Annotated in this window: 51 protein-coding genes and 5 tRNA genes (1 of these 56 running past the window's edge); 28 read left to right on the forward strand and 28 right to left on the reverse strand. The window is 54.7% G+C overall.

From position 1 onward, the window contains the following. Positions 1 to 123: 123 nt before the first annotated feature. Entirely contained in the window at positions 124 to 195 is a 72-nt protein-coding gene (gene ypdK, locus ACMWKA_RS04180) for a membrane protein YpdK (RefSeq protein ID WP_099458937.1), read from the forward strand. A gap of 55 nt (positions 196 to 250) precedes the next feature. On the opposite strand, the gene alaC is transcribed toward ypdK, so the two are convergent. Continuing rightward, entirely contained in the window at positions 251 to 1,486 is a 1,236-nt protein-coding gene (gene alaC / locus ACMWKA_RS04185; RefSeq protein ID WP_023619791.1) for an alanine transaminase, read from the reverse strand. 386 nt (positions 1,487 to 1,872) lie between these two features. Between alaC and ACMWKA_RS04190 the strand changes: the two genes are divergently transcribed. Further along, positions 1,873 to 3,570, forward strand: coding sequence for a LytS/YhcK type 5TM receptor domain-containing protein (locus ACMWKA_RS04190; RefSeq protein ID WP_250181352.1), 1,698 nt, complete (start codon positions 1,873 to 1,875; stop codon positions 3,568 to 3,570). A 13-nt stretch (positions 3,571 to 3,583) separates the two neighbouring features. Continuing rightward, positions 3,584 to 4,315 carry a LytR/AlgR family response regulator transcription factor gene (locus tag ACMWKA_RS04195; protein ID WP_013098180.1) on the forward strand — a complete coding sequence of 244 codons (732 nt, stop codon included), beginning with the start codon at positions 3,584 to 3,586 and terminating at the stop codon, positions 4,313 to 4,315. Positions 4,316 to 4,346: 31 nt separating this feature from the next. On the opposite strand, the gene glk is transcribed toward ACMWKA_RS04195, so the two are convergent. Continuing rightward, entirely contained in the window at positions 4,347 to 5,312 is a 966-nt protein-coding gene (gene glk, locus ACMWKA_RS04200; protein ID WP_013098181.1) for a glucokinase, read from the reverse strand. A gap of 205 nt (positions 5,313 to 5,517) precedes the next feature. On the opposite strand from glk, the gene ACMWKA_RS04205 reads away from it, so the two are divergent. Further along, positions 5,518 to 6,753, forward strand: a complete 1,236-nt coding sequence (locus ACMWKA_RS04205) for an ion channel protein (protein WP_029881751.1) — start codon at positions 5,518 to 5,520, stop codon at positions 6,751 to 6,753. Here the strand turns inward: ACMWKA_RS04205 and ipdC are convergent, their stop codons facing one another. Further along, positions 6,754 to 8,412, reverse strand: a complete 1,659-nt coding sequence (gene ipdC, locus ACMWKA_RS04210; protein ID WP_058682342.1) for an indolepyruvate decarboxylase — start codon at positions 8,410 to 8,412, stop codon at positions 6,754 to 6,756. A 184-nt stretch (positions 8,413 to 8,596) separates the two neighbouring features. On the opposite strand from ipdC, the gene mgrA reads away from it, so the two are divergent. After that, positions 8,597 to 9,595, forward strand: a complete 999-nt coding sequence (gene mgrA, locus ACMWKA_RS04215; protein ID WP_038984364.1) for an L-glyceraldehyde 3-phosphate reductase — start codon at positions 8,597 to 8,599, stop codon at positions 9,593 to 9,595. Positions 9,596 to 9,720: 125 nt separating this feature from the next. Then, on the forward strand, positions 9,721 to 10,083 hold the full coding sequence (locus ACMWKA_RS04220) for a DUF2502 domain-containing protein (RefSeq protein WP_050861133.1): 363 nt from the start codon (positions 9,721 to 9,723) through the stop codon (positions 10,081 to 10,083). 34 nt (positions 10,084 to 10,117) lie between these two features. Here the strand turns inward: ACMWKA_RS04220 and ACMWKA_RS04225 are convergent, their stop codons facing one another. Further along, a complete protein-coding gene (locus ACMWKA_RS04225; protein WP_414760015.1) occupies positions 10,118 to 11,356 on the reverse strand; it encodes an Nramp family divalent metal transporter in 1,239 nt (412 codons plus the stop codon). A gap of 349 nt (positions 11,357 to 11,705) precedes the next feature. Here ACMWKA_RS04225 and ACMWKA_RS04230 point away from each other — a divergent pair, with 349 nt between their 5' ends. Next, a complete protein-coding gene (locus tag ACMWKA_RS04230) occupies positions 11,706 to 12,893 on the forward strand; it encodes a NupC/NupG family nucleoside CNT transporter (RefSeq protein WP_013098187.1) in 1,188 nt (395 codons plus the stop codon). Between the two features lie 44 nt (positions 12,894 to 12,937). Here the strand turns inward: ACMWKA_RS04230 and ACMWKA_RS04235 are convergent, their stop codons facing one another. The 3 genes from ACMWKA_RS04235 to ACMWKA_RS04245 form a co-directional block, all read right to left on the reverse strand. Continuing rightward, positions 12,938 to 15,127, reverse strand: coding sequence for an EAL domain-containing protein (locus ACMWKA_RS04235; RefSeq protein WP_047352191.1), 2,190 nt, complete (start codon positions 15,125 to 15,127; stop codon positions 12,938 to 12,940). Positions 15,128 to 15,341: 214 nt separating this feature from the next. Continuing rightward, positions 15,342 to 15,417, reverse strand: a tRNA-Ala gene (locus tag ACMWKA_RS04240). A gap of 41 nt (positions 15,418 to 15,458) precedes the next feature. After that, positions 15,459 to 15,534 (reverse strand) — tRNA-Ala (locus ACMWKA_RS04245). Positions 15,535 to 15,751: 217 nt separating this feature from the next. Between ACMWKA_RS04245 and ACMWKA_RS04250 the strand changes: the two genes are divergently transcribed. Both ACMWKA_RS04250 and ACMWKA_RS04255 read left to right on the forward strand, forming a co-directional pair. Beyond that, positions 15,752 to 16,114, forward strand: a complete 363-nt coding sequence (locus ACMWKA_RS04250) for a YfeC-like transcriptional regulator (RefSeq protein ID WP_020690601.1) — start codon at positions 15,752 to 15,754, stop codon at positions 16,112 to 16,114. Position 16,115: 1 nt separating this feature from the next. Next, complete coding sequence (locus ACMWKA_RS04255) at positions 16,116 to 16,511, forward strand: YfeC-like transcriptional regulator (RefSeq protein WP_013098190.1); 396 nt, start codon at positions 16,116 to 16,118, stop codon at positions 16,509 to 16,511. 43 nt (positions 16,512 to 16,554) lie between these two features. On the opposite strand, the gene gltX is transcribed toward ACMWKA_RS04255, so the two are convergent. Then, complete coding sequence (gene gltX, locus ACMWKA_RS04260) at positions 16,555 to 17,970, reverse strand: glutamate--tRNA ligase (protein ID WP_414760016.1); 1,416 nt, start codon at positions 17,968 to 17,970, stop codon at positions 16,555 to 16,557. Positions 17,971 to 18,228: 258 nt separating this feature from the next. On the opposite strand from gltX, the gene ACMWKA_RS04265 reads away from it, so the two are divergent. The 4 genes from ACMWKA_RS04265 to ACMWKA_RS04280 all read left to right on the forward strand — a co-directional run bounded on the left by ACMWKA_RS04265 (position 18,229) and on the right by ACMWKA_RS04280 (position 19,033). Beyond that, positions 18,229 to 18,304, forward strand: a tRNA-Val gene (locus ACMWKA_RS04265). A gap of 42 nt (positions 18,305 to 18,346) precedes the next feature. Next, positions 18,347 to 18,422 (forward strand) — tRNA-Val (locus ACMWKA_RS04270). Positions 18,423 to 18,426: 4 nt separating this feature from the next. Next, positions 18,427 to 18,502 (forward strand) — tRNA-Lys (locus tag ACMWKA_RS04275). A gap of 189 nt (positions 18,503 to 18,691) precedes the next feature. Then, the gene (locus tag ACMWKA_RS04280; protein ID WP_013098192.1) at positions 18,692 to 19,033 is read left to right on the forward strand and encodes a FlxA-like family protein; all 342 of its coding nucleotides are present in this window, start codon (positions 18,692 to 18,694) and stop codon (positions 19,031 to 19,033) included. On the opposite strand, the gene ACMWKA_RS04285 is transcribed toward ACMWKA_RS04280, so the two are convergent. Next, positions 19,030 to 19,965, reverse strand: a complete 936-nt coding sequence (locus tag ACMWKA_RS04285; RefSeq protein ID WP_013098193.1) for a LysR family transcriptional regulator — start codon at positions 19,963 to 19,965, stop codon at positions 19,030 to 19,032. The genes ACMWKA_RS04280 and ACMWKA_RS04285 overlap by 4 nt on opposite strands. Before the next feature lie 89 nt (positions 19,966 to 20,054). Here ACMWKA_RS04285 and ACMWKA_RS04290 point away from each other — a divergent pair, with 89 nt between their 5' ends. Continuing rightward, positions 20,055 to 21,050, forward strand: coding sequence for a bile acid:sodium symporter family protein (locus tag ACMWKA_RS04290; protein ID WP_029883927.1), 996 nt, complete (start codon positions 20,055 to 20,057; stop codon positions 21,048 to 21,050). Here the strand turns inward: ACMWKA_RS04290 and ACMWKA_RS04295 are convergent. The 3 genes from ACMWKA_RS04295 to zipA all read right to left on the reverse strand — a co-directional run bounded on the left by ACMWKA_RS04295 (position 21,047) and on the right by zipA (position 24,335). After that, positions 21,047 to 21,262, reverse strand: a complete 216-nt coding sequence (locus tag ACMWKA_RS04295) for a DUF3820 family protein (RefSeq protein WP_003861328.1) — start codon at positions 21,260 to 21,262, stop codon at positions 21,047 to 21,049. The genes ACMWKA_RS04290 and ACMWKA_RS04295 overlap by 4 nt on opposite strands. Before the next feature lies 1 nt (position 21,263). Continuing rightward, positions 21,264 to 23,279 carry an NAD-dependent DNA ligase LigA gene (gene ligA, locus ACMWKA_RS04300; protein ID WP_013098195.1) on the reverse strand — a complete coding sequence of 672 codons (2,016 nt, stop codon included), beginning with the start codon at positions 23,277 to 23,279 and terminating at the stop codon, positions 21,264 to 21,266. Positions 23,280 to 23,348: 69 nt separating this feature from the next. Further along, on the reverse strand, positions 23,349 to 24,335 hold the full coding sequence (gene zipA / locus ACMWKA_RS04305; protein ID WP_023622070.1) for a cell division protein ZipA: 987 nt from the start codon (positions 24,333 to 24,335) through the stop codon (positions 23,349 to 23,351). A gap of 230 nt (positions 24,336 to 24,565) precedes the next feature. Between zipA and cysZ the strand changes: the two genes are divergently transcribed. The 5 genes from cysZ (at position 24,566) to crr (ending at position 29,359) form a co-directional block, all read left to right on the forward strand. After that, positions 24,566 to 25,327 carry a sulfate transporter CysZ gene (gene cysZ, locus ACMWKA_RS04310; protein ID WP_013098197.1) on the forward strand — a complete coding sequence of 254 codons (762 nt, stop codon included), beginning with the start codon at positions 24,566 to 24,568 and terminating at the stop codon, positions 25,325 to 25,327. Between the two features lie 163 nt (positions 25,328 to 25,490). After that, on the forward strand, positions 25,491 to 26,462 hold the full coding sequence (gene cysK / locus ACMWKA_RS04315) for a cysteine synthase A (protein ID WP_013098198.1): 972 nt from the start codon (positions 25,491 to 25,493) through the stop codon (positions 26,460 to 26,462). A gap of 317 nt (positions 26,463 to 26,779) precedes the next feature. Beyond that, entirely contained in the window at positions 26,780 to 27,037 is a 258-nt protein-coding gene (gene ptsH, locus ACMWKA_RS04320) for a phosphocarrier protein Hpr (RefSeq protein WP_000487600.1), read from the forward strand. A gap of 44 nt (positions 27,038 to 27,081) precedes the next feature. Next, positions 27,082 to 28,809: a phosphoenolpyruvate-protein phosphotransferase PtsI gene (gene ptsI, locus ACMWKA_RS04325; protein WP_013098199.1), complete on the forward strand. Its 1,728-nt coding sequence runs from the start codon at positions 27,082 to 27,084 to the stop codon at positions 28,807 to 28,809. Positions 28,810 to 28,849: 40 nt separating this feature from the next. Next, positions 28,850 to 29,359, forward strand: a complete 510-nt coding sequence (crr, locus tag ACMWKA_RS04330) for a PTS glucose transporter subunit IIA (protein WP_003861316.1) — start codon at positions 28,850 to 28,852, stop codon at positions 29,357 to 29,359. Between the two features lie 44 nt (positions 29,360 to 29,403). Here the strand turns inward: crr and pdxK are convergent, their stop codons facing one another. The 10 genes from pdxK to ACMWKA_RS04380 all read right to left on the reverse strand — a co-directional run bounded on the left by pdxK (position 29,404) and on the right by ACMWKA_RS04380 (position 37,746). Continuing rightward, positions 29,404 to 30,240: a pyridoxine/pyridoxal/pyridoxamine kinase gene (gene pdxK / locus ACMWKA_RS04335; RefSeq protein WP_414760017.1), complete on the reverse strand. Its 837-nt coding sequence runs from the start codon at positions 30,238 to 30,240 to the stop codon at positions 29,404 to 29,406. Positions 30,241 to 30,245: 5 nt separating this feature from the next. Continuing rightward, positions 30,246 to 31,157, reverse strand: coding sequence for a cysteine synthase CysM (gene cysM / locus ACMWKA_RS04340; RefSeq protein WP_013098201.1), 912 nt, complete (start codon positions 31,155 to 31,157; stop codon positions 30,246 to 30,248). Positions 31,158 to 31,275: 118 nt separating this feature from the next. After that, positions 31,276 to 32,370: a sulfate/thiosulfate ABC transporter ATP-binding protein CysA gene (gene cysA / locus ACMWKA_RS04345; RefSeq protein WP_013098202.1), complete on the reverse strand. Its 1,095-nt coding sequence runs from the start codon at positions 32,368 to 32,370 to the stop codon at positions 31,276 to 31,278. Beyond that, positions 32,360 to 33,235, reverse strand: coding sequence for a sulfate/thiosulfate ABC transporter permease CysW (gene cysW, locus ACMWKA_RS04350; RefSeq protein WP_013098203.1), 876 nt, complete (start codon positions 33,233 to 33,235; stop codon positions 32,360 to 32,362). Before cysW ends, cysA begins: the two co-directional genes overlap by 11 nt. Further along, a complete protein-coding gene (gene cysT / locus ACMWKA_RS04355) occupies positions 33,235 to 34,068 on the reverse strand; it encodes a sulfate/thiosulfate ABC transporter permease CysT (protein WP_013098204.1) in 834 nt (277 codons plus the stop codon). The genes cysW and cysT overlap by 1 nt, the downstream gene beginning before the upstream one ends. Continuing rightward, positions 34,068 to 35,081 (reverse strand): thiosulfate/sulfate ABC transporter substrate-binding protein CysP, encoded by a 1,014-nt coding sequence (gene cysP, locus ACMWKA_RS04360; RefSeq protein WP_013098205.1) that lies wholly within the window; start codon positions 35,079 to 35,081, stop codon positions 34,068 to 34,070. The genes cysT and cysP overlap by 1 nt, the downstream gene beginning before the upstream one ends. Before the next feature lie 172 nt (positions 35,082 to 35,253). Further along, entirely contained in the window at positions 35,254 to 36,153 is a 900-nt protein-coding gene (locus ACMWKA_RS04365) for a Dyp-type peroxidase (protein WP_013098206.1), read from the reverse strand. Between the two features lie 92 nt (positions 36,154 to 36,245). Further along, on the reverse strand, positions 36,246 to 36,821 hold the full coding sequence (locus ACMWKA_RS04370; RefSeq protein ID WP_013098207.1) for an RpoE-regulated lipoprotein: 576 nt from the start codon (positions 36,819 to 36,821) through the stop codon (positions 36,246 to 36,248). 63 nt (positions 36,822 to 36,884) lie between these two features. Next, positions 36,885 to 37,334, reverse strand: coding sequence for a DUF2919 domain-containing protein (locus ACMWKA_RS04375; protein WP_014832841.1), 450 nt, complete (start codon positions 37,332 to 37,334; stop codon positions 36,885 to 36,887). Next, the gene (locus tag ACMWKA_RS04380; protein WP_014832842.1) at positions 37,321 to 37,746 is read right to left on the reverse strand and encodes a GNAT family acetyltransferase; all 426 of its coding nucleotides are present in this window, start codon (positions 37,744 to 37,746) and stop codon (positions 37,321 to 37,323) included. Before ACMWKA_RS04380 ends, ACMWKA_RS04375 begins: the two co-directional genes overlap by 14 nt. Before the next feature lie 212 nt (positions 37,747 to 37,958). Here ACMWKA_RS04380 and amiA point away from each other — a divergent pair, with 212 nt between their 5' ends. Beyond that, entirely contained in the window at positions 37,959 to 38,834 is an 876-nt protein-coding gene (gene amiA / locus ACMWKA_RS04385; protein WP_058651778.1) for an N-acetylmuramoyl-L-alanine amidase AmiA, read from the forward strand. Then, a complete protein-coding gene (hemF, locus tag ACMWKA_RS04390; protein WP_038420320.1) occupies positions 38,834 to 39,733 on the forward strand; it encodes an oxygen-dependent coproporphyrinogen oxidase in 900 nt (299 codons plus the stop codon). The genes amiA and hemF overlap by 1 nt, the downstream gene beginning before the upstream one ends. Positions 39,734 to 39,812: 79 nt before the next feature. Here hemF and maeB read toward each other — a convergent pair whose 3' ends face one another. Further along, complete coding sequence (maeB, locus tag ACMWKA_RS04395; protein ID WP_013098212.1) at positions 39,813 to 42,092, reverse strand: NADP-dependent oxaloacetate-decarboxylating malate dehydrogenase; 2,280 nt, start codon at positions 42,090 to 42,092, stop codon at positions 39,813 to 39,815. 246 nt (positions 42,093 to 42,338) lie between these two features. Here maeB and tal point away from each other — a divergent pair, with 246 nt between their 5' ends. Further along, positions 42,339 to 43,289: a transaldolase gene (gene tal, locus ACMWKA_RS04400; protein ID WP_013098213.1), complete on the forward strand. Its 951-nt coding sequence runs from the start codon at positions 42,339 to 42,341 to the stop codon at positions 43,287 to 43,289. Between the two features lie 19 nt (positions 43,290 to 43,308). Further along, the gene (tkt, locus tag ACMWKA_RS04405) at positions 43,309 to 45,297 is read left to right on the forward strand and encodes a transketolase (RefSeq protein ID WP_013098214.1); all 1,989 of its coding nucleotides are present in this window, start codon (positions 43,309 to 43,311) and stop codon (positions 45,295 to 45,297) included. 42 nt (positions 45,298 to 45,339) lie between these two features. Here the strand turns inward: tkt and ACMWKA_RS04410 are convergent, their stop codons facing one another. The 3 genes from ACMWKA_RS04410 to aegA form a co-directional block, all read right to left on the reverse strand. After that, the gene (locus tag ACMWKA_RS04410) at positions 45,340 to 46,383 is read right to left on the reverse strand and encodes a DUF1176 domain-containing protein (protein WP_020689967.1); all 1,044 of its coding nucleotides are present in this window, start codon (positions 46,381 to 46,383) and stop codon (positions 45,340 to 45,342) included. A 105-nt stretch (positions 46,384 to 46,488) separates the two neighbouring features. Beyond that, positions 46,489 to 47,082 carry a GDP-mannose pyrophosphatase NudK gene (gene nudK, locus ACMWKA_RS04415; RefSeq protein ID WP_219249463.1) on the reverse strand — a complete coding sequence of 198 codons (594 nt, stop codon included), beginning with the start codon at positions 47,080 to 47,082 and terminating at the stop codon, positions 46,489 to 46,491. A gap of 67 nt (positions 47,083 to 47,149) precedes the next feature. Further along, positions 47,150 to 49,126, reverse strand: coding sequence for a formate-dependent uric acid utilization protein AegA (gene aegA / locus ACMWKA_RS04420; RefSeq protein ID WP_414760018.1), 1,977 nt, complete (start codon positions 49,124 to 49,126; stop codon positions 47,150 to 47,152). 152 nt (positions 49,127 to 49,278) lie between these two features. On the opposite strand from aegA, the gene narQ reads away from it, so the two are divergent. Together narQ and acrD are read left to right on the forward strand one after the other, a co-directional pair. Beyond that, positions 49,279 to 50,967, forward strand: coding sequence for a nitrate/nitrite two-component system sensor histidine kinase NarQ (gene narQ, locus ACMWKA_RS04425; protein WP_058679511.1), 1,689 nt, complete (start codon positions 49,279 to 49,281; stop codon positions 50,965 to 50,967). 146 nt (positions 50,968 to 51,113) lie between these two features. Then, positions 51,114 to 54,227, forward strand: coding sequence for a multidrug efflux RND transporter permease AcrD (gene acrD, locus ACMWKA_RS04430; RefSeq protein WP_246931975.1), 3,114 nt, complete (start codon positions 51,114 to 51,116; stop codon positions 54,225 to 54,227). Positions 54,228 to 54,336: 109 nt separating this feature from the next. On the opposite strand, the gene ypfM is transcribed toward acrD, so the two are convergent. Continuing rightward, positions 54,337 to 54,396: a protein YpfM gene (ypfM, locus tag ACMWKA_RS04435; RefSeq protein WP_015572204.1), complete on the reverse strand. Its 60-nt coding sequence runs from the start codon at positions 54,394 to 54,396 to the stop codon at positions 54,337 to 54,339. Positions 54,397 to 54,783: 387 nt separating this feature from the next. Here ypfM and ACMWKA_RS04440 point away from each other — a divergent pair, with 387 nt between their 5' ends. The 3 genes from ACMWKA_RS04440 to ACMWKA_RS04450 are packed head-to-tail and all read left to right on the forward strand — an operon-like array spanning position 54,784 to position 56,494. Further along, complete coding sequence (locus ACMWKA_RS04440; RefSeq protein ID WP_013098220.1) at positions 54,784 to 55,134, forward strand: ArsC family reductase; 351 nt, start codon at positions 54,784 to 54,786, stop codon at positions 55,132 to 55,134. Positions 55,135 to 55,144: 10 nt separating this feature from the next. Further along, on the forward strand, positions 55,145 to 56,272 hold the full coding sequence (dapE, locus tag ACMWKA_RS04445; RefSeq protein WP_013098221.1) for a succinyl-diaminopimelate desuccinylase: 1,128 nt from the start codon (positions 55,145 to 55,147) through the stop codon (positions 56,270 to 56,272). A gap of 24 nt (positions 56,273 to 56,296) precedes the next feature. Continuing rightward, entirely contained in the window at positions 56,297 to 56,494 is a 198-nt protein-coding gene (locus ACMWKA_RS04450; RefSeq protein ID WP_013098222.1) for a YpfN family protein, read from the forward strand. A gap of 91 nt (positions 56,495 to 56,585) precedes the next feature. Here the strand turns inward: ACMWKA_RS04450 and ypfH are convergent, their stop codons facing one another. Continuing rightward, positions 56,586 to 57,234, reverse strand: partial view of an esterase gene (gene ypfH, locus ACMWKA_RS04455; RefSeq protein ID WP_013098223.1) — the 3' portion only. It continues 47 nt past the right edge of the window; the window shows 649 of its 696 coding nt (coding positions 48-696); the start codon falls outside the window, past its right edge; its stop codon occupies positions 56,586 to 56,588.

A 57,234-nucleotide genomic window follows, 5' to 3' on the forward strand; every position in this document is an offset into this window, starting at 1 on the left:
TGAGCTGGAGTTTGCATCGTAACGGGATAATTCTCATTTCCGTCGCAGGCAAATGTCAGTTCTCTATAATCAGGTGGACTCTGTTTTTAAGTGCGTACCAGAAGATACGCGGAGCGATGAAACGTGAAATATTTCTTTATGGGCATTTCGGTGATTGTTTTAGTGTGGGCCGGAACCTTCGCCCTGATGATCTAGCGAAGAACATGCAGTCAAAAAAACAGGAGCCGTTGGCTCCTGTTTTTTTATGTCATTAAGATTCGTGCTGTTCAGCGGCACTCTTTGATGCGAGAAGCCCGTCGGCGCGGAACATACTCTTAATGCCCCTCACCGCCTGGCGAATACGGTCGCTGTTTTCAATCAGCGCGAACCGTACATGGGTATCGCCATAATCACCGAAGCCAATGCCCGGCGAGACGCAGACCTTCGCGTCCTGCAACAGCTTTTTGGCAAACTCCAGTGACCCCATCGCCGCGTAAGGCTCAGGGATTTTTGCCCAGACATACATTGACGCTTTCGGCATTTCCACCATCCAGCCAGCCTCATGCAGCCCTTTCACCAGCACATCGCGACGGCGTTTATACTGGGCGGCAATATCATGAACACACTGCTGATCGCCTTCCAGCGCGGCGATAGCGGCCACCTGCAGTGGGGTAAAGGTGCCGTAATCGTGGTAACTCTTAATACGCGCCAGTGCACTCACCAGCGTTTTGTTACCCACCATAAAGCCAATACGCCACCCCGCCATGTTGTAGCTTTTCGACAGGGTAAAGAACTCCACCGCCACATCACGTGCGCCCGGAACCTGCATGATGGAAGGCGCTTTCCAGCCGTCATACACAATATCGGCGTAGGCTAAGTCGTGTACCACCAGCACATCGTAACGCTTCGCCAGTGCGACGACTTTCTCAAAGAAGTCGAGTTCTACGCACTGCGCCGTAGGGTTAGACGGGAAGCCGAGGATCATCATCTTCGGTTTCGGATAGCTTTCACGAATCGCACGTTCCAGCTCGTTAAAGAAATCGACCCCTTCCACCAGCGGCACAGAGCGAACCTGCGCGCCGGCAATCACCGCGCCGTAAATATGGATGGGGTAGCTTGGATTAGGCACCAGCACCGTATCACCATGATCCAGCGTAGCCAGCATCAGGTGCGCCAGCCCCTCTTTCGAGCCAATGGTGACAATGGCTTCACTTTCCGGATCGATATCAACCTGATAGCGATCCTGGTACCAGCGAGAGATCGCGCGACGTAATCGAGGAATGCCGCGAGAGGTGGAGTAACCGTGCGTATCCGGGCGCTGGGCGACCGTGCAGAGCTTCTCAACAATATGCGCAGGCGTTGGGCCGTCAGGGTTACCCATGCTGAAATCGATAATATCTTCGCCGCGACGACGCGCAGCCATCTTCAGTTCAGCAGTGATATTGAAAACATAAGGGGGGAGACGATCGATACGCGTAAAACGGCGTTCAGGACTGAATTCAGCCATAGATTCCTCAGATTAACGTTAGCGCCCGGACCGTCCGAGCGACGCTGCCACTTATGTGGCGTGTTTAGAAAATAACCTGAAAAAAAACATGCTGTCGAGGGGTTAAGCAAAAAAAAGATGTCGCATTAAAAACGGGAACCTTCAGGTACTGAAAGCGGAAGCGTTCCTGCTAATTGCGCAATTTTAATACCCAGTGTTTAACATGATGATATCAAAGCTGTTACCTTGTCGCTCTCCAGGAGTTAAAAAACTGGCATCTTCAGGAAGTCACCCTCAATCCCCTTTGAAGATTATGGTTTTTCCTCATTTGATAAACACGACGGATAGCTGGTCAACAGGCGTCAGGTTTTTTATCATTGGGCTTTCCTCTTTTCGCTGGTCGACTCGTGCACGAAATATTCGATATGCTGCTGGCGGTTTTTGACCGTGCGGCATTAATGCTGATTTGCCTGTTTTTCCTCATTCGTATTCGCCTGTTCCGCGAGCTTTTGCACAAGTCCGCCCACTCGGCAAAAGAGCTGCTGGCCGTTACCGCCATCTTTTCACTTTTCGCGCTGTTCAGCACCTGGTCCGGGGTGCCGGTAGAAGGGTCGCTGGTCAACGTGCGTGTTATCGCCGTGATGTCCGGTGGGATCTTGTTTGGCCCCTGGGTGGGCATTATTACGGGTCTCATTGCCGGGACACATCGTTACCTGATAGATATCGGCGGCGTGACGGCGGTGCCGTGTTTTATCACCAGCATCATCGCCGGCGTCCTTTCCGGCTGGATTAACCGCAAAATACCGAAAAAGCAGCACTGGCGCGCCGGGATCATCGCGGGCATGCTGTGCGAAACGCTGACCATGGTTCTGGTGGTCGTCTGGGCTCCCACCATTGCGCTGGGGCTGGATATTGTCTCTAAAATCGGTATTCCGATGATCCTCGGCAGCGTCTGTATCGGTTTTATCGTGCTGCTGGTGCAAAGCGTTGAAGGGGAAAAAGAGGCCAGCGCCGCACGTCAGGCCAAGCTGGCGCTGGATATCGCCAACAAAACGCTGCCGCTCTTCCGCCATGTTAACGCCGAATCCTTACGTCAGGTCTGCGATATCATCCGTCGCGATATTCATGCCGATGCCGTGGCCATTACCAATATCGACCACGTCCTGGCCTATGTTGGCGTGGGTGAGAATAACTATCAGGACAGCGATGACACCATCAGCCCCACCACCAGGCAGGCGATCAATTACGGTAAAATCATCATTAAAAACAATGATGAAGCCCACAGAACCCCAGAAATTCACTCCATGCTGGTGATCCCGCTGTGGGAGAAAGGCGTGGTGACGGGAACCCTGAAAATTTACTACTGCCACGCGCACCAGATCACCTCCTCCCTGCAGGAGATGGCCATCGGGCTGTCGCAGATTATCTCTACCCAGCTGGAGGTCTCCCGCGCGGAACAGCTGCGCGAGATGGCAAATAAGGCAGAGCTGCGCGCGCTGCAGAGTAAAATTAATCCTCATTTTCTGTTTAACGCGCTGAATGCGATCTCCTCGTCCATTCGACTTAATCCGGATACCGCGCGTCAGCTGATTTTCAATCTGTCACGCTATCTGCGTTACAACATTGAGCTAAAAGATGACGAGCAGATCGACATTAAAAAAGAGCTTTATCAGATCAAGGATTACATTGCGATTGAGCAGGCGCGCTTTGGTGACAAACTCACCGTCATTTACGATATTGATGAAGAGGTCAACTGTGTGATCCCAAGCCTGCTGATCCAGCCGCTGGTTGAGAACGCTATCGTCCACGGGATTCAGCCGTGTAAAGGGAAAGGGGTGGTGACCATCAGCGTGACCGAAAGCGGCAACCGCGTGCGGATTGCCGTGCGTGATACCGGCCACGGAATTGATCCTAAAGTCATTGAGCGCGTTGAGGCCAACGAGATGCCGGGGAATAAGATTGGGCTGCTGAATGTCCACCACCGGGTCAAACTGCTGTACGGCGACGGGCTGCATATTCAGCGCCTTGAACCGGGCACCGAGATCGCCTTTTATATTCCGAATGAACGCTCTCCCGTTCATGCGTCTACATCCCTGTTGCCTTAGGCCGGAGTAACCCGTGAAAGTGATCATTGTAGAAGATGAGTTTCTGGCTCAACAGGAGCTGAGCTGGCTCATCAAAACGCACAGTCAGATGGAGATCGTGGGCACGTTTGACGATGGTCTGGACGTGCTGAAGTTTTTGCAGCATAACCGCGTTGACGCCATTTTTCTTGATATCAACATTCCGTCACTGGATGGCGTATTACTGGCGCAAAACATCAATCAGTTTGCCCATAAGCCGTTTATTGTTTTCGTCACCGCCTGGAAGGAGCATGCGGTTGAAGCCTTCGAGCTGGAGGCGTTTGACTATATCCTTAAGCCTTACCAGGAGTCGCGCATCGTCACCATGCTGCAAAAGCTGGAGGCCGCGTGGCAACAGCAGAACGCCCCTGTCACCGCAAGTCCCGCAGTACGTGAGAATGACACGATTAACCTGGTGAAGGATGAACGTATCATCGTGACGCCGGTTAACGATATCTACTATGCCGAAGCCCATGAAAAGATGACGTTTGTCTATACGCGGCGGGAATCGTACGTGATGGCGATGAACATTACCGAGTTTTGCAGCAAGCTGCCGACAGCGCATTTCTTCCGCTGTCACCGCTCGTTTTGTGTGAATTTAAACAAGATCCGCGAGATCGAGCCGTGGTTTAACAATACATACATTTTGCGCCTGAAGGATCTTGATTTTCAGGTGCCAGTGAGCCGCAGCAAGGTCAAAGAGTTCCGCCAGTTAATGCACCTGTAAATCCCCTCTCCCGCAAGAGAGGGGCTGGGTTTTAGAGGATCTGGCCGAGCACCTGACGCAGGTGGGCGCCCGAGCCAAGTAAACCCGGGTTGTCGTGCACAATCAGATAAACAGGAATGTCTTGCACGTAGCTTTTAAAACGTCCTTTGTCTTCAAACCCGCCGCGGAAGCCTGACGCTTTGAAGAACTCCAGGAAGCGCGGCACAATGCCACCGGCAATGTAAACACCACCAAAGGTGCCGAGCGTAAGCGCCAGGTTGCCACCAAAACGCCCCATTATCACGCAGAACAGCGACAGTGCGCGACGGCAGTCGATGCAGCTGTCTGCCAGTGCGCGCTCGGTCACGTCTTTCGGCTGCAGATTTTCCGGCAGACGGCCGTCAGACTTCACAATGGCACGATACAGGTTTACCAGCCCCGGGCCGGAAAGCACGCGCTCAGCCGACACGTGGCCGATCTCAGCGCGTAGCTCTTCCAGAATAATGCCCTCTTCTTCGCTGTTCGGTGCAAAGTCCACGTGGCCACCTTCACCCGGCAGACTCACCCAGCGCTTATCAACATGAACCAGATGCGAAACGCCCAGCCCCGTGCCGGCACCGTAAACGGCAATCGGCTTGCCTTCTACCGGTGCAGTACCGCCAAACTGAGTCAGGTGCTCTGGCTTCAGCATCGGGATGGCCATCGACACCGCAGTAAAGTCGTTGATGATTTCCAGATGTGCAAAGCCGAGGTTCTTTTTCATCTCGGCGATGGAAAATGCCCAGGTATGGTTGGTCATCGCGACCCAGTCGCCGGTAATCGGGCAGGCAATCGCGATACAGCCATCGTCAACGCTGACCTTGTGCTCTTCCAGATAGACGCGTACAACGGCCTCAAGGCTGGGGTAATCCAGCCCTGAATAGGTTTTCGCCTGGGAAATTTCACCGCTACTTACATCGCATAATGCCAGGCGCGCGTTAGTGCCGCCCACATCTCCTACCAAAGCATACTTTGTCATTCTTCTACTGCTCCGCTAAAGTCAGAATAAATCTTTGGAACACTGTAAATTCAAGGCGTGATAACAACAACGACCGGAAGGTGAATGCCCCGGGATTATCGATCTTCGTCACAGAATAACTTTACCGTTTCAGCACCTTTTGCACTATTGCCACAATGCTGATTGTGCAAAGTAACGTAATACCTTTTTGTACAAGGAAATTATCATGCTCCACCCGCGAGCCAGAACCATGCTGTTGCTGGCAATCCCGGCCTTAATTATTGGTATTGTCTCAAGCCTGGTGCTTATCGTCGTGATGAAAGTCGCCTCGGTGCTGCAAACGATGTTATGGACTGCGCTTCCGGCTCAGGTGGGTATCAGCGTTGATTCGCCGGCATGGATCATTATGATGCTGACCCTGACGGGGGTTGCGGTGGGTCTGGTGATCCGCTTTAGCCCAGGGCACGCCGGGCCTGATCCGGCGCTGGAACCGCTGATTGGTGCTCCGGTCGCACCTGCAGCGCTGCCAGGACTTATTATCGCGTTGATTATCGGTCTGGCGGGCGGCGTTAGTCTGGGGCCGGAACACCCGATCATGGCGGTCAACATCGGTCTGGCGGTGTATCTCGGTTCACGCATTTTACCTCGCGTCGGGGCCCTGGACTGGACGATTCTGGCATCGGCCGGCACCATTGGCGCGCTCTTCGGCACGCCGGTCGCGGCCGCGCTGATTTTCTCGCAGACGCTCTCCAGCAATAACGACGTGCCGCTCTGGGATAAACTCTTTGCGCCACTGATGGCTGCTGCGGCTGGTGCGCTCACCACCAGTCTGTTTTTCAATCCACACTTCTCGCTCTCCCTTCCCCACTACGGCCAGATGCAGATAGCCGATATCTTCAGCGGTGCGGTTGTGGTCGCTATTGCCATTGCGCTGGGGATGATCGCCGTATGGTGTCTGCCGCGTCTGCACCGGCTGGTGCATAAGCTCAAACATCCGGTGCTTATCCTCGGGGTCGGCGGATTGATCCTCGGCATTTTAGGAGCCATCGGCGGTAAGGTAACGCTGTTTAAAGGTCTGGATGAGATGCAACAGCTGGCCTTCAGTCAGGTGTTTAGCGTGTCCGATTATCTGCTGTTTGCGCTCATAAAGCTGGCTGCGCTGGTGGTGGCGGCAGCGTGCGGTTTCCGTGGCGGCCGGATCTTCCCGGCGGTCTTTGTTGGCGTCGCGTTGGGGCTGATGCTGCATGAACATGTGGATGCGGTTCCGGCGGCGATTACCGTCTCTTGCTCAATTCTGGGGCTGGTATTGGTGGTGACACGTGATGCCTGGCTGAGCCTGTTTATGGCCGCGGTGGTGGTTCCGGATACTACTCTCATCCCGTTACTTTGCATTGTGATGTTGCCCGCCTGGCTCCTGCTGGCGGGCAAACCGATGATGATGGCCTGGCGTAACGATAAGTGATCAGGCGTTGTTACGCGCTTCCAGCGCTTTGGTAATCGCCCCTAACAGCGGCGGGATATCCGCTTTGGGTAGCATCACTTCAATCAGTGATAGTCGCTCGTGGTGTGCCACTTTTTCGAGCACCTCCGCCAGCTGTTCCGCTTCACTGACCCGCCAGCACTGTGCCTGAGGATCCAGGCTCAGAGCCTGCGGAATTTGCGTCCAGTTCCATAAGGCAATGTCGTTATAGCGCTGTTCCGGTCCGTGAATGGCCCTCTCTACGGTGTACCCTTCATTGTTGAGCACCAGGATAATGGGGTGCTGTTTATCACGCAGCATCGAGCCCAGTTCCTGAATGGTCAACTGCGCGGCGCCATCCCCCGTGAGCACAATGACGCGCCGGTCTGGACAGGCGGTTTGGGCACCATACGCCGCGGCCAGGGTGTAGCCAATGGAGCCCCACAGCGGCTGGACGATAAAATTCACGTCTGCCGGCAGACGCAGATCGATCGCACCAAAGGCTGACGTCCCCTGGTCGGCAAGAATAATGTCACCCGGGCGAATAAAGGTTTGCAGGGTGCTCCAGAAATTCTCCTGAGTGAGCGAGCCCTCGGATTGCGGGAAGGCGATACCGCTGTGAGAGACTGGCACCAGGGTATCGTGGACATACTGTTTGCAGAGAGCCACCAGCGTCTCGATCGCGTCAGACATAGGGATACCGGTAAACCAGACATCCCCCACCCGTGCGGCATGGGGCTGCACTTCTATCGTTTGCGCCTGCGTCAGCTGATGGGTAAACCCCGCCGTCAGGGTATCAGTAAAACGCGTGCCAATGCACAGTACCGTATCCGCCCCTTCGATGGCCTCTTTTACCGCCCCGACGCTTGCCGAACCACTGTACGTGCCATAAAAACCGGGCTGGCGTTCGTCAAAAATGCCCTTGCCCATCAGCATGGTGGCGTGGGCAATGGGCACCTCTTTCACCCATTTCTGCAGGGCATGTTTCATGCCGTGGCGCATGACCAGGAAATCGGCCAACAGCGCGGTACGCTTGCTTGTTTTCAGCCTGCTCTCGGCGGCGTCTCGGAACGCTTTCAGGCAGGCGTTATCGGCATGCGCGGTCTTAAACGTGAGAGCGTTTACAGGCGGCGTGGCTGATTTTTTAGCCACATCAGCAGGCAGCATCAGGTAGCCTGGACGTCGCTCCCGCAGCATGGTTGTTAACACTCTGTCGATTTCGTAGCAGGCATTTTGTTCGGTCAGGATCGCCTGCGCGACCGTGATCGGTTCACTCATATGGTAGAAGTGGCGGAACTCACCATCACCCAGCGTGTGGTGCAGCAGCTCCCCTTTTTGCTGTGAGGCCGTGCCCGGTGCCCCCACAATGTGTAACACCGGAACATGCTCGGCAAAGCTGCCGGCCATGCCGTTCATGGCACTTAATTCCCCTACGCCAAATGTTGTCAGCAGCGCGGCAAAGCCCTTACATCGGGCATATCCGTCAGCGGCATAAGATGCGTTTAGCTCATTGGCACAGCCCACCCAACAGATATCCGGGCTGTCGATGACATGATCGAGAAACTGCAGGTTATAGTCGCCCGGCACGCCAAACAGATGATCGGCACCACAATCTGTGAGACGGTCCAGCAGGTAATCGGCGACGCAGTACGGGGTTCGCATAACAGGTGTCCTTCTGACGTTGACCTCACTTTGAGTATTAAATAAGCGTGATGGCTGTCCAGAAATGGCAGAAAGAAGAGTATGGAAAGAATGCTTTACAAAAAAGGCTGCGCTATGCTCTGTTTTTTCGCATCAGTGTAAACGCATACACTGTTCTTACTTTTTAGCGCCAGAGGTCATGAGAATGCACTATCAGCCAGATAAAAACCGTTATCAGACAATGCTGTATCGTCGCTGTGGGCAAAGTGGCGTTAAATTACCCGCCGTCTCTCTTGGGCTCTGGCACAACTTCGGTGACGCCACGCTTATCGAAAACAGCCGTCAACTTTTACAGCGCGCGTTTGATCTTGGTATTACACACTTCGACCTTGCCAATAACTATGGTCCGCCTCCCGGTTCCGCCGAGCGCAATTTCGGCCGCATTTTGCAGGAAGATTTTCTGCCGTGGCGCGATGAACTGATCATCTCGACGAAAGCGGGTTATACCATGTGGGACGGCCCTTACGGTGACTGGGGATCGCGCAAATATCTCATCGCAAGCCTGAATCAAAGTCTGAAACGTATGGGGCTGGAGTATGTCGATATCTTCTACCACCACCGTCCAGACCCGGAAACGCCGCTGCAGGAGACAATGAAAGCGCTTGACCATCTGGTGCGTCAGGGGAAAGCCCTGTATGTCGGTTTGTCCAATTACCCGGCAGAGCTTGCACGGCAGGCTATCGACATACTCCATGACCTCGGCACGCCGTGTCTGATCCATCAGCCTAAATATTCAATGTTTGAACGTGCGCCGGAAGCGGGCTTGCTGGACGTTTTGCAGGAAAAAGGTGTCGGCTGCATTCCGTTCTCGCCGCTGGCGGGTGGTCAACTGACCGATCGTTATCTGAACGGCATTCCGGCGGACTCCCGTGCCGCGAGCGGGAGTAAGTTCCTGAACCCGGATCAGATAACCCAGGAGAAACTGGAAAAAGTCAGAAGACTGAACGCGCTGGCAGAAAGCCGGGGACAGAAGCTGTCTCAGATGGCGCTGGCCTGGATTTTACGCCACGAGGCGGTAACTTCCGTACTGATTGGCGCCAGTAAAACCGGGCAAATAGACGATGCAGTGGGCATGCTGGAGAACCGCCATTTCACGGCGGAAGAGCTGGCCACCATTGACGGGATCCTGAATAGCTCAAAATAAATCCTGTTTTAGCAAAAAGTGCTATCACGTCTGAATTCGGAGTTGAGGCGATGAAACGAGGCTTTTCTAACTCGTAAAATTGCGTTAACAGGCCCCCTAAGGCCCCGATCGTGAAGGAGAAGAGTATGTTCAGGTCACTGATTCTTGCAGCGGTATTACTGGCTTCGGCCCCGCTGGTCGCCACTGCTGGCGAAATCACCCTGTTGCCATCAGTAAAATTACAAATTGGCGATCGTGACGACTACGGCAGATACTGGGACGGTGGCTACTGGCGCGACCGTGACTACTGGCACCGTCACTATGAGTGGCGCGGCGACCGCTGGTGGAAACATGATAATGGTTTGCACCGCGGCTGGTACAAAAACAACGCCTACGAGCGTGGTTATCGCGAAGGCTGGAACGACCGTGATGACCGCCGTGGCGGCTGGGATCGCGGCGGTAAAGGTCGCGGTGGACATGGCCACGGCCACGGCCACGGTCGACACTAATCATAAAAAAGGAGCCTCCCGGCTCCTTTTTCTTTTATAACCCCAATGCCGTGCCTATCAGTAACCACAGGTTCAGCGCCACTACCACAACCACGATGACCCATCCGGTCCGTTTCACCAGCGTGGTGTTAACCAGTTCGCCCATCAGATGTTTGTTGCTGGTAAAGATCAGCAGCGGCACCAGCGCAAGTGCGATCCCGAAGCTCAGCAGCACCTGGCTCATGACCAGAATGCGTGTTGGATCCAGCCCCATCAGGATCACCACAAATGACGGCAACATTGTGACGGTGCGACGTACCCACAGCGGTATATGGAAACGGACGAACCCCTGCATGACCACCTGCCCGGCCAGTGTTCCCACCACCGTAGAGGAGAGACCTGCCGCCACCAGGCTTAAGCCAAATATGGTCGCAGCCGCATGGCTCAGTAACGGCTCCAGCGTCAGATAGGCCTGATCGAGATCGGCAATGCCGGTGTGACCGTTAAAGTGGAACGCTGCGGCAGCGGTAGCCATCATCGCCAGATTCACAAAACCGGCAATCGTCATGGCGATAGCCACATCCCATTTGGTTGCGGAATAGCGTTCTTTGCGCGTCCCCCCGTGCAGGTGCTGGGTTAACGAGGAGTGAAGGTAAATCACATGTGGCATGATGGTCGCCCCCAGCACCCCGGCAGCGAGGAACACCGCTTCAGAGGTTGGCAGGCTTGGGATCACCATCCCTTTACCGAGCTGCGCCAGGTTAGGCTGCGAGAAAATCAGTTCGACAATATAGGCCGCAGCGACAAACAGCAGCAGGCCGCCGATGACTTTTTCCAGCGGTTTTTGCCCCCGACGCTGCAGCATCAGAATAAGGAAGGTGGCAATGCCGGTAAGCACCGCCCCCTGCAGCAGTGATACGCCAAGGATCAGCTTGAAACCAATTGCCGCACCAATGAATTCGGCGAGATCGGTTGCCATCGCAATGATTTCCGCCTGGATCCAGTACAACCATACCACCGGGCGCGGGTAATGATCACGGATCTGTTCCGCCAGGTTTTTACCGGTGGCAATACCCAGTTTCGCGGAAAGCATCTGAATCAGCATAGCCATCAGGTTAGCCCAGACAACCACCCACAGAAGCTTATAGCCAAAGCTGGCCCCGGCCTGAATATTGGTCGCAAAATTGCCTGGATCGATATAGCCAATGGCAGCGATGAACGCAGGTCCCATTAATGCGAACCGCAACTTGCGCGCTGCTCTGCCACTGCTACCCTCTACGCGACTGTTTGTCATTTCTGCCTCTGAAATATAGCCTTTGCTATGTTTAATGCTATCAAAATGAGAATGATTATCAAGATCATTTGTAACGGTTGCAGTGATTTCTCTGATAGCTTTGAACGATAGACAGGCGGGTAAGCGGGGGCGCTCTAACAGAAACCGAAATCGCGCGCTCTTTTGTGAAGACTAGCACACAAACTTAACTTTTCACTCATTTACCTAACATAACAAAAATGTATTGTGGATCACTATTTTTGAGACTCGTCACAGGATGTAACTATAGTGTGTCCTTGATCTCGTTTTCTTTTCGGTTGTTACATAGAATGTGCACGAAAATTAAACCTGCCTCATATTTGGAGCAAATATGGACCGCGTCCTTCACTTTGTCCTGGCACTCGTTGTCGTTACTGCGCTTGCGTTGCTGGTCAGCCATGACCGTAAAAAAATCCGCATTCGCTTTGTTGTTCAGCTTCTCGTTATTGAAGTTTTGCTCGCGTGGTTCTTCCTGAACTCCAACGTGGGGCTTGGCTTCGTAAAAGGCTTCTCCGAAATGTTCGAAAAACTGCTCGGATTCGCTAACGAAGGGACGAACTTTGTCTTCGGTAAAATGAACGACGAAGGGCTGGCGTTCTTCTTCCTGAAAGTACTTTGCCCAATCGTCTTCATCTCTGCGCTGATTGGTATTCTGCAACACATCCGTGTTCTGCCGATTGTGATCCGCGCCATTGGTACCGTACTGTCCAAAGTTAACGGTATGGGTAAGCTGGAATCATTCAACGCCGTTAGCTCCCTGATTCTGGGCCAGTCAGAGAACTTTATCGCGTATAAAGATATTCTCGGCAAGATGTCCCGTAACCGTATGTACACCATGGCCGCAACAGCAATGTCCACCGTTTCCATGTCTATCGTGGGCGCGTATATGACCATGCTGGAACCAAAATATGTGGTTGCTGCTCTGGTGCTGAATATGTTCAGTACCTTTATCGTGCTGTCACTGATCAACCCATACCGTGTTGAGGAAGGCGAAGAGAACCTGCAGATGGCAAATCTGCACGAAGGTCAGAGCTTCTTCGAAATGCTGGGTGAATATATTCTGGCGGGCTTTAAAGTGGCGATTATTGTTGCCGCGATGCTGATCGGCTTCATCGCCCTGATCTCTGCCCTGAACGCCCTGTTCGCCGCGGTTCTGGGCATCTCCTTCCAGGGCATCCTGGGCTACATCTTCTACCCTGTTGCATGGGTGATGGGTGTCCCTGCTCACGAAGCGCTGCAGGTTGGCAGTATCATGGCGACCAAACTGGTTTCTAACGAATTCGTTGCAATGATGGATCTGCAGAAAATCGCCAGCACGCTCTCTCCACGTGCGGAAGGCATCCTGTCCGTGTTCCTGGTTTCCTTCGCGAACTTCTCGTCCATCGGTATCATCGCCGGTGCGATTAAAGGTCTGAACGAAGAACAGGGTAACGTTGTTTCTCGCTTCGGTCTGAAACTGGTTTACGGCTCAACGCTGGTGAGCGTACTGTCAGCGTCTATCGCAGCACTGGTACTGTAACCCGTCACGTTATATGAGAACCGGGAGCCTGGCTCCCGGTTTTTTTATGCCTGCAGTGCGTCAAGCGGCGTCGGTTTGCCTATCAGGTATCCCTGCAGGTAATCCACACCAAAACGCAGCAGCATGTCGCGTTGCGCCGGCGTCTCCACATATTCTGCCACCACACTCAGTGATTTGGTTTTTGCCAGATTACAAATCGACTGCACAATCATCGCGTCCATGTCGTCGGTACAGATATCTTTAACAAAGCAGCCATCTATTTTAATGATATCCGCCTGAAGGCGTCTGAGTCGTTCGTAGTTGGCATAGCCGGTACCAAAATCATCAATCGCGATACGGAACCCACGATCCCGCAGCTGCTGAAGATTTTTGATACTGCTGCCAGAGTTCGAGAAGGCCTGCTCTTCCGTGATCTCAAGGACAACGTCCTGCGGCGCGATACCATAGTGTTCGAACAACGCGCTAATCTCGGTAGCCACCTCTTTTTGCATCAGCGTCAGAGGCATCAGATTGACAGAAAAGCGAGTGCCACCCTGCGACGCAGGATGATCGCGCAACCACAACAGCAGTTTTTCCAGCACGCACATATCAAAGCGGTGGCTCAGGTTAAACTGGGCAATCAGCGGGATGAAGCGGTCAGGCGTGATAATCTCACCCTCGCTTTCCATGCGCGCCAGTATTTCGTAATAACCGCTGCCGTCCGCTTTTTGGATTGGCTGGGCATATAAATGAAACTGACCGGCATCCAGGGCATGTTTGATACGCGCTAACATCAGCACCCGTTCTGTGGTTTGCCCCGACGCGGCCTCCAGGCTATTGGTGAGCGCGAGTACGTTATGCGCTCCGCATGACTGCTCGGCCAGCCAGCTCAGTTGGCCCAGCGTATGGTGCAAGTTCTCGCCGTTTTCAACCATTCCCCAGGATGCGCCAAACTCGATATCCAGCCCCGTGTTGTTCCAGTAAATTTTTCGGCTGTTTAATTGATCGACCATATGCTGCAGCCGTTCAGCGGTTTCAGGCCCCAGCAATACAATGACCAGCTCGCTGCCTGGCAACTGGAAGAGCTTCTCATCTTTCTGCAACAGCGGCTGCAGGGAGGTGGTTACCCTACGTTTGCAATGCACCCGCATGAGAATGCCGTAGTGGCGGCTTAAAAATTCCAGGTTGTCCATCCGCAGGCAGCAGATTTTTGCATCCGGCTGAGCCTGAAGAAACTCTTCCAGCGCCCGAATATTCGGTAAACCGGTCAGCGGGTCGGTCAGCGCCCTGTCCTGCCAGTCCTGCTTCAACCAGTTGCTTCGCTGGTAGAGCCGCGACATGTAAAGCAGACAGATAGCGAAAGAGATCAGCACAGACAGGATAAAGGAGAGTGAATGCCCAGATTCGACGCCATTAAGGAAGTTGTAGTTATAGGTCAACAGCAGCAGAGCGGATGCAGCCCACAGTAAAGAGATGAGCGCATAGCTGAGGCGACTGATACCTAGCGTAAAGAGAATAAAAATGACTGGCATTAAATAGCCAGCAATAACCGGTGACTCAAATGGCGCACATAACACGGCAAGGGTGAAAATTAAAAAAGCCAGCCAGATGAATACATACAAAGATTTTTTATGAAAAAACACTGGCTTCACGCTCCGCAGCCAGAAGGTTCTGACATAGCGGGGATTAATTATCATTCTTAATGGATAATAGAACATCATGGTGAAAATCAATGCTGCGCATATCAAGCTTTGAATATCAACGATGTTATAAATTACGGTGCCTTCGCCAAAGAATGTTGAGATAGTCACGGGAAAATCAAATAAAAAGCCAGCCAGATACATCAACCCTTTAATGCCTATCGGCACCATAAAGCCCAGCCAGAATATACGTTGCCCAATGTGTTTGTTCGGCACGCAGTGACGCCAGCGCTTGCCCAGCACAAGGCGCAGGACGCCACAGGCAGCAAAAACAGAAAACGTCTGACAGATCAATAATACTAAATATTGTAGTGGTGCTAAATTAATATTGTAGATGTTAGCAATAGTGAAACTTAAAAGAATGGGAATGATTGCCCGACGCCCAAATAACAAAATCACGGCCAGCATAACGCTTAACGGCAGCCATGCCAGATAAACATCATGACCATTTACTATAGCGCGTGGAGAGATATAACGGGAAAAGGGCACCGTAATCAAACACAGTGCCAGAGCAATCATAAATATCTTTACATTATTGTAAGTTTTTCTATTCATTAAGTTGGATAATCTGTTTTACCATGCAAATTATTGGCCGGACGGATAATAGGTTTATTAATTGCTCGAATCAAGTTGAAGTCCATTTATAGACTCGTTTATTGATTTGGATTGAGGCGAGGTATAGGAATGCTGCTAATTTGGCAACAAAAGAGGGTGAAGGTCGTTACAAAGACATAAAAAAACCCCCGTCTTTCGACGAGGGTTCAAATTTTGGTGGAGCTAAGCGGGATCGAACCGCTGACCTCTTGCATGCCATGCAAGCGCTCTCCCAGCTGAGCTATAGCCCCACATGTTACTTTACTTACCCTACTCTGTTGGGTTCAGAGTTTGGTGGAGCTAAGCGGGATCGAACCGCTGACCTCTTGCATGCCATGCAAGCGCTCTCCCAGCTGAGCTATAGCCCCATCGTAAAGCTGTCATGTTGACGGGCGGCATAATATGAATTCCGCTGCGGAGTGTCAACGGCAAAATCAATCACTGCCGTTCAATCGCCGAAAAATCATGCAAATGAACCACTTTGCGAGCCGCCTCGCAGTCAGGAGTTAAGCCTGTCACGTTTTCACCTAAAACGGTGCTATAAAATGAACCGTTAATTGACCCCACAAATATTCAGGAAATTGTATGATCAAGGAACGAATGACGCCAGAAGAGTTAGCCCTCCTCACTGGCTATAGCCGCCAGACCATCAATAAATGGGTACGCAAAGAGGGTTGGATTACATCGCCAAAACCGGGAGTTCAGGGCGGGAAAGCGCGCCTGGTACATGTGAACGAGAAAGTGCGTGACTTTATCCGCAGCGCGCGCCGGGCAACGGAAACCGCAGATATGCCGGAAAATGCGTTGCAAAACGGTTCTCTGCACACATTACTTCTGACGCTGGCGAATGAAATGACGCCGGAAGAGCAAAAGCAGATGACATCGCTGTTACTGCGGGAAGGGATTACCGGATTGTTGCAACGTTTAGGGATTCGCGACCATAACTGATATGAAAAGATTACGCAGCAAAATGACCACGGAAGAGCTGGCGAACAGCCTGGGTGTTGCCCGGCAAACCGTTAACCGCTGGATTCGTCAGCAGGGCTGGAAAACCGAAGGGATCAATGGCGTGAAAGGGGGACGGGCGCGGCTGATCCACATTGATGCTCGGGTGAAGGAGCATATCATGAACCTCCCGGCCATTCGCAACCGTCAGGCGGTTTACCACCTGGCAGAAGCAACGATGCCCTATGGCGATCCTGCGTCATCGAATCTGCTCGTGCAGATTGTCGACACGCTTGAAAACATGACGCAGCTGGAACAGGAGCGACTGCACGTGTTGCTAAAACGCGAAGGCATCAGCGGTTTTCTTACGCGCCTGGGTATTGCTGAATTACACGCATAAAAAAACGGCAGGTTACCCTGCCGTTTTTGCATCTCAGGCTGTTTTACTGCTGGTTTTCACGTTCAGCAATAAATCCCAGAGCCTTGTTAATGCGCGCCACGCTGCGAGACTTACCGATCGCGTGAACGGTAACATCCAGCGCCGGAGACTGACCCGCACCGGTCACCGCTACGCGCAGTGGCATACCTACTTTACCCATACCGACTTCCAGTTCGTCAGCGGTAGCCTGAATCGCATGATGCACATTCTCTGCGGTCCACTCAGTGAGGGCCGCCAGTTTGTCACGTACCACTTCCAGCGGCTGACGCGCAACAGGACGCAGATGTTTCTTCGCGGCATCCGCATCGAACTCATCAAACTCTTCATAGAAATAGCGGCAGCTTTCGGCGATCTCTTTCAGCGTCTTGCAACGCTCGCCGAGCAGTTTCACCAGGTCCGCCAGCTCAGGGCCAGTACGGGTATCAATATTGGCCTGCTCAATGTGCCACTGCAGGTAAGTCGCCACATATTCCGGCGGCATGGTATTGATGTAGTGGTAGTTCAGCCACAGCAGCTTGTCAGTGTTAAATGCACTGGCGGATTTGCTCACAGAGTTCAGAGAGAACAGATCGATCATCTCTTCGCGGCTGAAAATTTCCTGATCACCATGAGCCCAGCCCAGACGCACCAGGTAGTTCAGCAGCGCTTCCGGCAGATAGCCGTCGTCGCGATACTGCATAACGCTGACCGCACCGTGACGTTTAGACAGCTTTTTACCGTCGTCACCGTTGATCATTGAAACGTGCGCATAGACCGGAACAGGGGCATTTAACGCTTTCAGAATGTTGATTTGACGAGGGGTATTGTTGATGTGGTCTTCACCACGGATAACGTGGGTGATTTCCATGTCCCAGTCGTCAACCACCACGCAGAAGTTATAGGTTGGAGAACCGTCGGTACGGCGGATGATCAGATCGTCCAGCTCTTGGTTGCTGAATTCGATTGGGCCACGGATCTGGTCGTCAAAAATAACAGAGCCGTCCTGTGGGTTAGCAAAACGCACCACGCAAGGTTCATCAGCGGCATGCTCGCTGTGGTCATGGCGGCAGCGGCCGTCGTAACGCGGCTTTTCGCCGTTCGCCATCTGCTCTTCACGTAGCGCATCCAGGCGCTCTTTAGAGCAATAGCATTTGTATGCCGTACCCGCGACCAGCATCTCGTCAATTACCGCGTTATAACGGTCAAAACGTTTGGTCTGGAAGTAAGGACCTTCATCCCACTGCAGATTCAGCCAGTTCATCCCATCCATAATGGCTTCAATTGCTTCCGGCGTGGAGCGCTCGAGATCGGTGTCTTCAATACGCAGCACGAACTCACCTTTGTTGTGGCGTGCAAAAAGCCAGGAATAGAGAGCAGTACGTGCACCACCGACGTGCAGGTAGCCTGTCGGGCTGGGCGCGAAGCGAGTTTTGATTTTCATGAAATGGCCTTACGTTATAAAGATGCCGGCAATCGGCAAATCCTGGGGAAAAAACGATAGGCAATATTCTATCACTGTGCGGCGATTCCTCAATGTCGATCCCTTTATCGTGACCGAGTTTGCTTTTTTTGTTTAGAAATCATGCGCCACAGCCCATTTCACGATCGTTTTGTTTAATTTTACGACGAACGAATAAAAACTTTAGAAAATGCGTTGACTCATTTTCAACTCTCCCTATAATGCGACTCCACACAGCGGGGGTGATTAGCTCAGTTGGTAGAGCATCTCCTTTACACGGAGGGGGTCGGCGGTTCGAGCCCGTCATCACCCACCATCTACTTCACGTAGACTCGCAGTGTAGATAAGAATTGAGATTGGGCGATTAGCTCAGTTGGTAGAGCATCTCCTTTACACGGAGGGGGTCGGCGGTTCGAGCCCGTCATCGCCCACCATTTCGGGTCGTTAGCTCAGTTGGTAGAGCAGTTGACTTTTAATCAATTGGTCGCAGGTTCGAATCCTGCACGACCCACCAATGTAAAAAAGCGCCCTAAAGGCGCTTTTTTGCTATCTGCGATATAGATGATTCGAACCTGTCGAACAGAAGCTTCTTATCATAAGTCTGACCGCTCCAGCCAGCCTAACGCCCTGCCAGATATAGCAGTTTTCCTCAAGCTCCCACCATCGGTGCCGATATCTCTGTTTTATGGTAAGAGGAAAGACTATGACGACCATTCAGACATCAACCCACCCTATTCAAACCAGTAACAGTGGTGGGAGTGCTTCCAGTGGCAACGATATTGCTGCCCAAATCAGCCGCATCACGGAGCAAATCACCAAACTGACTCAACAGCTAAAAGAGCTGCCAGAGAGTGCCGGCAGCCCGGAAGAGAAGAAAAAACAGCAGGAGCTCATTCAGGCACAGCTTAAAGTGCTGCAGACACAGCTTGCACAACTATTGCGCCAGCAGGCGGAAGAGGCCCAGAAGAAACAAGATCAGAAGCAGGGCAAAGTGGAAGGCGTAAACAACCCATCAGATGTCAATCAGATCGATATTTACATCTAATCATCTGCAGCATTAAACAGTGGGTCGCGTATGCGGGCTTCGGTTAACCGTTGCGCCTGGATACGCACCACTTCCCAGATAGCCTGTGCCGCCCCCGAAAGAGAACGATTTTTTCGTCGAACCAGCATCAGCTTTCTGTCAACCACCGGGGTCAACCGTCTTACAGCCAGCCGGCTCCCCTGTGGCAACGGCAGCGCCAGGGCAGGCAATACGCTGATCCCAATGCCTGCCTCAACCATAGGAAACAGCGTAGCCGGGTGACCAATCTCCTGCACGATGGTTGCTTTTACCCCCTGAGCATTCAGCGCGGAGTCAATCAACGGACGGCTGCCCGATGCATAATCCTGTAAAACCAGTTTCGCGCCCTGCAGCGTCTGCCAGCTGACATGAGGCAGCATTGCCAGCGGATCGTCGTCCCGACAGAGCAACAAAAAAGGCTCAGAAAGCACAATCTCACACTCCAGGTCACTCACCTGGCCGGGATCGATGACGATGCCAAAATCCACATCGCCCTGGCGGATGCTCTCCAGTACCCACTGTTGCGGCCTGTCGTGCAGCACAAAATCGATATCCGGATAGCGCTGGTTACCCTCAGCAATACACTGCGGAATAAGATGCGCCGAAATCGTCTGGCTCGCCGCCACCCGTACGGTGCCAGAAAGCTGCTGCCCCAGTCTCCCGACATCCCTGAGCGTGCTGTTCAGTTCATCCAGTAACCGCTCCAGTCGCAGCGCCAGCTGCTGTCCGGCTTCGGTTAATACCACTTCACGCGTGGTGCGGTCGAGTAGACGCACACCTGTCTGGAGTTCCAGTTCTTTCACACTGTGGCTGACGGCCGACTGGCTCAGGCCAATGATCTCCCCTGCCCGGCTGAAGCTGCGGGCATGGGCCACGGTGACAAAAACGCGAAGCTGACGTAAGGAATAATTCATCTGTTTAATTCATGAATAGATGCAATAAATCAATTTTATTTCTCAAAGGGAACAAAGCACAATAGCGACATCTGTTTTCAGGAGTCATTATGAAACTATTTCGTATTCTTGATCCGTTTACACTTACCTTGGTCGTCACTGTTTTACTGGCCTCCTTCTTCCCCGCGCGCGGCGGTTTTGTGCCATTCTTTGAAGGACTCACCACCGCGGCCATCGCGCTGCTGTTCTTTATGCACGGCGCCAAACTCTCCCGCGAAGCCATTATCGCAGGGGGAAGCCACTGGCGACTGCACCTGTGGGTCATGTGCAGCACCTTTATACTGTTCCCGATACTCGGCGTACTGTTTGCGTGGTGGGCTCCGGTCAATGTTGACCCGGCGCTCTATACCGGTTTCCTCTACCTCTGTATTTTGCCAGCCACCGTCCAGTCCGCCATTGCCTTTACTTCGCTGGCAGGCGGCAACGTCGCGGCCGCTGTCTGCTCGGCATCGGCATCAAGCCTGTTAGGGATTTTCGTCTCGCCGCTGCTGGTTGGCCTGCTGATGAATATGCACGGTGCAGGCGGTAATCTGGAGCAGGTCGGGAAAATCTGTCTGCAGCTGCTTCTGCCATTTGTCCTTGGTCATCTTTCTCGTCCGTGGACGGGGGCGTTTGTGGCGAAGCACAAGAAATGGATCTCAAAAACCGATCAGACGTCGATCCTGCTGGTGGTTTACTCCGCCTTCAGCGAAGCCGTGGTGAATGGTATCTGGCATAAGGTGGGCGCAGGCTCGCTGCTGTTTATCGTAGTGGTCAGTATCGTCCTGCTGGCGATTGTCATTGCGGTAAACGTCTTTGTGGCACGCAAGTGCGGCTTCAACAAAGCAGACGAAATCACCATTGTGTTCTGCGGCTCGAAGAAGAGCCTGGCAAACGGCATCCCGATGGCCAACATTCTGTTCCCGACCTCGGTGATTGGGATGATGGTACTGCCGCTGATGATTTTCCATCAGATCCAGCTGATGGTCTGTGCAGTACTGGCGCGTCGTTATAAACGTCAGACGGAAAAACTGGCGCAGGAAGAGACCCGCGCCGCGAAGGCTTAAGGACGTTTCAGGGGCTGAACCAGCTGGGTCAGCCCCTCGGTTTTAATCAGTAGCGTGATGGCCATCAGCTCGCCCAGTCGTCCCGCCGGGAATTCATCCTTTCGGGCAAACCACAGAAGGTACTCTTCCGGCAAATCAATCAGCCTGCGGCCCTTATATTTACCGAACGGCATCTCTGTATTGGCGATCTCGACGAGCTGCTCTTTTTCCACGTTACTCTCCCAACAGACGCATCATTTCTGCTTCATCGATTACCTCAATCCCGAGCTCCTGCGCTTTTGCAAGCTTGGAACCGGCGGCTTCCCCGGCGATCACCAGATCCGTTTTCTTCGACACGCTGCCCGCCACTTTTGCCCCCAGCGCCACCAGACGCGCCTTCGCATCATCCCGTGAAAGCTGGCTGAGACTGCCGGTCAGTACTACCGTTTTACCGGCAAACGGGCTGTCGATCTCTTCGGCGTTGACGACGACTGGCGCAGGCCATTTAATGCCCTGCTCCAGCAGTTTTCCGATGACGTCGCGGTTGCTCTCTTCGGCAAAGAAGTTAAAGACGTGCGTGGCCACCACAATGCCGACATCAGGCACTTTTTGCAGCTCCTCAATGCTCGCTTTTTCCAGCGCGTCCAGCGTGCCAAAGTACGCCGCCAGACCTGCTGCGGTGGCTTCCCCAACCTCACGAATACCAAGCGCATAGAGGAAACGGGCAAACGTGGTCTCTTTGGCGGCTTCCAGCGCATTCACCACATTCTGAGCCGACTTCGGCCCCATGCGGTCAAGACCGGTCAGCTTACCCGCCGTCAGTTTGAAAAGATCCGCAGGCGTATGGACATACTCTTTCTCAACCAGCTGGTCGATAATTTTGTCGCCCATGCCGTCAACGTCCATTGCCCGTCGGGAAACGAAGTGCTTGAGTGACTCTTTACGCTGCGCACCACAGATTAATCCCCCGGTACAGCGAGCCACCGCTTCGCCTTCCACACGCTCTACGTCTGAGCCACATACCGGGCAATGCGTCGGAAACACGATGGCGCGCGTATCATCAGGGCGTTCTGACTGAACCACGTTGACCACTTGCGGGATCACATCTCCCGCCCGGCGAATCACCACTTTGTCACCAATACGCAGGCCAAGACGATCGATTTCATCCGCGTTATGCAGCGTGGCGTTGCTCACCAGCACACCGGCCACGTGTACTGGCTCCAGACGCGCAACCGGCGTGATGGCTCCGGTACGACCCACCTGGAACTCCACATCGCGGACAAAGGTCATCTGCTCCTGGGCCGGGAATTTAAACGCCACAGCCCAGCGTGGTGCTCGCGCCACAAAGCCTAGCTGCTCCTGAAGCGCAAGCGAGTTAACCTTGATCACCACACCATCGATATCAAAACCGAGCGTCGGGCGGTCTTCTTCAACCTTGCGATAAAACGCAAGAACCGCCTCCGGTGAGTCGCAAAGCTGCACGCGGTTGCTGACCGGCAAGCCCCACGCTTTAAACTGCAGCAAACGCCCGAGGTGGGTGTCCGGCAGCTCCCCTCCTTCCAGAATACCGACGCCATAGCAGAAGAAAGTAAGCGGTCGCTTCGCGGTAATACGCGGGTCCAGCTGGCGTAAAGAGCCTGCCGCCGCGTTGCGCGGGTTCGCAAATACCTTCCCACCGGTGCGACGCGCCTCTTCGTTGATTTTCTCGAAGCCCGCCTGCGGCAGGAAAACTTCACCGCGCACTTCCAGACGAGCAGGAATATTGTCGCCGTGCAACTTCAGCGGGATCGCGCGGATGGTACGCACGTTGGTGGTGATGTCTTCCCCGGTAGTGCCATCACCGCGCGTTGCGGCACGGACCAGCACGCCGTTTTCGTAGAGGATGCTGACGGCCAGGCCATCCAGCTTCAGCTCACAGCACCAGGTCAGGGCGTCGCTGCTTTTGAGTCGATCCTGCACACGCTTATTAAAGGCGAGAAAGCTCTCTTCATCGAAGACGTTATCCAGAGAGAGCATCGGCACTTCATGACGTACCTGGCTGAACGCACCTAGCGGTTCAGCGCCGACACGTTGGGTTGGGGAGTCCGGGGTGATCAACTCCGGGTGCTGCGCCTCTAAATCGCGCAGTTCACGCATCAGGCGATCGTACTCCGCATCCGGCACTTCCGGTGCGTCCATCACATGATAAAGATATTCATGATGGCGAAGCGTGGTTCGCAGTTCAGTGATTTGTTGTTCGATTGAGTCCATATCGCACCATCAATGAGAAAAAACCCCCGACAGGCGGGGGTTGAGGAGGAGTTGAAGAAAACGCGTCGATTACGCGTTGGCTTCCTTAACTTCGCGGATGCGGTCCTGATACTCGCGCAGTTTCTGCGGCGTCATCATGCGACGCTGGTCGTCGAGCACCACACCACCCACTTCGTCAGCGATGTGCTGAGCGGACTGCAGCATCAGCTTAAAGTTTTGCAGTTCATCACCGTATGACGGAACCTGCATAAAGATCGTCACGCCCGGCGTCACGAAATCGCCCGTCATTTCAGGGTCGAAGGTGCCAGGGTTAACCATGTTGGCCAGGCTAAACAGCGCCGGGCCGCTACCGTCCGGGCTCAGGTGGCGATGGAAAATATTCATGTCGCCAAACTTGAAGCCAGCCTGTTGAATACTGTTAAGCAGCACGTCACCGTTCAGATGGCTGCCGTGATGGGCGGCCACGTTCATGATGATCACCGCTTCTTTACGCTGCGGTTTTTCAACAACCGGTTCTGGCTCTACAACGGGCTCTGGCTCAACCTGCGGTGCCGGGGCTGGCTGTGGTGCAGGCTGCGCCTGAACAGGCTGTTGCGGCGGTTGCTGTACCGGCTGAGCAGGCTGCGGTTGTACAGGCTGCTGCACGGGTTGCTGTGGAACCGGCTGCGGCGCAGCTGGCTGCTGTTGAACAGGCTGCTGCGGCGGCTGACGCACCGGCTCTTCCACAGGCTGCGGCGCAGGCTGGCGCGGCTGTGCAGAAGCATACGGCGGTTGATACTGGTGCTGCGCAGTACGGGGGGCTTCATGCTCCCCATGAGCCGCGCCGGGCGCAGTATTGACCCGATGAACACGAACTTCACCCACGCCGTCGTCATCGCGATCGTCGATGTCATATTCACTGTCATCGTCGTCACGACTGGACTTCATGCGCTTCAGTGGGCGATCGCGAAACATAGAAGAACGCTCTTTACGGCTGGTCCAGAAACCATGTACCAGTAAAGCGATTATGGCGATCGCGCCAACAATGATTAATATCAGACGCAAATCCTGCATCATTATATTCTCTGTTGTTCTAACACCTTGCCACCACGGCAAACATTTACTCACTAAGAGTATTTGCCGTTTACGTCAAGTGCAAGTGTGTGCAGAGCATTCACAGCATAAAGATGAACTAAATCGTGCTTTTTGCTGTTTTTTCGAACATTTCCGAACTGGTCATTGGTCCGTAACTGGATAATATAGGCGGGCAATTCCACTGGTTGTGAAAAAAGGAGTACAGCCTGGTTATGGTTTCAACATCTTCTTCTCCCCCACGCAGCGGCGTCTGGTATTTTTCTCAGGGCTGGAAACTGGTCTCCCTGCCGGGTATTCGACGTTTCGTCATTCTGCCCTTGCTGATCAACATTATTCTTATGGGCGGCGCCTTCTGGTGGCTTTTCACGAAGCTTGAAAGCTGGGTCCCGGCCATGATGAGCTATGTGCCTGACTGGCTGCAGTGGCTGAGCTATCTGCTGTGGCCACTCGCGGTGATTTCTGTGCTGTTGGTGTTCGGCTATTTCTTCTCAACGATCGCCAACTGGATTGCGGCGCCGTTTAACGGCCTGCTGGCGGAACAGCTCGAAGCGCGTCTGACAGGTGCCACGCCACCGGACACGGGCGTACTGGGGATCATGAAAGATATTCCGCGCATCATGAAGCGCGAATGGCAAAAATTCGCCTGGTATCTCCCCCGTGCAATTGTACTGCTTCTCCTTTATCTGGTGCCCGGTATCGGCCAGACGGTTGCGCCCGTGCTGTGGTTCCTGTTCAGCGCCTGGATGCTGGCTATTCAGTACTGCGACTACCCGTTTGATAACCACAAGGTGCCCTTTAAAGAGATGCGCACCGCGCTGCGCACGCAGAAAGTGGCCAATATGCAGTTTGGCGCGCTTACCAGCCTGTTCACCTTGATCCCCTTCCTTAATCTTTTCATCATGCCCGTTGCGGTGTGCGGCGCAACGGCAATGTGGGTCGACTGCTACCGTGCTAAGCACGCGTTATGGAAGTAATGCAAAAATGTGTAAACAAGGGATGGCTTATGCTATCCCTTATTCCATACTGATCCCCATTATTTCCTTGCAGTATATAGATATGCGAATTCCTTACTTCCCCCTACCTGCTTAGCAGGTATGCTGGGTCGGTATCCCAATTTCATACAGTTAAGGACAGGCCATGAGTAAGATTTATGAAGACAACTCGCTGACTATCGGTCATACGCCCCTGGTTCGACTGAACCGTATCGGTAATGGACGCATTCTGGCGAAGGTCGAATCCCGTAACCCGAGCTTCAGCGTAAAATGCCGTATCGGTGCAAATATGATTTGGGATGCCGAAAAACGTGGCGTGCTCAAGCCAGGTGTTGAGCTGGTGGAGCCTACCAGCGGCAACACCGGTATTGCGCTGGCCTATGTGGCTGCGGCGCGTGGCTATAAGCTGACGCTGACCATGCCTGAAACCATGAGCATCGAACGCCGCAAGCTGCTAAAAGCGCTGGGCGCAAACCTGGTGTTGACCGAAGGCGCGAAAGGCATGAAAGGTGCCATTCAGAAAGCCGAAGAGATTGTTGCCAGCGATCCGGCGAAATACCTGCTGCTTCAGCAGTTCAGCAACCCGGCAAACCCGGAAATCCACGAGAAAACCACCGGGCCTGAAATCTGGGAAGATACCGATGGCCAGGTTGATGTGTTTATCTCCGGCGTGGGTACCGGCGGTACGCTGACCGGTGTGTCACGCTATATTAAAGGCACGAAAGGTAAAAAAGACCTGATCACCGTGGCCGTTGAGCCGACCGACTCGCCGGTTATCACCCAGGCGCTGGCGGGTGAAGAGCTCAAACCGGGCCCGCACAAGATTCAGGGTATCGGCGCAGGCTTTATTCCGGGTAACCTGGATCTGAAGCTTATCGATAAAGTCGTCACGATCACGAACGAAGAAGCCATCTCGACGGCACGCCGCCTGATGGATGAAGAAGGTATTCTGGCCGGTATCTCTTCCGGCGCGGCCGTTGCGGCGGCGCTCAAACTTCAGGAAGATGAGTCCTTTACCAACAAGAATATTGTGGTTATCCTACCTTCGTCAGGTGAGCGTTACTTAAGCACTGCACTGTTTGCCGATCTGTTTACCGAGAAAGAACTGCAACAGTAATGCCAGCATGTTAATAACGCGTAAAAAAGCACCTTTTTAGGTGCTTTTTTGTGGCCTGCTTCAAAGTTTTACCCCTCCTAGCATTGATTCACCCCGTTGGGTCTGGTATTTAAACCAGCAATTATTTTGATGCGTGAAATTAATCAGCGAACGAAATACCCTTGCTGAATCGATTTTATGATTTGGTTCAAGTCTTGCTTTCGCTGCATAATGTTTAATGACGATCGAAACGTCAGCGCTAACAATACAGGCTAAAGTTCAGTCGCCAGGCTAGACTTTAGTTCCACAACACTAAACCTATAAGTTGGGGAAATACAATGTTCCAGCAAGAAGTTACCATTACCGCTCCGAACGGTCTGCACACCCGCCCTGCTGCTCAGTTTGTTAAAGAAGCGAAAGGCTTCACTTCTGAAATCACTGTGACTTCCAACGGCAAAAGCGCTAGCGCAAAAAGCCTGTTCAAACTGCAGACTCTGGGCCTGACTCAGGGCACCGTTGTCACTATCTCTGCTGAAGGTGAAGACGAGCAGAAAGCAGTTGAGCATCTGGTAAAACTGATGGCTGAGCTCGAGTAAGTTTCCGGGTTCTTTTAAATATCAGTCACAAGTAAGGTAGGGTTATGATTTCAGGCATTTTAGCATCCCCGGGTATCGCTTTCGGCAAAGCATTGCTGCTGAAAGAAGACGAGATCGTCATCGACCGGAAAAAAATTTCTGCCGACAAGGTTGATCAGGAAGTTGAACGTTTTCTGAGCGGTCGTGCCAAGGCATCTGCGCAACTGGAAGCAATCAAAACTAAAGCTGGCGAAACTTTCGGTGAAGAAAAAGAAGCTATCTTCGAAGGGCACATCATGCTGCTCGAAGATGAGGAGCTGGAGCAGGAAATCATAGCCCTGATTAAAGATAAAGGCATGACGGCCGACGCGGCTGCGCATGAAGTTATCGAAGGTCAGGCATCTGCCCTGGAAGAGCTGGACGATGAATACCTGAAAGAGCGTGCGGCTGACGTACGTGACATCGGTAAGCGCCTGCTGCGCAACATCCTGGGTCTGGCCATCATCGATCTGAGCGCGATTCAGGACGAAGTGATCCTGGTTGCCGCTGATCTGACCCCGTCTGAAACCGCACAGCTGAACCTGAACAAGGTGCTGGGTTTCATCACCGACGCCGGTGGCCGTACCTCCCACACCTCAATCATGGCGCGTTCTCTGGAACTGCCTGCCATCGTGGGTACCGGTAACGTCACCACTCAGGTGAAAAACGACGACTATCTGATTCTGGATGCCGTAAATAACGTGGTTTACGTCAACCCAACTAACGATGTGATCGAGCAACTGCGTACCGTTCAGGAGCAGGTTGCCACCGAGAAAGCGGAACTCGCTAAACTGAAAGACCTGCCAGCCATCACGCTGGACGGCCATCAGGTAGAAGTGTGCGCTAACATCGGTACCGTACGCGACGTCGATGGCGCTGAGCGCAACGGCGCGGAAGGTGTGGGTCTGTATCGTACTGAATTCCTGTTCATGGACCGTGACGCCCTGCCAACTGAAGAAGAGCAGTTTGCGGCGTACAAAGCGGTGGCTGAAGCCTGTGGCTCTCAGGCCGTTATCGTCCGTACCATGGACATCGGTGGCGACAAAGAGCTGCCGTACATGAACTTCCCGAAAGAAGAGAACCCATTCCTGGGCTGGCGTGCAGTGCGTATCGCCATGGATCGTAAAGAGATCCTGCGTGACCAGGTGCGTGCGATTCTGCGTGCCTCTGCTTTCGGTAAGCTGCGCATTATGTTCCCGATGATCATCTCTGTTGAAGAAGTGCGTGCACTGAAGAAAGAGATCGAGATCTACAAACAGGAACTGCGTGACGAAGGTAAAGCATTTGACGAGTCAATTGAGATCGGCGTAATGGTGGAAACACCAGCAGCCGCGACCATTGCGCGTCATTTAGCCAAAGAAGTTGATTTCTTTAGTATCGGCACCAATGATTTAACGCAGTACACCCTGGCAGTTGACCGTGGTAATGATATGATTTCACATCTCTACCAGCCAATGTCACCGTCCGTACTGAACTTGATCAAGCAAGTTATTGATGCTTCTCATGCAGAAGGTAAATGGACTGGCATGTGTGGTGAGCTTGCAGGCGACGAACGTGCTACACTTCTGTTGCTGGGTATGGGTCTGGACGAATTCTCTATGAGCGCCATTTCCATCCCGCGCATTAAGAAGATTATCCGTAACACGAACTTCGAAGATGCGAAGGTGTTAGCAGAGCAGGCTCTTGCTCAACCGACAACGGACGAGTTAATGACGCTGGTTAACAAGTTCATTGAAGAAAAAACAATCTGCTAATCCACGAGATGCGGCCCAAATTACTGCTTAGGAGAAGATCATGGGTTTGTTCGATAAACTGAAATCTCTGGTTTCTGATGATAAGAAAGACTCCGGAACTATTGAGATTGTTGCTCCGCTCTCCGGCGAGATCGTCAACATCGAAGACGTGCCGGATGTAGTGTTTGCTGAGAAAATCGTTGGTGATGGCATTGCTATCAAACCAACTGGCAACAAAATGGTTGCTCCAGTTGACGGCACCATCGGTAAAATTTTTGAAACCAACCATGCGTTCTCTATCGAATCTGATAGCGGTATCGAACTGTTCGTTCACTTCGGTATCGACACCGTTGAACTGAAAGGCGAAGGCTTCAAACGTATCGCAGAAGAAGGCCAGCGTGTTAAAGTTGGCGACCCGGTGATTGAATTCGATCTGCCACTGCTGGAAGAAAAAGCCAAGTCTACCCTGACGCCGGTTGTTATCTCCAACATGGACGAAATCAAAGAGCTGATCAAACTGTCTGGCAGCGTCACCGTGGGTGAAACCCCGGTTATCCGCATCAAGAAGTAATTCTTGCCGCACAGAAAAATGGCGCCTTCGGGCGCCATTTTTGTTTATGCGGGGAGGATAAGCTCGTCGTAACCTTTCGACTGCGTATAGATCATGACGTCAGTCACCCGATCGCCTGCCATGCGTATGGCGTCAGCAACGGTTTTTCCCCCCACGATACCGCTGACCAGTTCTGAACAGAACAGATCGCCCGTTCCTTTCAGATCGGTCTCGACGCGCGGGTGCGCGCTTACGGTAACGCCCTCTTTACTCACCAGCACGACGTGAATATTCTGCGGGTCGTCGGCCACTGGCGCACTGGTTATCGCCACCCATTTCAGCGTATCGGAAAGCAGCCCCTGCGCGGCGGCGATGGCGCTCTCTGGCGTGCGGCACGGTTTACCGCTTAACACTTCCAGTTCGAATACGTTGGGCGTAATGCCCTGCGCCAGCGGCAGCAGATGCTCACGATACGCCTCAGGAATATCAGGTTTAACGTACATACCGCTGTCGATATCCCCGATCACCGGGTCAACCAGCACCAGCAGCTCCGGGTGTTGCACTTTGATCGTCTGCAGCCACTGCGCCAGCAGAACAATCTGGCTGGCGCTGCCCATGTAGCCCGTGGTGACCGCCTTAAGCTCGCGCAGGATCTCGCGCTCTTCCAGCGCCTTCAGGTAGCCGCTGAACCACTCATCGGGGATCACCCCGCCGTAAAAGGTGTCATAGTGCGGCGTGTTGCTGAACAGCACCGTCGGCACGGCGGTCACGTTAAGCCGGTGGGTACGAATATTGGGTACCGCAATGCTGTTCCCCACGCTGCCGTACACCACCTGCGACTGCACCGCGACAATATCGGTTTGCTGCGCCCGGGTCTTATCCCGGAATAAAATCATCTCCATGACGCTTAAATCCCCGCCCCCTGCGAATAACTCTCTTCGCCAAAGACGCCGGTAGACAGATAACGATCGCCGCGGTCGCAGATAATCGCCACCACCACTGCACCAGGGTTCTCCTGCGCCACACGCATCGCGCCTGCTACCGCGCCACCCGAACTGACCCCGCAGAAGATGCCTTCGCGTACCGCCAGCTCGCGCATGGTATTTTCCGCCTCGCGCTGATGAATATCCAGCACCTGATCCACCAGCTGAGCATTAAAAATGCCCGGCATGTATTCCGCAGGCCAGCGACGAATACCCGGAATGCTGCTCCCCTCTTCCGGCTGCAGGCCGACAATGGCGACCGGTTTTTCCTGCTCGCGCAGAAAACGCGACACGCCGGTGATGGTGCCGGTGGTGCCCATGCTGGAGACAAAATGGGTGATACGCCCGTCGGTTTGCTGCCAGATTTCCGGGCCAGTGGTTGTGTAGTGGGCGTAGGGATTATCCGGATTATTGAACTGATCCAGCAGTTTGCCTTCACCGCGCTCAGCCATCGCCAGCGCCAGGTCGCGCGCCCCCTCCATCCCCTGCTCTTTGGTCACCAGTATCAGTTCAGCACCGTAAGCCCGCATCGCGGCGCGGCGCTCCTGACTCATGTTGTCCGGCATCAGCAGCTTCATGCGGTAGCCTTTCAGCGCGGCAATCATCGCCAGCGCAATTCCGGTATTCCCGCTTGTGGCCTCAATGAGCACGTCGCCTGGCTTAATTTCACCGCGCTTCTCAGCCTGGACAATCATCGACAGCGCCGCGCGGTCTTTGACTGACCCCGCCGGGTTATTGCCTTCGAGTTTGACCCAGATTTCGCTGCCGTTGTCAGGCCCCATGCGCTGAAGCTTGACCAGTGGAGTGTTGCCGATGGTGTGTTCGAGTGTATTCACGATTTTTACTCAATAAAAAAGCCGGGTGGCGCTTCGCTTACCCGGCCTACAAGACGCAGTTTTAGCTGTAGGCCCGGTCAGCGCAGCGCCACCGGGCGATAAACATCCTAATAACCTATCAGGCTGACTCCGCCAGAGCAATATCCTCGCGCGTCTCGATGCGCTGGTTACCGTGATAAATACGGGCATGCTGCAGCCCCACAAACAGGCGTTCACCCCGGTGTGGCGCCTCTTCATCGCGCATCACCACCGTCAGCGGCTCGGTATACCAGCCCAGCGGTTGTACCACCATTTGTGTGTAGTGACCTTTAGGGCTAGCTTCCAGCACCTGCACCGGCAGCGGTGAATCCAGGCTGGTACGACGGCTGACGTCCACTTCCCACGGGCGCAGGAACAGATCCACCGGCCCCTGATGGGCAGGCGTGTATCCCAGCGGCCAGCGGTGTGCCCCGACGTGGAATTGTCCGCCGCGTACGGTGCCCTGCAGACGGTTAACTTCGCCCATAAACTCCAGGACAAAACGGGTGGCAGGTTCACGCCAGAGCTGCTCTGGCTCGTCCACCTGCTCGATGTTCCCCTGGCTCATGACCACCACGCGGTCCGCGACTTCCATCGCCTCTTCCTGGTCGTGGGTGACGAAGACGCTGGTGAATTTCAGCTCTTCATGCAGCTGACGCAGCCAGCGGCGCAGCTCTTTACGCACCTGCGCATCCAGCGCGCCAAACGGCTCATCAAGCAGCAGTATTTGTGGCTCCACGGCCAGCGCGCGCGCCAGTGCGACACGCTGTTTCTGGCCACCCGAAAGCTGCGCCGGGAAACGGTCAGCCAGGTGGGCCAGCTGCACCATTTCCAGCAGTTTGGTCACTTTCGCTTTGATGGTAGCCGCATCCGGGCGTTCGCGACGCGGCAGCACGGTCAGGCCAAACGCAATGTTGTCGAACACCGTCATGTGGCGAAACAGCGCGTAATGCTGGAACACGAAGCCGACTTTACGATCGCGGGCATGCAGGCGGCTCACGTCGGTGCCGTGAAAACGGATATGTCCGCTGGTCTGATGTTCAAGACCGGCGATGATACGCAGCAGCGTGGTTTTACCCGAGCCAGACGGCCCCAGCAGCGCCACCATTTGTCCGGAAGGGATATCCAGCGAGATATCATTCAGCACCTGGGTGCGACCAAAAGACTTCTTAATATTGGCAATCTCAATGCTCATGATTTCCCTCCTGATGCTGACGTTTTTCCTGATTTTCTAAACGCCACTGCACCACACTCTTCAAAAACAGGGTCAAAATAGCCATCAGCGTCAGCAACGCTGCGGCGGTAAAGGAGCCGATGGTGTTATAGTCCTGCTGCAGCAGTTCAATCTGTAACGGCAGCGACAGGGTTTCACCTCGAATGGAACCGGATACAACCGACACCGCCCCAAACTCGCCAATTGCGCGGGCGTTGGTCAGCACCACCCCATAGAGCAGTGCCCAGCGAATGTTCGGCAGCGTGACGCGGCGGAACATCTGCCAGCCTGACGCGCCCAGCAGAACAGCCGCTTCGTCTTCGTTGCTCCCCTGGCTTAACATCACCGGTACCAGTTCGCGTACCACAAACGGACAGGTTACAAAGATAGTCACCAGCACCATACCCGGCCAGGCAAACATCACCTGCAGGTTGTGCTCATCCAGCCAGCCACCCAGCGGGCCGTTAGAGCCGTAAAAGAGCAGATAGACCAGACCCGCCACCACCGGTGAGACGGCGAACGGGATATCCAGCAGCGTCAGCAGCATCTGACGCCCCGGGAAGGTAAAGCGCGTCACCAGCCAGGCCAGCAGCGTACCGAATACCAGGTTGACCGGCACGGTGATCAGCGCAATCAGCACCGTCAGCCAGATGGCGTGCAGCATATCCGGGTCCGCCAGGTTTTCCAGCGCGGGCATAATCCCTTTGCTGAACGCCTGCACGAAAATATAGATTGTCGGTACCACGAGGATGAGAGCAGAAACCAGCACGCCCGTACCAATCAAAAACCATTTACCCCAGTTGATGCGGGGCGCATCGTATCGCTTCAATTGAGTAACTTCCGCCATCAGTGACCTACCACACGTCGACCAAAGCGACTTTGCAGAGTGTTGATTGTGTAGAGCAGCAGCAACGATGCGGCAAGAATGACCGAGGCAATGGCGCTCGCTGCCGGGTAATCAAACTCCTGCAAACGGATAAAAATCATCAGCGACGTCACTTCCGTTTTCCACGCAATATTACCGGCGATAAAAATGACCGCACCGAACTCGCCGAGGCTACGGGTAAACGACAGCGCCACTCCCGCCATCAGCGCCGGAGAAAGCTCAGGCAGGACAACTTTACGGAAGCTCTGCCAGCGCGTAGCCCCCAGCGTTTCTGCCGCTTCTTCATATTCCGGGCCTAACTCTTCCAGCACCGGCTGTACGGTACGCACCACGAACGGAATACTGGTAAAGGCCATCGCCACCGCGATACCGAGCCAGGTATAGGTCACTTTGATGTCAAATTTCGCCAGCCACTCGCCGTACAGACCGTTTACAGAGAAAAGTGACGCCAGCGTTAAACCGGCAACGGCCGTCGGCAGTGCGAACGGTAAATCCATTAACGCGTCGAGCAGCGTGCGGCCCGGAAAACGATAGCGGGTTAATATCCACGCCATCAGCAGGCCAAACACGCCGTTAAAAAGCGAGGCCACAAACGCCGACAGCAGCGTCACTTTATAGGCCGCAACGACCTGTGGGTTGGTGACCACTTCCCAGTACTGGGACCAGCTCATCTGCGCAAGCTGCATCACCAGCGCGCTGAGCGGCAACAACAAAATCAGGCAGACGAACAGCAGGCTGGTTCCGAGGCTTAAGGTAAACCCCGGCAGCACGCGTTTAGTCGAGAGGGCAAACATTACTTACGCCCCGCCGCCAGCAATTTGTCTAATTCACCGCCGCTGGCAAAATGCGTTTTCATCACCTCAGGCCAGGAGCCGAAATGATCCTCCACACGGAACAGCGCGGTCTGGGGGAATTTATCTTTCAGTTTGTTCATCACGTCAGGGTTGTTCACGCGATAGTAGTAATCGGTAATGATGGTCTGCGCCTGTGGGCTGTACAGGTAGTTGAGATAGGCTTTTGCCGCTTTCTCAGTGCCGTTTGCCTGCACGTTTTTATCCACCCACGCCACCGGGAACTCGGCCAGGATGTTGGTTTTCGGGATAACGACTTCAAAGCCCTGCGCTTCATACTGTTTACGGATGTTATTCACTTCCGATTCAAAGCTAATCAGCACATCGCCCAGACCGCGTTCTGCGAAAGTCGTGGTTGCTCCGCGACCGCCGGTATCAAACACTTCGACGTTTTTCAGGAACTGGGTCATGAACTGCTCGGTTTTGGCTTTATCGTTACCGTCTGCTTTGTCCGCTGCACCCCACGCCGCCAGATAGGTATAACGCGCATTACCGGAAGTTTTAGGGTTCGGGAAAATCAGCTTTACGTCAGAACGAACCAGATCGCTCCAGTCGTGGATATTCTTCGGATTGCCTTTACGCACCAGGAAGCCCATGGTGGAGTAGAACGGCGAGCTGTTGTTTGGTAGACGGCTCTGCCAGTCGGCCGGGATGAGCTTGCCTTTGTCATGCAGGATCTGCACATCGGTCACCTGGTTATAGGTCACCACGTCCGCTTTCAACCCCTGGAGGATCGCCAGCGCCTGTTTGGACGAACCGGCGTGAGACTGTTTAATGGTCAGCTTGTCGCCGTTATTGTCTTTCGCCCACTGCTGCTCAAACGGCGGGTTAAGGGCGGCAAACAGCTCGCGGGAGACGTCATATGAACTGTTCAACAGCTCAGTCGCCTGCGCCTGCGCCACCAGCAGTAAACCTGCCAGTGCCAGGGATCCTTTTTTCAGTACAGTAACGGCCATTGCGCACCCTTATAAATGTGATGACTATCTTATTGTCATAATATTTATAACGAGGTCGAAAGGAGTAACGGTTTTATATACCGTTTGGTGATTTACAAGCAGAAAAGGGAATAAGGGTGCGGCCTGTTGCCCTCACCCTAACCCTCTCCCAAAGGGAGAGGGAGAAAGGGAATTACAGCGCCAGCAGGCGCTCAATGGATGGCGCGAAGTAGTAGCCGCCGGTGACCGGTTTGGTGAAGCGCAGCATAGCGTCACGCTTGCCGTCGGTATCGCCGAACATGCTCAGCAGCTGTTGCTCAATATTGTACAGACGCGCGCAGTAGGCGCAGAAATAAAGGCCATGGGTTCCGCTTGCGGTGCCATACGGCAGGCTCTGGCGAACAATCTTCAGCCCTTTACCGTCTTCCTTGAGGTCAACGCGGCTCAGGTGAGAGGTCACCGGGCGTACATCGCCGTCGATCTCTTCGTTGGCCTCTTTGGTACGACCAATCATCATCTCCTGATCCTGCACGCTCATGCGGTTAAGCTGCTTAAGGTTATGCTCCCAGCGCTGAACAAATACGTAGCTGCCGCCGGCATCCACGCCATCCTTGATGACCGCCACTTCACGGCGCGTCTCTTCACCTGCCGGGTTTTCCGTCCCGTCGACAAAGCCGCTCAGGTCGCGCTCTTCCACCCAGCGGAAACCGTGGACTTCTTCCTGAACGTCAATGCTGTCACCAAACGCCGCTACCGCCGCCTGAGCAACGGAGAAGTTCACGTCGTGGCGCAGAGAGAGAATATGGATCAACACGTCGTACTGGGTTGCCGGTGCCAGACCTTTGCCGTAAGGGATAAAGTCTTTGAGCTCTTCCGCCCCTTCACCGCCGCTCAGCTGACGCCAGACGTTATTGCCAAAGGCCACCACAGCGCCCAGATGGGCATCCGGGAATTTGGCCTGGAAGGTGGCCAGTTTATCCACAAAGACTTTGCTGGCCGCACGCAGGGCATCCACATCCCCTTTCACATTGGCTTCAATCCAAATCGCCGCGCGGCAATGTTCTGGCAAAATGCCACTCTGAACCTGAGACATCGCTCCTCCTGAAATAAAGATGCCACGACAACGTGGCATTGATGGCGGGTATTATACCCGGATTTCAGCGAGACGGATTGTTCAGGCGCAAATTACTGCTGCCAGATAATTTTGCTCACTTTCCAGTTTTTCAGCGTATCGTCAGACGGCATTAAGCCTTCAGGGCCGCTCCAGGTTCCGGTAAAGAGGTAGCTGATGTGCTGGCTGTCCGGTGCTTTACATTGCACCGCCACGCCATCGTCTGAAGGCGCGCTGGCGCAATTGCCGAAAGCCTGTTTATAGAGATCGCTAAACGGCGTACCAACCTTTACACCGCTCGCCGTCGGGATGGCATCGTCCAGCACGGCAATACGGTTTACCGTGCCTTTATCGCCGTTAATCACCAGCGCCAGTTTGTCTCCTTTCAGCGCTTCGAAGTAACGCACGATAGTGCCGTTTTCAGTTTTCATGCCGCTGCGCAGACGATAGTCGCTGCTCAGGGCCGCCTGAAGCGCGTCCTGATCCAGCGCCGTCGCGGCGGTAATGTTGCCCACGCCCTGCTCGGTCACTTCCAGCGAAGAGCCAAACCAGTTCCACGGATAAGCGGCCGACCAGTTAATGGAGGAGAGCGTTGAACAGCCGGTTAACGCCAGCGGGAGAGCGCATAAAAGTAAACGCAGCGATTTCATTGAAACGTCCTTACGTGTTAAATCAACGCTTGTTGGAGTGCAGCATCGGCAAAAAGTGACGCGTTAATCTGACTCATGCGTAAAACAGGCGCGTAAGCGGGGGTTAGTCAGCAGCCACAGCAGAGCCACGATATCGGCAACCACCAGCGCAATGCCGATGCCCGTAAGCGGTTCACCGTACCACCAGAGCACAGGCTGCCAGCAGAGCAGCGCAATCTGGGCCAGGATCAGCAGCCAGCGAAGCGCACGCCAAAGCCGTGGGATCGCCTGTCGTCGGCCGCTGCACAAAAACGTCACCACCGCCGGTACGCCCGGTAACAGGCCGAGCCAAAAGGCGTCGTGATCGGGATAAAAGAGCGTCAGTAATGTATCGCCCTGCCCGCGGGACGCGGCGGCCATGACAAACAGCACCCAGGTGCGGGCCTGCAGCAGCAGTACGCACCAGAATAAGAAAGGCAGCCTGACACGCCCCTGCGCGTCGTAATCTGCCGGGTGGATCTCAATACTCTTCATCTTCGATCAGACGCTTACCTAAGCTCAGCACGTCAGCGTGTTCATAGCCCAGACGTTCATACATGCCCAGCACCACGTCGTTATCTTCGCGCACCATGATCTGAATTTTTGGACAACCGCGAGCGATCAGTTTTTTCTCAAGACGATTGAGCAGCGCATTGGCAATGCCGCGCCCCCGGTATTCCGGGTGAACGCCCAGATAATAAGCAGAGCCGCGATGGCCGTCGTAACCGCCCATCACCGTGCCCACCACTTCGCCGTTCACTTCCGCCACCAGAAACAGACTGACGTCGTGATTCAGCTTACGCTCAATGTCCATCTCTGGATCGTTCCACGGACGCAGCAAATCGCAGCGCTCCCAAAGGGTGATCACCTCTTCGAAATCTTCCTGGCGAAAAACGCGTATCTCCATGGTATTAACCGCCTTTTCGGGTTTAAAAACAGTGATTATGGCGCGAACAGGGCATTTAGCCAATAACCGGGGAAAATCTCGCCAAAATTTGGCATAATGTCACTTTGTCACGTATTGAAATGAAAAGTAAAACAATTCTCAATAAGGACTGTCGTAACGCTAAACGCGATACGATATAACACCAGGACCGCAATTTTTACTATTCAGGCCGCATGAGCACATTCAAACCATTAAAAGCACTCACATCGCGTCGTCAGGTTCTCAAAGCGGGGCTGGCGGCCTTAACGTTAACGGGCATCGCACAGCAGGCTCAGGCAAAAGAAGAGAGCACGCTTAAAACCAGTAACGGACACAGCAAACCCAAAGCCAAAAAACCAGGCGCGAAGCGTCTGGTCATGCTCGACCCGGGTCACGGCGGCATTGATACCGGCGCCATTGGCAAAAACGGGTCAAAAGAAAAACACGTCGTGCTGGCAATTGCAAAAAATGTGCGATCGATTTTACGCAGCAACGGCATTGACGCCCGCCTGACGCGCACGGGCGACACCTTTATTCCGCTGTATGACCGCGTGGAAATTGCCCATAAGCATGGTGCCGATCTCTTTATGTCCATTCACGCGGATGGCTTTACAAACCCTTCCGCCGCGGGCGCGTCGGTGTTTGCCCTCTCCAATCGCGGCGCCAGTAGCGCCATGGCGAAATATCTCTCCGACCGTGAAAACCGTGCGGATGAAGTCGCCGGGAAGAAGACCACCGATAAAGATCACCTGTTACAGCAGGTGCTGTTCGACCTCGTGCAGACCGATACCATCAAAAACAGTCTGACGCTGGGCTCGCATATCCTCAAACGGATTAAGCCGGTGCACCGTCTGCACAGCAAGAGCACGGAGCAGGCCGCGTTTGTGGTGCTGAAATCACCGTCGATTCCGTCCGTGCTGGTGGAGACCTCTTTCATCACTAACCCGGAAGAAGAGCGTCTGCTTGGTACTGCGGCGTTTCGTCAGAAAATCGCCAATGCCATCGCCTCCGGCATCATCAGTTACTTTAACTGGTTCGATAATCAAAAAGCGCACTCCAGGAAACGTTAATGAAACCGAATGCAAAGCGGGTAAAAACCTTCCTGCTGCAGTTGCAGGATGAGATTTGCCAGAAACTGGCCGCTGCAGATGGCGGTAATTTTCAGGAAGATAACTGGCAGCGCGAGGCCGGCGGCGGCGGGCGTAGCCGCGTGTTGCGTAACGGCGGTATTTTTGAACAGGCGGGCGTCAATTTTTCCCACGTTTACGGGGAGGCCATGCCCGCTTCTGCAACGGCGCATCGTCCTGAACTAGCGGGCCGCAGCTTCCAGGCGATGGGCGTTTCGCTGGTGGTACACCCGCACAACCCGTTTGTGCCAACCAGCCACGCCAACGTGCGTTTTTTCATTGCGGAAAAACCGGGAGCCGATCCGGTCTGGTGGTTCGGGGGCGGTTTCGACATGACCCCCTACTACGGCTTTGAAGAGGATGCCGTGCACTGGCATACGACCGCACGCGATCTCTGCCTGCCGTTTGGCGAAGACGTTTACCCGAAATACAAAAAGTGGTGCGACGACTACTTTTACCTCAAACACCGCGACGAACAGCGCGGCATTGGCGGGCTGTTCTTTGACGATCTGAACACGCCTGATTTTGATACCGCGTTCAGCTTTATGCGTGCGGTGGGCGAAGGCTATACCGACGCTTATCTGCCCATTGTTGAACGGCGTAAAAACACCGACTACGGCGTGCGCGAACGCGAGTTCCAGCTTTACCGTCGCGGGCGCTACGTGGAGTTTAACCTGGTGTGGGATCGCGGGACGCTGTTTGGCCTGCAAACCGGCGGGCGCACGGAGTCGATTCTGATGTCAATGCCGCCGCTGGTGCGCTGGGAGTACTGCTACGAGCCAAAAGAAGGCAGCCCGGAGGCTGCCCTGAGTGAGTTTATTAAGGTTCGGGACTGGGTTTAACTGCCGGATGGCGCTGCGCTTATCCGTCCTGGTCAACCCGTAGGTCGGGTAAGCGAACGCGCCACCCGACAAACATCACTTACAGCGGCTGCGTCTGCGCCTCAACTACCGCCAGCGCCACCATATTCACGATACGGCGTACAGAGGCAATTGGCGTTAACACATGCACCGGTTTTGCCACACCCATCAGCACCGGCCCCACGGTCACCCCTTCAGAGCTTGAGACGCGCAGCAGGTTGTAGCTGATACGCGCCGCTTCCACGTTTGGCATAATCAGGATATTCGCTGAGCCTTTCAGCGGGCTGTCTGGCATACGTTCATTGCGGATGCTCTCCACCAGCGCGGCGTCGCCGTGCATCTCACCGTCAATCATCAGCTCCGGTGCGCGCTCGCGAACCAGCTCCAGCGTCTGTCGCATTTTGCAGGCCGCCGCAGATTTAGAGGAGCCGAAGTTAGAGTGCGACAGCAGCGCCACCTTCGGTTCGATACCAAAGCGACGCACGGTTTCAGCCGCCATCACGGTGATCTCCGCCAGCTCGTCCGGGGTTGGATCGTCGTTGACGTAGGTATCGGCGATAAAGGTGTTACCGCTTGGCAGCAGCAGCGCGTTCATCGCACCGGCCGTGTGCACCCCGTCGCGATAGCCGAAGATCTCCTGCACCACGCTGAAGTGCTCATGGTAATCACCGATGGTGCCGCAGATCAGCGCATCCGCCTCGCCGCGATGAACCATGATTGCGCCAATCACCGTGGTGTTGCTGATCACCGCCCGCTGCGCCTGCTCCTGAGTGATCCCGCGACGTTTCATGATCGCGTAGTATTCGCTCCAGTACTCTTTAAAGCGCGGGTCGGATTCATTGTTGACGATCTCAAAATCAACACCCGGTTTGATCTGCAGGCCCAGCTTCTGGATACGCATCTCGATAACGCTCGGGCGGCCAATCAGGATCGGCTTCGCCAGCCCTAAGGTGATCAGCTCCTGCGTGGCATGGAGCACGCGCGCCTCTTCCCCTTCCGCCAGCACCACCCGCTTCGCGTCGGCACGAGCCTGAGAGAAAATCGGCTTCATAAACAGGTTAGTTTTGTAGACAAACTCGGTGAGCTTATCCACGTAAGCATCGAAATCGGTTATCGGGCGCGTCGCCACGCCGGAGTCCATCGCCGCTTTCGCAACCGCTGGCGCGATTTTGACAATCAGACGCGGGTCGAACGGTTTTGGAATGATGTAGTCCGGGCCAAAGCTCAGATCCTGATCGCCATAGGCTGAAGCGACCACTTCGCTCTGCTCGGCGTGTGCCAGTTCCGCAATGGCGTGCACCGCCGCGAGCTTCATCTCTTCGTTAATGGCCGTCGCGCCTACGTCCAGCGCCCCACGGAAGATGAACGGGAAGCAGAGCACGTTGTTCACCTGGTTCGGATAGTCGGAGCGACCGGTACAGATGATGGCATCTTCACGCACCGCTTTCGCCAGCGGCGGCAGGATTTCCGGCTCGGGGTTCGCCAGCGCCAGAATCATTGGCGCACGCGCCATCTTCTTCACCATCTCCTGGGTCAGCACTTTCGGGCCTGAACAGCCCAGGAAGATATCCGCGCCGTCAATGACATCCTCAAGCGTACGCTTGCCGTCGTCGTCCACCGCGTAGGCTGCTTTGGTTTCCGCCATGTTCGGTTCGCGGTCTTTGTAGATCACGCCTTTGGAGTCGCAGACCACAATGTTGTGTTTCTGCATCCCGAGCGCCACCAGCAGGTTCATACAGGCAATGGCCGCCGCACCCGCGCCGGAAACTACCATGCGCACGTCAGAGAGATTTTTCTCCACCACGCGCAGGCCGTTAAGAATGGCGGCGGTGCTGATAATCGCCGTCCCGTGCTGGTCATCATGGAACACGGGAATGTTCATACGTTCACGCAGTTTCTGCTCAATGTAGAAACATTCCGGCGCTTTGATGTCTTCGAGGTTAATACCGCCAAAGGTCGGCTCCAGCGCCGCCACGACGTTGATGAATTTATCGGGATCGTGTTCGTCCACTTCGATATCAAACACGTCGATACCGGCGAATTTCTTGAACAGAACGCCCTTCCCTTCCATCACAGGCTTACCGGCCAGCGCACCAATGTTGCCCAGGCCCAGCACCGCCGTACCGTTAGAGATCACGGCGACCAGGTTGCCGCGCGCGGTATATTTGTAAGCGGCGAGCGGATCTTTTTCAATTTCGAGACACGGTGCCGCCACGCCCGGCGAGTAGGCCAGCGCCAGGTCGCGCTGGGTTGCCAGCGGTTTTGTCGGGGAGACCTGAATTTTACCCGGGACAGGAAACTCGTGAAAATCGAGGGCACTCTGTTTTAACTGATCGTCCATCTTGTTATTCCTTTTACGTATCGGTCAGATAGTATCGCCGCAGGCTGCCGCATAAACTTTGAAGGCTGCCAAACTCTCACCATCACACATTAAAAATTGTTATCAATTTATAACAGCCATGTTACCCGTCTCAAAAGCAATGCCTCCCCCGTCTGCTATGCTTTTTTGTTAAGTCCATCATGATTTTTCCAGAAGTGTGAACTAACGCACTCGTCTAACGCTTTTATTTTCAAGGAGTCATGACTTATGAACCAACTTGACGGCATCAAACAATTCACGACCGTGGTTGCAGACAGCGGCGATATCGAGTCGATTCGGCACTACCAGCCTGAAGACGCAACCACCAACCCGTCGCTGCTGCTCAAAGCGGCAGGGCTTTCCCATTTCAGTCATCTGATTGATGACGCCATTGCCTATGGCAAACAGCGCGGCAAAACCCAGGAACAACAGGTTGCCGAAGCCAGTGACAAGCTGGCGGTTAATTTCGGTGCGGAAATTCTGAAAAGCATCCCGGGGCGCGTCTCCACCGAAGTCGACGCCCGCCTCTCTTTCGATAAAGAGAAGAGCATCAATAAAGCCCGCCGCCTCGTCGAACTCTACCAGGAGCAGGGGATCGACAAATCACGCATTCTGATTAAGCTCGCCTCCACCTGGGAAGGCATCCGCGCGGCGGAAGTGCTGGAAAAAGAGGGGATCCACTGCAACCTGACGCTGCTGTTCTCGTTTGCGCAGGCGCGCGCCTGTGCCGAAGCGGGCGTATTCCTGATCTCACCATTCGTCGGGCGCATCTACGACTGGTATCAGGCAAAACAGCCGATGGATCCGTACGTGGTGGAGGAAGACCCGGGCGTGAAGTCGGTACGTAATATCTACGACTATTACAAGCAGCACCGCTACGAGACCATCGTAATGGGGGCCAGCTTCCGCCGCACCGAGCAGATCCTGGCGCTGGCAGGGTGTGACCGCCTGACCATCTCCCCTGACCTGCTGAAAAAGCTGCAGGACAAAGAAGAGACGGTGATCCGTAAACTGGTGCCGACCTCCACCGTACTGCCCAAACCGAAAGCCATGACCGAAGCGGAATTCCGCTGGGAGCACAATCAGGACCCAATGGCCGTGGAAAAACTGGCGGACGGCATCCGCCAGTTCGCCGTCGACCAGCGCAAACTTGAAGATCTTCTCGCCGCCAAACTTTAACCTTGCCACGGAGTGAACTATGTCCCGTAAAGAGTTAGCCAATGCCATTCGCGCCCTCAGCATGGATGCCGTGCAAAAAGCCAATTCCGGCCACCCTGGCGCACCTATGGGCATGGCAGATATTGCCGAAGTGTTGTGGAATGACTTCCTGAAGCACAACCCTAACGACCCCACCTGGTACGATCGCGACCGTTTTATTCTCTCTAACGGCCACGCGTCGATGCTGCTCTACAGCCTGCTGCATTTGTCCGGCTACGATCTGCCGCTCGAAGAGCTGAAAAACTTCCGCCAGCTGCATTCGAAAACCCCCGGCCACCCGGAGATTGGCTATACGCCTGGGGTGGAAACCACTACCGGGCCGCTGGGACAGGGTTTAGCCAACGCCGTTGGGCTGGCCATCGCGGAACGCACGCTGGGTGCGCAGTTTAACCAGCCGGGGCATGACATCGTCGATCACTACACGTACGTCTTTATGGGTGACGGTTGTCTGATGGAGGGGATCTCCCATGAGGTCTGTTCGCTCGCGGGCACGCTGGGGCTGGGCAAGCTGATTGGCTTCTATGACCACAACGGCATATCCATAGACGGGGAAACCGAGGGCTGGTTTACCGACGACACGGCAAAACGGTTTGAGGCCTACCACTGGCATGTGGTGCATGAAATTGACGGCCACGATCCCGAGGCGGTGAAAAAAGCGATTCAGGAAGCGCAAAGCGTGAAGGACAAACCGTCGCTGATTATTTGCCGCACGGTTATCGGCTTTGGTTCGCCGAACAAAGCAGGTAAAGAAGAGGCGCACGGTGCGGCGCTGGGTGATGAGGAAGTGGCGCTGACCCGGCAGAAACTGGGCTGGAAATATCCGCCGTTCGAAATTCCGAAAGAGATTTACCGCGCATGGGATGCCCGTGAAGAGGGTGAAAAAGCCCAGCACGCCTGGAACGAGAAATTTGCCGCCTACAAAAAGGCCTACCCGGAGCTGGCGGCCGAATTCACCCGCCGCATGAGCGGAGGGCTACCGGAGGACTGGGAAGAGAAAACGCAGGCGCTGATTGAAAACCTGCAATCTAACCCGGCCAAAATCGCCACCCGTAAGGCATCGCAAAACACCCTGAATGCGATTGGCCCAATCCTGCCTGAACTGCTGGGCGGCTCGGCGGATCTGGCCCCCAGCAATCTGACCATCTGGTCTGGCTCGACATCGCTGAAAGAGGATATCGCCGGAAACTATATTCACTATGGCGTACGCGAGTTCGGCATGACCGCCATTGCCAACGGTATCGCTCATCACGGGGGATTTGTCCCCTACACCGCCACCTTCCTGATGTTTGTGGAATACGCCCGTAACGCCGCACGCATGGCGGCTCTGATGAAAGCGCGGCAGATTATGGTTTACACCCATGACTCCATCGGGCTTGGGGAAGACGGGCCAACCCACCAGGCCGTTGAACAGCTGGCGAGCCTGCGCCTGACGCCAAACTTCAGCACCTGGCGTCCGTGCGATCAGGTCGAGGCCGCGGTGGGCTGGAAGCTGGCAGTAGAGCGCCATAACGGACCGACGGCGCTGATCCTGTCACGTCAGAACCTGGCGCAGATTGAACGCACGCCGGAGCAGGTGAAAGACATTGCCCGCGGCGGTTACATTCTGAAGGACAGCGGCGGCAAGCCGGATGTGATCCTGATTGCCACCGGTTCCGAGGTGGAGATTACCGTCAAAGCGGCGGAGAAGCTGACTGCCGAAGGTCACGCGGTGCGCGTGGTTTCCCTGCCTTCAACCGACATCTTTGACGCGCAGGATGAGGCGTATCGTGAATCGGTCCTGCCATCCAGCGTGACGGCCCGCGTGGCGGTTGAGGCGGGCATTGCCGACTACTGGTACAAATATGTCGGGCTGAAAGGGGCCATTGTCGGCATGCGGGGATACGGTGAATCGGCGCCAGCCGACAAGCTGTTCCCGTATTTCGGTTTTACCGTTGAGAACGTCGTTGAGAAGGCGTTAAGCGTGCTTTAGTGCGGCCTGCGTGCCCGGTGACGCTACGCTTACCGGGCAAAACTAGCGTGTGATCCACAACGTGGGCCAGGCATCTGGCCCATTCCAGTTATCGCAGCTGGGCTCCTCGGCATAACGCACCAGACGGAAGCGCTGGCCGTCAAAGCGCCAGCGCGTCTGGATACCGCAGTCGGCAATCCCCCGCCCTAACGCCAGGGTGGTCAACTCACGCGTTTTCTCATCAAAGCGAGCGTTCATTAACTCCATTTCACTGCTGCCGCTGGACGGCGTAAACGGCAGACGCAGCCTGACGCTACGGGAAGAAAACGGTTTTTTACGTGATACCAGCCAGGCCAGATCGACGGTGTTATAGGCCCCCGCTTCGCAACTGACGATCAGCAGCGCTTTGTCATCGGTAAGCGCAGTGACGCGCACTTCCCGACGGTTGGGGTCGAGCGAGCACTGGCTGTTATTCATCCGCCAGGTACCATAATCCAGCAGATCGTTCAGTTCGCTGTGGGAGAGCGGTGTCGGGGTGGGATTCACAACCGCCACCTTTTTCAGGGCCGGTGCGGGCGGCACGCTTAACGGCGGATCGTCACCTTTTTTAATCCAGGCGGTTTCACTGCCGACGCGCTTTTGCTGCGCATCGATAAACAACAGCGCCGCTTTCAGGCCACTGAGGGAGATCGCCTGCTTGCCATCACGCAGGGTTAGCGCTTTCCCTTCCTGGATATGCTTAAGAAATGCAGTGATGGTCGCAGCATCGTCCGTTTTCAGATGCCATGGCGTTAACTGCCAGTGCTGACGCTCCAGTGTCACGGGCACCCCATCAAGCAGCAGGCGCGGCGCAATTGCAGGCTCTTTGACAGACGGGTCTGAAAGACCGCCGAGATCGATACGTAACGAGGCATCGGTTTTCGCGCCAGCGCTGCGGCTAAGCGTCATCACCAGACCACGGTGTTCACCGGTGTTGCGTGCCAGGCAAAAATTCTGGTTATTGCAGGTCACCTGCCAGTCTGAGAATGATTGCTGTGCAGGCGCAGCCCACACCCGCGGTGCGGGGAGCACACAAATCAGGAAAAAAATAAAAACGCAGTAGCGCATGAATGGCACAATCCCGGAACGAAAACGCTTAACTGGGCAGTATCTTCGTGTTCCCGCCGGGGTTGCTCAATCGGATTTATCGGATAGATTTATCCGAAAAACAAACTACATCCGTTCGAAAGAGGGATCCATCAGCCCGGTTGTTTGTAAATACTGCAGTAATATTACAGCTTTACCATCTTTAATTTTCCCGGAACGGATCATCTCCAGCGCCTGGACAAACGGTATCTCCAGCACCTCGATATCTTCATCTTCCACCCCACCGCCCTGATGGATACGATGCGCATCGCTGTATTCGGCAATAAAGAAATGGACGATTTCCGTCACGCCGCCGGGTGACATAAACAGTTCGAAAACTTTTTTCACCTCACCCACTTCAAAGCCTGTCTCCTCGATGGCTTCTTTGCGGATACACACTTCCGGCTCATCGTCATCCAGCAGACCTGCGCAGGTTTCAATCAGCCGTCCGTCCGGATTGCCATTGACCCACGTCGCCACCCTGAACTGGCGGATCAGTACCACGCTCTGCTTTTCACGATTATAAAGCAGAATGGTTGCCCCATTGCCGCGGTCGTAAACCTCACGTTTGTGGCGGATCACGTCCCCGTTATTACGCGTTAAATCATAGGTGATGTTACGCAGGACAAAGTAATTATCAGAAAGGATTTTGTCTTTGATAACGTCAATTTTCAGGGTCATACGGGCTCCACGACACAATGAGTCTGCCTATATTACGCCGTGAACCCCGCTTTGTCGCCCACCCGATTTAATGCGTTTTTAACGCGCTGACGCCCAGCCAGTCGAGGATACCCTGCGCAGCATGTCGCCCTTCCGCCATGGCGGTGACCACTAAATCTGCGCCGCGTACGGCGTCACCGCCTGCGAAAATTTGCGGGTTAGAGGTCTGATAGCGATAGCGGCTCTCCACCGAGGCGATAATTCGTCCCCAGCTATCCGTCTCCACGCCCTGCGCCTGCAGCCACGGCATCTCGTGTGGATTGAAACCAAATGCCATGATCACCGCATCCGCAGGCATCACAAATTCGCTCCCCGCTATCGGTACCGGCCGACGACGGCCCTGAACATCCGGTTCGCCGAGTTCGGTACGCAGCATGCGAATGCCGTTGACCTGTCCGTCAGGTTCCAGAGTTAACTCCACGGGCTGAACGTTAAACTCAAACGCGGCGCCCTCTTCCTTCGCATTCTTCACCTCTTTTTTCGAGCCCGGCATATTGGCTTCATCCCGGCGGTAGGCGCAGGTTACCTTCGCCGCACCGTGACGTAACGCGGTGCGGACACAGTCCATGGCGGTATCGCCCCCGCCGAGCACCACCACGTTCAGCCCCCGGGTATCGATAAATGGCTCTTTGGTTGTTGCCTCAAGCCCCATCACGTGGCGGGTGTTTGCCACCAGGAAAGGTAACGCGTCATAGACGCCGGGCGCATCTTCATGCGCGATACCCGCTTTCATGGAACGATAGGTTCCCACACCAATAAACAGTGCATCGTATTCGCGTTGCAGCTGTGACAGCGGCACATCCTGTCCGACGTCGCAGTTCAGAACGAACTGGATCCCCATGGCCGTGAATATCTCCCTGCGCCGTGCGAGCAGCGATTTATCGAGCTTAAAGGCCGGGATACCAAACGTCAGCAAGCCGCCAATCTCCGGGTGCCGGTCATAGACCGTGACGCTGACACCGCTGCGCGCCAGCACGTCGGCACAGGCAAGCCCCGCAGGCCCCGCGCCGATCACCGCCACACGTTTATCAACCGGCGTCACGCCGCTCAGATCCGGCTTCCAGCCCATCGCCAGCGCCTGGTCAGAGATATAGCGCTCGATGTTGCCAATGGTCACCGCGCCCGAGATATCACGCACGGTGCAGGCGCCTTCACATAATCGGTCCTGCGGGCAGACGCGGCCGGTAATTTCAGGTAAACAGTTGGTCTGGTGTGAAAGCTCAACCGCCCCGGCGATATCCCCCGCTTTAACGCGTTCAATCCACTGGGGGATATGGTTGTGCAGCGGACAGGTCCATTCACAAATGCTGTGTTCGCCGCACTTCAGGCAGCGCGATGCCTCACGCGCGGCCTGCTCTGCCCGAAACGGCAGGTAGATCTCCTGAAAATGGCTGACGCGTGCACTCGCGGCGAGTTTATCCGGCTCCCCGCGTCGCGGTGTGTTTCTCATCTGCTCAAGGCGGGTGTGCGGCAGGTCTGGCCTTACCGCCTCGCCGTGCCAGGGCTGCGCCTCCTGACGGGCGGTGCGCTGGCGGCGGGTTTTCGCCAGGTTATTCAGTACGGCGGGCGTCGCCAGGGTAAGCACCTGTGCCGGACAATTTTCGATGCAGGCCGGGCCCTGTGGGCGCGTGTGGCAAAGATCGCATTTATGTGCCGAGGCTTTTACGTTGCCCTTGTCGAGAGGCGTAACAACGATCTCCATCGTGCCGAACGGACAGGCAACCACGCAGGCTTTACAGCCAATGCATTTTTGTTGATTCACCTGTACGCTGTCATCGCATTTGCTGATGGCCCCGTTAGGGCAGCTCTGCGCGCAGGGCGCATTCTCGCAATGGTGGCAGGTTACAGGCGTGCTCTTCGCGCCAGATTTCAGGACAGTGATGCGGGGATGAAAATGGCGTTCGCTCAGCACGTGTTGTTCATCGTTGTGCGCCATCACGCAGGCCACTTCGCAGGCACGGCACCCTATACGCTGCTGGCTGTTGGCCATAATAAAACGATTCATAACGACACCTGTTTTTGGTTCAATAACCTTATTCTTTATAGGAATATTGTATTTACCCACGGCGGCGCTATCAGGCAATGTACAAATGCCCAGGAAGCCGAACTATCTCCAGTGAACCTGTGGCAGATCAATTTTTTTCAGGAAGCTGTTCTGTGACCGTTAAACGACCCGTTTCCGGAAGCCTGGCCCGGGCTTTCATTTCCATTATCGTGCTGTCCGTTCTGACCAGCACCGTCGCACTGTTCACGCTTGCCAGCAGCCAGCGGGATGCAGAAGCCATCAATATTGCCGGTTCCCTGCGAATGCAGAGCTACCGTCTGGGCTATGAGATGCAACGCAACAGCGACGCCCTGGCGGCGCATCGCGAGAGCTGGCAGCAGACGCTGAGCGCCCCTGCGCTACAGAAGCTGAGCCGCTGGTACGTGCCGGACGATGTTAAGGCGCGCTATCAGCAGCTGCATCTGGCATGGCAGGAGATGGACAACCACATCGCTCGCGGCGATATCGGGTGGTATCAGGCCCACATTGAAGACTTTGTCGGCCGGATTGACGCCTTTGTGCTCGCCCTTCAGCACTACACCGAACATAAAATCCGGGCGGTGATTCTGATCTCCCTGGCGGGCGGGATGGGCATCCTGATCCTGACGATCTTTACCCTGCGACGCATCCGCCGCCAGGTGGTGTTACCGCTGAATAATCTGGTGGCGGCCAGCGAGCGCATTGAGCGGGGGCAATTCGATACGCCTGCACCGGATACCGCGCTGCCAAACGAGCTGGGCCAACTTTCCCGGGCGTTCAACCACATGTCTGCCGAGCTGCATACGCTGTATCGCTCGCTTGAACACTCCGTAGCGGAAAAGACGCAGCATCTGAATGAGGCGCATCAGCAACTCGAGATGCTGTTTAAATGCTCTCAGGCACTGAATACCGGCCAGATAGACAGCCACTGTTTCCGGCATATTTTGCAGATAGTGCATGAGTACACGCAGATGAACTACCTGGAGTTGCGCACCAGCGACGACTGGCGGCTCAGTGAGGGTATCGAATCAAACGGGAGCCCTGTCCAAACGCTGCCCGTGCTGATGCAGGATACCCTGTACGGGGAATTACGCTGGCAAAGCGAGACGGGCCACGTTCCTCTGCCGCTGATGGAAAGCGTGGCGACAATGCTCGGACGCGGACTGTATTTCAACCAGGCGCAAAAGCACTACCAGCAGTTGCTGCTGATGGAAGAGCGCGCGACGATCGCCCGCGAGCTGCACGATTCCCTGGCGCAGGTACTGTCGTATTTACGTATTCAGCTGGCGCTACTGAAACGCGCTATCCCGCAGGAAAATGCCCCGGCGCAGACCATTATCACCGACTTTTCCCGCGAGCTTAACAACGCCTGGCATCAATTGCGGGAACTGCTTACCACCTTCCGCCTGACGCTTAACCACGCCAATCTGCCCGCGGCCCTACAGGAGTCACTGGACGGGTTACAGAGCCAGACGCAGGCAAAGCTGCACCTCGACTGCCGCCTCTCCTCGCTGGCGCTGGATGCCCAGAAACAGGTGCATTTGCTGCAGATCGTGCGTGAAGCGGTGTTGAATGCGATGAAGCACGCCCAGGCCAGCGAGATAACCGTCAGCTGCGTGACGTCTGCTGACGGCACCCACAGCGTCAGCATTCGCGATAACGGTATCGGGATTGGCGAAGCCAGCGAGCCGCCGGGACATTACGGGTTGAATATTATGCGCGAACGGGCGGCGCGACTCGGCGGAACGCTGCACTTTTCCCAGCCGCAAAACGGGGGGACGCTGGTAAGCGTGATCTTCCCGACAAACGGGGCCGGGAGGTAAATAACGGTAAAAGGTGAAGCGCAGAGAAAAGCGCATGATAATTTACACTATCTCCTTTATTTCTCCACGTTTGGTCTTCGTCTTGCCGCTAAAGTGATGCGGGCAATAAACAATAATGACGTGCAGCAAAACGAGGTCTCATTTTCATGGCGAATTTTTTTATCGATCGCCCCATTTTTGCCTGGGTACTTGCCATACTGTTGTGTCTGACAGGTGTCCTGGCCATTACTTCACTTCCTGTTGAGCAATATCCCGACCTGGCACCACCAAACGTGCGCGTCACGGCAAACTACCCCGGAGCTTCAGCACAAACGCTGGAAAATACCGTCACGCAGGTTATCGAGCAGAACATGACGGGTCTGGATAACCTGATGTACATGTCCTCGCAGAGTAGCGCCACGGGCCAGGCGACCGTCACCCTGAGCTTTACCGCCGGTACGGATCCGGACGAAGCCGTACAGCAGGTGCAAAACCAGCTGCAGTCGGCGATGCGTAAACTGCCTCAGGCGGTGCAGAATCAGGGGGTTACCGTACGTAAAACCGGTGACACCAACATCCTGACTATTGCGTTTGTCTCTACCGACGGCTCCATGGATAAGCAGGACATTGCGGACTACGTCGCCAGTAATATTCAGGATCCCCTCAGCCGTATTAACGGCGTCGGTGATATCGATGCTTACGGCTCTCAGTATTCAATGCGTATCTGGCTTGATCCGAATAAGCTGAACAGCTTCCAGATGACGGCAACCGACGTGACGGATGCCATTAAATCCCAGAACGCCCAAATTGCGGTGGGACAACTGGGGGGAACGCCCTCCGTCGATAAACAAGCGTTGAATGCCACCATTAACTCACAGTCGCTGCTTCAGACCCCGGAGCAGTTTCGCAACATTACCCTGCGCGTAAATCAGGATGGTTCAGAGGTCCGCCTGGGCGATGTCGCCACAGTAGAAATGGGGGCAGAGAAATATGATTATCTCAGCCGCTTTAACGGTAATCCGGCCTCCGGTCTGGGGGTTAAACTGGCCTCCGGGGCCAATGAAATGGCCACCGCGCAGCTGGTGCTGGATCGTCTGGATGAGCTGTCGCACTATTTTCCCCACGGGCTGGAATACAAAGTCGCCTACGAAACCACCTCCTTTGTTAAAGCCTCTATTGAAGATGTGGTGAAAACACTGCTGGAAGCGATCGCGCTGGTCTTCCTGGTCATGTACCTGTTCCTGCAAAACTTCCGCGCAACGCTGATCCCGACCATTGCCGTTCCGGTGGTGCTGCTGGGTACCTTCGCCGTGCTTTATGCGTTTGGTTACAGCATTAACACCCTGACGATGTTTGCAATGGTGCTGGCGATTGGCCTGCTGGTGGACGATGCCATCGTGGTGGTCGAAAACGTCGAGCGCATCATGAGCGAGGAAGGGCTTTCCCCGCGTCAGGCCACGCGTAAATCGATGGGACAAATTCAGGGGGCGTTAGTTGGCATCGCGATGGTGCTCTCGGCGGTCTTTATCCCGATGGCGTTTTTCGGCGGCACAACCGGCGCCATTTATCGTCAGTTTTCAATCACCATCGTCTCCGCAATGGTGCTGTCGGTGCTGGTGGCGCTGATCCTCACGCCTGCCCTCTGCGCCACCCTCCTCAAACCGCTACATAAAGGGGAGCAGCACGGTCAGAAGGGCTTCTTTGGCTGGTTTAACCGCATGTTCAACCGCAGTGCTGCGCGTTATGAAACCGCCGTCGGCAAGGTGCTGCACCGCAGCCTGCGCTGGATGATGATTTACGTTGTGCTGTTGGGCGGTATGGTGTGGCTGTTCCTGCATCTGCCGACTTCGTTCCTGCCGCAGGAAGACCGGGGGATGTTCATCACTTCGGTGCAGCTCCCGAGCGGGTCAACGCAGCAGCAAACGCTGAAGGTAGTTCAGAAGGTGGAGCAGTACTTCTTTACCAAAGAGAAAGATAACGTGGTGTCGGTCTTCTCCACCGTCGGCTCCGGCCCAGGCGGGAACGGGCAGAACGTTGCACGTATGTTTGTGCGCCTGAAAGACTGGGACGCACGCGATACGAAAACGGGCACCTCGTTTGCCATTATCGAACGCGCGACCAAAGCCTTCTCCCGTATCAAAGAGGCTCGCGTTTTTGCCAGCAGCCCACCGGCCATCAGCGGTCTCGGCAGTTCTGCCGGGTTTGACATGGAGTTGCAGGACCATGCCGGTGCGGGCCACACGGCGCTGATGGCGGCGCGCGACAAGCTGTTAGAGCTGGCCGGTAAAGATCCGGGTCTGACCCGCGTCCGTCACAACGGTCTGGATGACAGCCCGCAGCTGCAGGTCGATATTGATCAGCGTAAGGCGCAGGCGCTGGGCGTTTCCATCGACGACATCAACGACACGCTACAAACGGCGTGGGGTTCAAGCTATGTGAATGACTTTATGGATCGCGGTCGCGTTAAAAAAGTGTATGTGCAATCCGCTGCCCCATACCGCATGCTGCCGGACGATATTAACCGCTGGTATGTCCGCAACAATGCGGGCGGCATGGTGCCGTTCTCCGCCTTCGCCTCCTCGCACTGGGAGAGCGGTTCTCCGCGTCTGGAGCGCTATAACGGCTATTCCGCCGTTGAGATCGTCGGTGAAGCCGCGCCGGGCGTCAGCACCGGTACGGCGATGGACACCATGGAAAAGCTGGTGCAACAGCTGCCCGCTGGCTTTGGTCTGCAGTGGACGGCCATGTCTTATCAGGAGCGGCTCTCCGGGGCGCAGGCTCCCGCGCTTTACGCGCTTTCGCTGCTGGTGGTCTTCCTCTGTCTTGCGGCGCTGTATGAAAGCTGGTCAGTCCCGTTCTCGGTCATGCTGGTGGTGCCGCTTGGCGTGATCGGCGCGCTGCTCGCCACCTGGATGCGCGGTCTGGAGAACGACGTTTACTTTCAGGTGGGGCTGCTCACCGTGATTGGGTTGTCGGCAAAAAACGCCATTCTGATTGTTGAGTTTGCCAATGAGATGAATGCGAAAGGCCATGAGCTGATGGCGTCCACGCTGCATGCCTGCCGTCAGCGCTTACGTCCAATCCTGATGACCTCGCTGGCGTTTGTCTTCGGGGTGTTACCAATGGCAACCAGCTCAGGCGCTGGCTCCAGCAGCCAGCATGCGGTAGGTACAGGCGTCATGGGAGGAATGATTTCAGCCACGATCCTGGCCATTTATTTTGTGCCGCTGTTCTTCGTGCTGGTGCGTCGCCGCTTCCCGCTCAGGGAACGGCCTGAATAAGATAGTGAAAATAAAAAAGGCGGCTCAGTAGGCCGCCTTTTTACTGTGTGATTAATTCACACTATGGTTATTTTACTTATTTAAGTGCTCTTGCAATTCTTACTGAATGTCATTTACGAAGCATGCCTTCGATAAAATCTTTCCAGTTCCCCAGTTCACGTTCAATCATAACAACCTCTCTTATTATTATGCGCATTCTACGAAAACGTATCATCATTGTGAAGACAATTTAACCGATTGCTGTGATTGTACCCCGTCTGCGCGCTGGATTTATGATAAATATGAACGGAGAACCTTAAATTTTGTGTGACGGCCAGCAATATTTTGAAATAACCCTACGCATGGGTGAGTTTTATTTTACCCGCTGAGTTTACAGGCAATTTATACCTGATGGACATCTATGCTTAAATGATGAAAGAATATTCAGCGTACAGGTGTGAGTTGAATTAAAAAGAGGTGTTAATCCAGAGCGTTTCTGAATGTGTTATATTCCGTTTAAGGATATATCTTCGAATTTACTGAACATTTAATGGTCATAAGAACAAAAGGATTCAACATGGTTGTCATGTACGGCATTAAAAATTGTGACACGATCAAAAAAGCCCGTCGCTGGCTCGAAGCTAACAACGTCGAGTACCGCTTCCACGATTACCGTGCCGATGGGCTTGATGCAGAATTTCTGCATACCGCCATTAACGAACTGGGGTGGGAAGCGCTGCTGAACACCCGCGGCACGACCTGGCGCAAGCTGGACGAATCACTGCGTGCCAGCATCAAGGATGCCAACAGCGCAGCAAATCTGATGCTTGAAATGCCAGCAATCATCAAACGCCCATTGCTCTGCGCGCCCGGGCAGCCTATGCTGCTGGGTTTCAGTGAAACCCTTTATTCCGACTTTTTTCGTTGAGGTGTAGTTTATGTCATGCCCGGTCATTGAGCTGACTCAGCAGCTTATTCGCCGTCCTTCCCTTAGCCCGGACGACGCAGGTTGTCAGGCATTAATGATTGAGCGCCTGCGTGCCATCGGTTTTACCGTGGAGCGTATGGATTTTGGCGACACCCAGAATTTCTGGGCTTGGCGTGGCCAGGGCGAAACGCTGGCCTTTGCCGGGCATACCGACGTGGTTCCCGCAGGTGATGCGGACCGCTGGATCAACCCTCCGTTTGAACCAACCATCCGCGATGGCATGCTGTTTGGCCGCGGTGCCGCAGACATGAAAGGCTCCCTGGCGGCAATGGTTGTGGCGGCTGAGCGCTTTGTCGCCCAGCACCCGAACCATAAAAACCGTCTCGCGTTTCTCATTACCTCTGATGAAGAAGCCAGCGCCCATAACGGCACAGTCAAGGTAGTTGAGGCCCTGATGGCCCGCAACGAGCGTCTGGACTACTGTCTGGTCGGCGAGCCGTCCAGCACCGAGGTGGTGGGCGATGTGGTGAAAAATGGCCGCCGCGGTTCGTTAACCTGTAACCTGACCATTCACGGCGTACAGGGACACGTGGCGTACCCGCATCTGGCCGATAACCCAGTTCACCGCGCAGCGCCGATGCTGAGTGAACTGGTGAGCATTGAGTGGGACAAAGGCAATGAGTTCTTCCCGCCAACCAGCATGCAGATTGCGAACGTGAAGGCCGGAACCGGCAGCAACAACGTGATCCCGGGCGATTGTTTCGTTCAGTTTAACTTCCGTTTCAGCACGGAACTGACCGATGAGATGATCAAAGCGCGCGTTATCGCCCTGCTGGAAAAATATCAACTGCGTTACACCGTGGACTGGTGGCTTTCCGGCCAGCCGTTCCTGACACAGCGTGGCAAACTGGTGGATGCGGTGGTGAACGCCATCGAGCACTATAATGAAATTAAGCCACAACTGCTGACGACGGGTGGCACTTCAGACGGACGCTTTATCGCCCGCATGGGAGCTCAGGTTGTCGAACTGGGGCCAGTGAACGCGACCATTCATAAAATCAATGAGTGTGTAAATGCCGCGGATTTACAACTGCTGGCCCGTATGTATCAACGTATTATGGAGCAAATCGTCGCCTGACGAGCGCTCTGAGAGGAATAGCGAATGGATTGGCTTGCAAAGTACTGGTGGATTCTGGTGTTAGTGTTTCTGGTAGGCGTATTGCTTAACGTGATTAAAGATCTTAAGCGCGTTGACCATAAAAAATTCCTCGCCAACAAGCCGGATCTTCCGCCTCATCGTGATTTTAACGATAAGTGGGATGACGACGACGACTGGCCAAAGAAAGACCAGAAGAAGTAATCCCCTCACCCCCAGCCCCTCTCCCCAGAGGGGCGAGGGGTGCCATGTTCCCTCTCCCCTTAGGGGAGAGGGTTAGGGTGAGGGGAAATAATCACATAAACTCAACAATATCATCATCGTCCGGCTTACCGCCGCTGAGCGCTTCATCAAAGTAGTGCTTCGGTACGGTATAGCGCAGATGGTCGAGCGCAAACTGCATGCTGCGATCGTCAATCGCATGACCCAGATCGTCAACGATATCCAGCGTCACATCCCCACCTTCCCGGATCAGTGCTTCCTGGGCAGCTACGGCATGCGAAAGCTCAATCACCCGGTCTTCGCCACCGTGGATCAAGTGGATCGTTGTCTGCGTGGTCGCGCTCGTCGGTAGCGTCGCGAAACGGCCGTTAAAGGCAATCACGCGCGAAGCCAGACCCGGCTCTGCTTTCACGCTCTCCAGCGACATAATTGACCCCTGTGAAAAGCCAATCAGCGCGGTCGCGTCGGCACCGACGCCGCTCTGCTGCTGCCAGTAACGCACGGTTTCGATAAAGACCGGCATAATGGCATCAATACGCGCCTGACGGTTCTCTTCCGTCACGCCCTGAACGGAGAACCACTGCCGTCCGTCAGGGCCACACGGCTCCACGCCGCCGATACTGACAATCAGCGCCTCAGGAAAAACAGGTGCAAACCAGCGACCAATCTCTCCCATATTGACGGCGTTATCGCCAACGCCATGAAACAGCAACAGTAACTGT

Origin of the sequence: Enterobacter sp. 03-F-07-AD-ECC (genome assembly GCF_047530935.1) — a bacterium.
GTDB classification, from domain to species: Bacteria; Pseudomonadota; Gammaproteobacteria; order Enterobacterales; family Enterobacteriaceae; genus Enterobacter; species Enterobacter cloacae.

What these genes read in the sequence shown, in the direction of transcription:
- ACMWKA_RS04375 (WP_014832841.1), bottom strand. Translation starts at nt 37,334, where the DNA reads ATGAAGAGTATTGAGATCCACCCGGCAGATTACGACGCGCAGGGGCGT.
- nudK (WP_219249463.1), bottom strand. Translation starts at nt 47,082, where the DNA reads ATGACCCTGAAAATTGACGTTATCAAAGACAAAATCCTTTCTGATAAT.
- ACMWKA_RS04225 (WP_414760015.1), bottom strand. Translation starts at nt 11,356, where the DNA reads ATGACAAACAGTCGCGTAGAGGGTAGCAGTGGCAGAGCAGCGCGCAAG.
- ACMWKA_RS04450 (WP_013098222.1), top strand. Translation starts at nt 56,297, where the DNA reads ATGGATTGGCTTGCAAAGTACTGGTGGATTCTGGTGTTAGTGTTTCTG.
- zipA (WP_023622070.1), bottom strand. Translation starts at nt 24,335, where the DNA reads ATGATGCAGGATTTGCGTCTGATATTAATCATTGTTGGCGCGATCGCC.
- acrD (WP_246931975.1), top strand. Translation starts at nt 51,114, where the DNA reads ATGGCGAATTTTTTTATCGATCGCCCCATTTTTGCCTGGGTACTTGCC.
- aegA (WP_414760018.1), bottom strand. Translation starts at nt 49,126, where the DNA reads ATGAATCGTTTTATTATGGCCAACAGCCAGCAGCGTATAGGGTGCCGT.
- gltX (WP_414760016.1), bottom strand. Translation starts at nt 17,970, where the DNA reads ATGAAAATCAAAACTCGCTTCGCGCCCAGCCCGACAGGCTACCTGCAC.
- glk (WP_013098181.1), bottom strand. Translation starts at nt 5,312, where the DNA reads ATGACAAAGTATGCTTTGGTAGGAGATGTGGGCGGCACTAACGCGCGC.
- ligA (WP_013098195.1), bottom strand. Translation starts at nt 23,279, where the DNA reads ATGGACTCAATCGAACAACAAATCACTGAACTGCGAACCACGCTTCGC.
- tal (WP_013098213.1), top strand. Translation starts at nt 42,339, where the DNA reads ATGAACCAACTTGACGGCATCAAACAATTCACGACCGTGGTTGCAGAC.
- pdxK (WP_414760017.1), bottom strand. Translation starts at nt 30,240, where the DNA reads ATGGAGATGATTTTATTCCGGGATAAGACCCGGGCGCAGCAAACCGAT.
- cysW (WP_013098203.1), bottom strand. Translation starts at nt 33,235, where the DNA reads ATGGCGGAAGTTACTCAATTGAAGCGATACGATGCGCCCCGCATCAAC.
- ACMWKA_RS04220 (WP_050861133.1), top strand. Translation starts at nt 9,721, where the DNA reads ATGTTCAGGTCACTGATTCTTGCAGCGGTATTACTGGCTTCGGCCCCG.
- cysZ (WP_013098197.1), top strand. Translation starts at nt 24,566, where the DNA reads ATGGTTTCAACATCTTCTTCTCCCCCACGCAGCGGCGTCTGGTATTTT.
- ACMWKA_RS04230 (WP_013098187.1), top strand. Translation starts at nt 11,706, where the DNA reads ATGGACCGCGTCCTTCACTTTGTCCTGGCACTCGTTGTCGTTACTGCG.
- cysT (WP_013098204.1), bottom strand. Translation starts at nt 34,068, where the DNA reads ATGTTTGCCCTCTCGACTAAACGCGTGCTGCCGGGGTTTACCTTAAGC.
- cysP (WP_013098205.1), bottom strand. Translation starts at nt 35,081, where the DNA reads ATGGCCGTTACTGTACTGAAAAAAGGATCCCTGGCACTGGCAGGTTTA.
- cysK (WP_013098198.1), top strand. Translation starts at nt 25,491, where the DNA reads ATGAGTAAGATTTATGAAGACAACTCGCTGACTATCGGTCATACGCCC.
- ptsH (WP_000487600.1), top strand. Translation starts at nt 26,780, where the DNA reads ATGTTCCAGCAAGAAGTTACCATTACCGCTCCGAACGGTCTGCACACC.
- ACMWKA_RS04440 (WP_013098220.1), top strand. Translation starts at nt 54,784, where the DNA reads ATGGTTGTCATGTACGGCATTAAAAATTGTGACACGATCAAAAAAGCC.
- ACMWKA_RS04205 (WP_029881751.1), top strand. Translation starts at nt 5,518, where the DNA reads ATGCTCCACCCGCGAGCCAGAACCATGCTGTTGCTGGCAATCCCGGCC.
- crr (WP_003861316.1), top strand. Translation starts at nt 28,850, where the DNA reads ATGGGTTTGTTCGATAAACTGAAATCTCTGGTTTCTGATGATAAGAAA.
- ACMWKA_RS04285 (WP_013098193.1), bottom strand. Translation starts at nt 19,965, where the DNA reads ATGAATTATTCCTTACGTCAGCTTCGCGTTTTTGTCACCGTGGCCCAT.
- alaC (WP_023619791.1), bottom strand. Translation starts at nt 1,486, where the DNA reads ATGGCTGAATTCAGTCCTGAACGCCGTTTTACGCGTATCGATCGTCTC.
- cysA (WP_013098202.1), bottom strand. Translation starts at nt 32,370, where the DNA reads ATGAGCATTGAGATTGCCAATATTAAGAAGTCTTTTGGTCGCACCCAG.
- hemF (WP_038420320.1), top strand. Translation starts at nt 38,834, where the DNA reads ATGAAACCGAATGCAAAGCGGGTAAAAACCTTCCTGCTGCAGTTGCAG.
- amiA (WP_058651778.1), top strand. Translation starts at nt 37,959, where the DNA reads ATGAGCACATTCAAACCATTAAAAGCACTCACATCGCGTCGTCAGGTT.
- maeB (WP_013098212.1), bottom strand. Translation starts at nt 42,092, where the DNA reads ATGGACGATCAGTTAAAACAGAGTGCCCTCGATTTTCACGAGTTTCCT.
- tkt (WP_013098214.1), top strand. Translation starts at nt 43,309, where the DNA reads ATGTCCCGTAAAGAGTTAGCCAATGCCATTCGCGCCCTCAGCATGGAT.
- ACMWKA_RS04250 (WP_020690601.1), top strand. Translation starts at nt 15,752, where the DNA reads ATGATCAAGGAACGAATGACGCCAGAAGAGTTAGCCCTCCTCACTGGC.
- ipdC (WP_058682342.1), bottom strand. Translation starts at nt 8,412, where the DNA reads ATGCGAACCCCGTACTGCGTCGCCGATTACCTGCTGGACCGTCTCACA.
- ptsI (WP_013098199.1), top strand. Translation starts at nt 27,082, where the DNA reads ATGATTTCAGGCATTTTAGCATCCCCGGGTATCGCTTTCGGCAAAGCA.
- ACMWKA_RS04255 (WP_013098190.1), top strand. Translation starts at nt 16,116, where the DNA reads ATGAAAAGATTACGCAGCAAAATGACCACGGAAGAGCTGGCGAACAGC.
- dapE (WP_013098221.1), top strand. Translation starts at nt 55,145, where the DNA reads ATGTCATGCCCGGTCATTGAGCTGACTCAGCAGCTTATTCGCCGTCCT.
- ACMWKA_RS04290 (WP_029883927.1), top strand. Translation starts at nt 20,055, where the DNA reads ATGAAACTATTTCGTATTCTTGATCCGTTTACACTTACCTTGGTCGTC.
- ACMWKA_RS04410 (WP_020689967.1), bottom strand. Translation starts at nt 46,383, where the DNA reads ATGCGCTACTGCGTTTTTATTTTTTTCCTGATTTGTGTGCTCCCCGCA.
- ACMWKA_RS04235 (WP_047352191.1), bottom strand. Translation starts at nt 15,127, where the DNA reads ATGAATAGAAAAACTTACAATAATGTAAAGATATTTATGATTGCTCTG.
- ACMWKA_RS04380 (WP_014832842.1), bottom strand. Translation starts at nt 37,746, where the DNA reads ATGGAGATACGCGTTTTTCGCCAGGAAGATTTCGAAGAGGTGATCACC.
- ACMWKA_RS04280 (WP_013098192.1), top strand. Translation starts at nt 18,692, where the DNA reads ATGACGACCATTCAGACATCAACCCACCCTATTCAAACCAGTAACAGT.
- ACMWKA_RS04365 (WP_013098206.1), bottom strand. Translation starts at nt 36,153, where the DNA reads ATGTCTCAGGTTCAGAGTGGCATTTTGCCAGAACATTGCCGCGCGGCG.
- ACMWKA_RS04370 (WP_013098207.1), bottom strand. Translation starts at nt 36,821, where the DNA reads ATGAAATCGCTGCGTTTACTTTTATGCGCTCTCCCGCTGGCGTTAACC.
- mgrA (WP_038984364.1), top strand. Translation starts at nt 8,597, where the DNA reads ATGCACTATCAGCCAGATAAAAACCGTTATCAGACAATGCTGTATCGT.